The organism is Micromonospora pattaloongensis (assembly GCF_900107255.1).
Classification (GTDB): Bacteria; Actinomycetota; Actinomycetes; order Mycobacteriales; family Micromonosporaceae; genus Micromonospora_I; species Micromonospora_I pattaloongensis.
The window spans coordinates 112,209-169,879 of record NZ_FNPH01000009.1 but is presented as its reverse complement, the minus strand read 5'-3'; the positions used below and the strand labels follow the sequence as shown (position 1 = coordinate 169,879).

The 57,671-nt window shown below is 73.5% G+C and carries 51 protein-coding genes (2 of these 51 cut by a window edge); 27 read left to right on the top strand and 24 right to left on the bottom strand.

All coding sequences use genetic code 11. From position 1 onward, the window contains the following. The 6 genes from BLW47_RS20305 to BLW47_RS20280 form a co-directional block, all read left to right on the top strand. Positions 1-1,222 carry the 3' portion of a metal-dependent hydrolase family protein gene (locus BLW47_RS20305; protein WP_091560366.1) on the top strand. Its footprint begins 17 nt before the window's first position, so the window shows 1,222 of its 1,239 coding nt (coding positions 18-1,239); its start codon lies off the left edge, out of view; its stop codon occupies positions 1,220-1,222. A 26-nt stretch (positions 1,223-1,248) separates the two neighbouring features. Then, on the top strand, positions 1,249-2,178 hold the full coding sequence (locus BLW47_RS20300; RefSeq protein WP_091560362.1) for a carbon-nitrogen hydrolase family protein: 930 nt from the start codon (positions 1,249-1,251) through the stop codon (positions 2,176-2,178). Positions 2,179-2,206: 28 nt separating this feature from the next. Further along, the gene (locus BLW47_RS20295; protein WP_091560358.1) at positions 2,207-3,136 is read left to right on the top strand and encodes a proline dehydrogenase family protein; all 930 of its coding nucleotides are present in this window, start codon (positions 2,207-2,209) and stop codon (positions 3,134-3,136) included. 19 nt (positions 3,137-3,155) lie between these two features. After that, positions 3,156-4,781 (top strand): L-glutamate gamma-semialdehyde dehydrogenase, encoded by a 1,626-nt coding sequence (pruA, locus tag BLW47_RS20290; RefSeq protein WP_091560354.1) that lies wholly within the window; start codon positions 3,156-3,158, stop codon positions 4,779-4,781. Positions 4,782-5,007: 226 nt separating this feature from the next. Next, complete coding sequence (locus BLW47_RS25245; RefSeq protein ID WP_175543731.1) at positions 5,008-6,642, top strand: methyl-accepting chemotaxis protein; 1,635 nt, start codon at positions 5,008-5,010, stop codon at positions 6,640-6,642. Positions 6,643-6,782: 140 nt separating this feature from the next. Then, the gene (locus BLW47_RS20280) at positions 6,783-7,844 is read left to right on the top strand and encodes a sugar ABC transporter substrate-binding protein (RefSeq protein WP_091560350.1); all 1,062 of its coding nucleotides are present in this window, start codon (positions 6,783-6,785) and stop codon (positions 7,842-7,844) included. Positions 7,845-7,930: 86 nt separating this feature from the next. Here BLW47_RS20280 and BLW47_RS20275 read toward each other — a convergent pair whose 3' ends face one another. From BLW47_RS20275 to BLW47_RS20255, 5 genes are all read right to left on the bottom strand, one after another. Next, entirely contained in the window at positions 7,931-9,367 is a 1,437-nt protein-coding gene (locus tag BLW47_RS20275) for a hypothetical protein (protein WP_091560349.1), read from the bottom strand. A gap of 57 nt (positions 9,368-9,424) precedes the next feature. Beyond that, entirely contained in the window at positions 9,425-9,988 is a 564-nt protein-coding gene (locus BLW47_RS20270; RefSeq protein ID WP_217634908.1) for a DUF3558 family protein, read from the bottom strand. Next, a complete protein-coding gene (locus BLW47_RS20265; protein WP_091560346.1) occupies positions 9,985-10,494 on the bottom strand; it encodes a hypothetical protein in 510 nt (169 codons plus the stop codon). The genes BLW47_RS20270 and BLW47_RS20265 overlap by 4 nt, the downstream gene beginning before the upstream one ends. Continuing rightward, entirely contained in the window at positions 10,482-10,778 is a 297-nt protein-coding gene (locus BLW47_RS25240) for a hypothetical protein (RefSeq protein WP_175543730.1), read from the bottom strand. Before BLW47_RS25240 ends, BLW47_RS20265 begins: the two co-directional genes overlap by 13 nt. Before the next feature lie 73 nt (positions 10,779-10,851). Beyond that, positions 10,852-13,602 (bottom strand): AAA family ATPase, encoded by a 2,751-nt coding sequence (locus BLW47_RS20255; RefSeq protein WP_091560338.1) that lies wholly within the window; start codon positions 13,600-13,602, stop codon positions 10,852-10,854. A 221-nt stretch (positions 13,603-13,823) separates the two neighbouring features. On the opposite strand from BLW47_RS20255, the gene BLW47_RS20250 reads away from it, so the two are divergent. Then, complete coding sequence (locus BLW47_RS20250; protein WP_091560335.1) at positions 13,824-18,101, top strand: response regulator; 4,278 nt, start codon at positions 13,824-13,826, stop codon at positions 18,099-18,101. On the opposite strand, the gene BLW47_RS20245 is transcribed toward BLW47_RS20250, so the two are convergent. Continuing rightward, positions 18,098-19,219, bottom strand: a complete 1,122-nt coding sequence (locus BLW47_RS20245) for a lysylphosphatidylglycerol synthase transmembrane domain-containing protein (RefSeq protein ID WP_091560439.1) — start codon at positions 19,217-19,219, stop codon at positions 18,098-18,100. The genes BLW47_RS20250 and BLW47_RS20245 overlap by 4 nt on opposite strands. 234 nt (positions 19,220-19,453) lie before the next feature. Between BLW47_RS20245 and BLW47_RS20240 the strand changes: the two genes are divergently transcribed. The 4 genes from BLW47_RS20240 to BLW47_RS20225 all read left to right on the top strand — a co-directional run bounded on the left by BLW47_RS20240 (position 19,454) and on the right by BLW47_RS20225 (position 23,303). Next, positions 19,454-19,834 carry a DUF1622 domain-containing protein gene (locus tag BLW47_RS20240; RefSeq protein WP_091560332.1) on the top strand — a complete coding sequence of 127 codons (381 nt, stop codon included), beginning with the start codon at positions 19,454-19,456 and terminating at the stop codon, positions 19,832-19,834. A 13-nt stretch (positions 19,835-19,847) separates the two neighbouring features. Then, positions 19,848-20,813, top strand: a complete 966-nt coding sequence (locus BLW47_RS20235) for a lysylphosphatidylglycerol synthase transmembrane domain-containing protein (RefSeq protein ID WP_245736811.1) — start codon at positions 19,848-19,850, stop codon at positions 20,811-20,813. A 123-nt stretch (positions 20,814-20,936) separates the two neighbouring features. Beyond that, positions 20,937-21,848, top strand: a complete 912-nt coding sequence (gene bla / locus BLW47_RS20230) for a class A beta-lactamase (protein WP_091560325.1) — start codon at positions 20,937-20,939, stop codon at positions 21,846-21,848. A 135-nt stretch (positions 21,849-21,983) separates the two neighbouring features. Further along, positions 21,984-23,303 carry an SGNH/GDSL hydrolase family protein gene (locus tag BLW47_RS20225; RefSeq protein WP_091560322.1) on the top strand — a complete coding sequence of 440 codons (1,320 nt, stop codon included), beginning with the start codon at positions 21,984-21,986 and terminating at the stop codon, positions 23,301-23,303. A gap of 42 nt (positions 23,304-23,345) precedes the next feature. Here the strand turns inward: BLW47_RS20225 and BLW47_RS20220 are convergent, their stop codons facing one another. Together BLW47_RS20220 and BLW47_RS20215 are read right to left on the bottom strand one after the other, a co-directional pair. After that, a complete protein-coding gene (locus tag BLW47_RS20220) occupies positions 23,346-24,305 on the bottom strand; it encodes a M15 family metallopeptidase (RefSeq protein WP_091560319.1) in 960 nt (319 codons plus the stop codon). Between the two features lie 159 nt (positions 24,306-24,464). Then, on the bottom strand, positions 24,465-25,052 hold the full coding sequence (locus BLW47_RS20215) for a DNA mismatch repair protein MutL (protein ID WP_139307386.1): 588 nt from the start codon (positions 25,050-25,052) through the stop codon (positions 24,465-24,467). Positions 25,053-25,088: 36 nt separating this feature from the next. Here BLW47_RS20215 and BLW47_RS20210 point away from each other — a divergent pair, with 36 nt between their 5' ends. From BLW47_RS20210 to BLW47_RS20195, 4 genes are all read left to right on the top strand, one after another. Beyond that, positions 25,089-25,775, top strand: a complete 687-nt coding sequence (locus tag BLW47_RS20210; protein WP_091560311.1) for a response regulator transcription factor — start codon at positions 25,089-25,091, stop codon at positions 25,773-25,775. Beyond that, the gene (locus BLW47_RS20205) at positions 25,772-27,052 is read left to right on the top strand and encodes a sensor histidine kinase (RefSeq protein ID WP_091560308.1); all 1,281 of its coding nucleotides are present in this window, start codon (positions 25,772-25,774) and stop codon (positions 27,050-27,052) included. Before BLW47_RS20210 ends, BLW47_RS20205 begins: the two co-directional genes overlap by 4 nt. Positions 27,053-27,312: 260 nt before the next feature. Beyond that, positions 27,313-28,083, top strand: coding sequence for a lytic polysaccharide monooxygenase (locus BLW47_RS20200; RefSeq protein WP_091560305.1), 771 nt, complete (start codon positions 27,313-27,315; stop codon positions 28,081-28,083). A gap of 102 nt (positions 28,084-28,185) precedes the next feature. After that, entirely contained in the window at positions 28,186-28,767 is a 582-nt protein-coding gene (locus tag BLW47_RS20195) for a DUF305 domain-containing protein (RefSeq protein WP_091560302.1), read from the top strand. A 54-nt stretch (positions 28,768-28,821) separates the two neighbouring features. Here BLW47_RS20195 and BLW47_RS20190 read toward each other — a convergent pair whose 3' ends face one another. The 3 genes from BLW47_RS20190 to BLW47_RS20180 all read right to left on the bottom strand — a co-directional run bounded on the left by BLW47_RS20190 (position 28,822) and on the right by BLW47_RS20180 (position 32,333). Next, positions 28,822-30,450: an isovaleryl-CoA dehydrogenase gene (locus BLW47_RS20190; protein WP_091560299.1), complete on the bottom strand. Its 1,629-nt coding sequence runs from the start codon at positions 30,448-30,450 to the stop codon at positions 28,822-28,824. Beyond that, complete coding sequence (locus BLW47_RS20185) at positions 30,447-31,046, bottom strand: TetR/AcrR family transcriptional regulator (RefSeq protein WP_091560296.1); 600 nt, start codon at positions 31,044-31,046, stop codon at positions 30,447-30,449. The genes BLW47_RS20190 and BLW47_RS20185 overlap by 4 nt, the downstream gene beginning before the upstream one ends. 102 nt (positions 31,047-31,148) lie before the next feature. After that, positions 31,149-32,333, bottom strand: a complete 1,185-nt coding sequence (locus tag BLW47_RS20180) for a methyl-accepting chemotaxis protein (RefSeq protein ID WP_175543729.1) — start codon at positions 32,331-32,333, stop codon at positions 31,149-31,151. Between the two features lie 162 nt (positions 32,334-32,495). Between BLW47_RS20180 and BLW47_RS20175 the strand changes: the two genes are divergently transcribed. From BLW47_RS20175 to BLW47_RS20160, 4 genes are all read left to right on the top strand, one after another. Next, a complete protein-coding gene (locus BLW47_RS20175; RefSeq protein WP_175543728.1) occupies positions 32,496-33,452 on the top strand; it encodes a GGDEF domain-containing protein in 957 nt (318 codons plus the stop codon). Between the two features lie 302 nt (positions 33,453-33,754). Beyond that, positions 33,755-35,503 carry an amidohydrolase gene (locus BLW47_RS20170; RefSeq protein ID WP_217634907.1) on the top strand — a complete coding sequence of 583 codons (1,749 nt, stop codon included), beginning with the start codon at positions 33,755-33,757 and terminating at the stop codon, positions 35,501-35,503. A gap of 74 nt (positions 35,504-35,577) precedes the next feature. After that, positions 35,578-36,402 carry an acetoacetate decarboxylase family protein gene (locus BLW47_RS20165; protein ID WP_245736809.1) on the top strand — a complete coding sequence of 275 codons (825 nt, stop codon included), beginning with the start codon at positions 35,578-35,580 and terminating at the stop codon, positions 36,400-36,402. Between the two features lie 104 nt (positions 36,403-36,506). Continuing rightward, positions 36,507-37,469, top strand: a complete 963-nt coding sequence (locus BLW47_RS20160; protein ID WP_091560285.1) for a DUF559 domain-containing protein — start codon at positions 36,507-36,509, stop codon at positions 37,467-37,469. 42 nt (positions 37,470-37,511) lie between these two features. Here BLW47_RS20160 and BLW47_RS20155 read toward each other — a convergent pair whose 3' ends face one another. From BLW47_RS20155 to BLW47_RS20145, 3 genes are read right to left on the bottom strand one after another with little or no spacing between them, the layout of a single operon-like run. Then, positions 37,512-38,339 (bottom strand): ABC transporter ATP-binding protein, encoded by an 828-nt coding sequence (locus tag BLW47_RS20155; protein ID WP_091560278.1) that lies wholly within the window; start codon positions 38,337-38,339, stop codon positions 37,512-37,514. A 32-nt stretch (positions 38,340-38,371) separates the two neighbouring features. Next, entirely contained in the window at positions 38,372-39,409 is a 1,038-nt protein-coding gene (locus BLW47_RS20150; RefSeq protein WP_091560274.1) for a FecCD family ABC transporter permease, read from the bottom strand. Further along, complete coding sequence (locus tag BLW47_RS20145; RefSeq protein WP_217634912.1) at positions 39,406-40,509, bottom strand: FecCD family ABC transporter permease; 1,104 nt, start codon at positions 40,507-40,509, stop codon at positions 39,406-39,408. Before BLW47_RS20145 ends, BLW47_RS20150 begins: the two co-directional genes overlap by 4 nt. A gap of 121 nt (positions 40,510-40,630) precedes the next feature. Between BLW47_RS20145 and BLW47_RS20140 the strand changes: the two genes are divergently transcribed. The 6 genes from BLW47_RS20140 to BLW47_RS20115 are packed head-to-tail and all read left to right on the top strand — an operon-like array spanning position 40,631 to position 47,630. Then, positions 40,631-41,653, top strand: coding sequence for an ABC transporter substrate-binding protein (locus BLW47_RS20140; RefSeq protein ID WP_091560266.1), 1,023 nt, complete (start codon positions 40,631-40,633; stop codon positions 41,651-41,653). Between the two features lie 6 nt (positions 41,654-41,659). Continuing rightward, a complete protein-coding gene (locus tag BLW47_RS20135) occupies positions 41,660-42,505 on the top strand; it encodes a siderophore-interacting protein (protein WP_091560262.1) in 846 nt (281 codons plus the stop codon). Next, on the top strand, positions 42,502-44,019 hold the full coding sequence (locus tag BLW47_RS20130; RefSeq protein ID WP_217634911.1) for a pyridoxal phosphate-dependent decarboxylase family protein: 1,518 nt from the start codon (positions 42,502-42,504) through the stop codon (positions 44,017-44,019). The genes BLW47_RS20135 and BLW47_RS20130 overlap by 4 nt, the downstream gene beginning before the upstream one ends. Then, complete coding sequence (locus BLW47_RS20125; protein WP_091560255.1) at positions 44,006-45,313, top strand: lysine N(6)-hydroxylase/L-ornithine N(5)-oxygenase family protein; 1,308 nt, start codon at positions 44,006-44,008, stop codon at positions 45,311-45,313. Before BLW47_RS20130 ends, BLW47_RS20125 begins: the two co-directional genes overlap by 14 nt. Continuing rightward, positions 45,310-45,858, top strand: a complete 549-nt coding sequence (locus BLW47_RS20120) for a GNAT family N-acetyltransferase (protein ID WP_091560252.1) — start codon at positions 45,310-45,312, stop codon at positions 45,856-45,858. Before BLW47_RS20125 ends, BLW47_RS20120 begins: the two co-directional genes overlap by 4 nt. Further along, positions 45,855-47,630: an IucA/IucC family protein gene (locus tag BLW47_RS20115; protein ID WP_091560248.1), complete on the top strand. Its 1,776-nt coding sequence runs from the start codon at positions 45,855-45,857 to the stop codon at positions 47,628-47,630. Before BLW47_RS20120 ends, BLW47_RS20115 begins: the two co-directional genes overlap by 4 nt. 14 nt (positions 47,631-47,644) lie before the next feature. Here the strand turns inward: BLW47_RS20115 and BLW47_RS20110 are convergent, their stop codons facing one another. Further along, positions 47,645-48,010, bottom strand: coding sequence for a VOC family protein (locus BLW47_RS20110; RefSeq protein ID WP_091560243.1), 366 nt, complete (start codon positions 48,008-48,010; stop codon positions 47,645-47,647). A 226-nt stretch (positions 48,011-48,236) separates the two neighbouring features. Between BLW47_RS20110 and BLW47_RS20105 the strand changes: the two genes are divergently transcribed. Next, positions 48,237-49,130 (top strand): universal stress protein, encoded by an 894-nt coding sequence (locus BLW47_RS20105; protein ID WP_091560239.1) that lies wholly within the window; start codon positions 48,237-48,239, stop codon positions 49,128-49,130. Positions 49,131-49,320: 190 nt separating this feature from the next. On the opposite strand, the gene BLW47_RS20100 is transcribed toward BLW47_RS20105, so the two are convergent. The 4 genes from BLW47_RS20100 to BLW47_RS20085 all read right to left on the bottom strand — a co-directional run bounded on the left by BLW47_RS20100 (position 49,321) and on the right by BLW47_RS20085 (position 52,130). Then, a complete protein-coding gene (locus BLW47_RS20100) occupies positions 49,321-49,896 on the bottom strand; it encodes a hypothetical protein (RefSeq protein WP_091560235.1) in 576 nt (191 codons plus the stop codon). A 191-nt stretch (positions 49,897-50,087) separates the two neighbouring features. Continuing rightward, complete coding sequence (locus BLW47_RS20095) at positions 50,088-50,606, bottom strand: GNAT family N-acetyltransferase (protein WP_091560231.1); 519 nt, start codon at positions 50,604-50,606, stop codon at positions 50,088-50,090. A gap of 175 nt (positions 50,607-50,781) precedes the next feature. After that, positions 50,782-51,591: a hypothetical protein gene (locus BLW47_RS20090; protein WP_091560228.1), complete on the bottom strand. Its 810-nt coding sequence runs from the start codon at positions 51,589-51,591 to the stop codon at positions 50,782-50,784. A 164-nt stretch (positions 51,592-51,755) separates the two neighbouring features. Then, positions 51,756-52,130, bottom strand: a complete 375-nt coding sequence (locus BLW47_RS20085; RefSeq protein ID WP_139307385.1) for a hypothetical protein — start codon at positions 52,128-52,130, stop codon at positions 51,756-51,758. 200 nt (positions 52,131-52,330) lie between these two features. Between BLW47_RS20085 and BLW47_RS20080 the strand changes: the two genes are divergently transcribed. Beyond that, positions 52,331-52,579 carry a hypothetical protein gene (locus BLW47_RS20080; RefSeq protein ID WP_091560222.1) on the top strand — a complete coding sequence of 83 codons (249 nt, stop codon included), beginning with the start codon at positions 52,331-52,333 and terminating at the stop codon, positions 52,577-52,579. A gap of 14 nt (positions 52,580-52,593) precedes the next feature. Here the strand turns inward: BLW47_RS20080 and BLW47_RS20075 are convergent, their stop codons facing one another. The 5 genes from BLW47_RS20075 to BLW47_RS20055 all read right to left on the bottom strand — a co-directional run. Continuing rightward, positions 52,594-52,893: a hypothetical protein gene (locus tag BLW47_RS20075; protein WP_091560218.1), complete on the bottom strand. Its 300-nt coding sequence runs from the start codon at positions 52,891-52,893 to the stop codon at positions 52,594-52,596. After that, positions 52,890-55,559 (bottom strand): cyanophycin synthetase, encoded by a 2,670-nt coding sequence (gene cphA / locus BLW47_RS20070; protein WP_091560215.1) that lies wholly within the window; start codon positions 55,557-55,559, stop codon positions 52,890-52,892. The genes BLW47_RS20075 and cphA overlap by 4 nt, the downstream gene beginning before the upstream one ends. After that, entirely contained in the window at positions 55,559-56,413 is an 855-nt protein-coding gene (locus BLW47_RS20065) for a cyanophycinase (protein WP_091560211.1), read from the bottom strand. The genes cphA and BLW47_RS20065 overlap by 1 nt, the downstream gene beginning before the upstream one ends. A gap of 150 nt (positions 56,414-56,563) precedes the next feature. After that, positions 56,564-57,148 (bottom strand): DUF305 domain-containing protein, encoded by a 585-nt coding sequence (locus BLW47_RS20060; protein WP_091560208.1) that lies wholly within the window; start codon positions 57,146-57,148, stop codon positions 56,564-56,566. 73 nt (positions 57,149-57,221) lie between these two features. Next, positions 57,222-57,671: the 3' portion of a lytic polysaccharide monooxygenase gene (locus BLW47_RS20055; RefSeq protein WP_091560205.1), read on the bottom strand. The gene runs 342 nt beyond the window's last position; 450 of the gene's 792 nt are visible here — the last part of the coding sequence; its start codon lies off the right edge, out of view; the stop codon is at positions 57,222-57,224.

Genomic DNA, 57,671 nt, shown 5'->3' with positions numbered 1-57,671 from the left:
CACCAACGCCACCGTGTTCGACGCGACCGGCGCCGAACCCGTCGAGGGCGCCACCGTCGTGGTCGACGGCGAGCACATCGTCGACATCGCGGTCGGCGGCGCGGCGCCGGCCAGCGCCGACAAGGTGATCGACTGCGCCGGCAAGACCGTCATGCCCGGCCTGATGGACGCCCACGTCCACATTGGCGCGATTGACGTCAACATCCTCGAGCAGCACCGCAACTACCAGACCAGCCACGCGGCGCTCAAGATGGGGCGCATCCTCACCCGGACCCTGATGCAGGGCTACACCACGGTGCGCGACGCCGGCGGCTGCGACGCGGGCTTCCGGCAGGCCGTGGAGCAGGGCGACATCCTCGGCCCCCGGCTGCTGGTGTCGAACGCCCCGCTGTCGATGACCGGCGGGCACGCCGACTGGCGGCGCCCGACCGAGCGCGGCAAGGCCGTCGAGTGCTGCTCCCAGGTGGGCATGAACGCGATCGTCGCCGACGGCCCGGAGGAGATCCGCAAGGGCGTCCGGGAGAACATCCGCACCGGCGCCGACCAGATCAAGGTGATGGCCAGCGGCGGCGCGATGTCCCCGGCCGACGAGCTGGACACCATCCAGTACAGCCTGGAGGAGCTGCGGATGGCGGTCCAGACCGCCGAGGCGGCCGGCAAGTACGTGCTGGCGCACGCGTACTCCTCCTCCGCGATCCGCAACTGCATCGCCGCCGGGGTGCGGTCGATCGAGCACGGCAACCTGATGGACGAGGAGACCGCGAAGCTGCTCGCCGAGGTCGGCACCTACCTGGTGCCGACGCTGTCGACCTACGAGCTGCTGCACCGCCAGGGCGCCGAGCACGGGGTCGCCGCGGAGCCGCTGGAGAAGATCCGGATGGCGCACGAGCAGGGTCTGCGCTCGCTCGAGTACGCCTACCGGGCCGGTGTCCGCATCGCCAGCGGCTCCGACCTGCTCGGTCCGATGTTCGCGCACAAGCACCGCGAGCTGTCGCTCAAGGCCGAGGTGATGCCCGCCGCGGACGTGCTGATCGCGACCACCCGCACGAACGCCGAGCTGTTCGGCCTGGCCGACCGCCTCGGCACGGTCGAGGTCGGCAAGCTCGCCGACCTGATCGTGGTCGACGGCCGGCCCTGGGAGGACATCAATGTCTTCGCCGCGCCGACCGCCGTGCCCGTCGTCCTCAAGGGCGGCGCGCTGGTCAAGTACGAGCTCGTCTGAACTCATTTCGTACAGGAGGAAATGCAATGGCTCCCGTGACGCTGGCCGCCGCGAACGTCCGCATCGAGCACGACAAGGCGCGCAACCTGGCGAAGTTCCTCGAGATGATCGACGAAGCCGCGACCAAGGGTGTCGACGTGCTCGTGCTGCCCGAGGTCGGGCTGCAGGGGTACGCGGATTTCGCGTTCGGTCTCGGTGACAAGGGCACCGCCGCCCAGAAGCAGTACTACTTCCGCGAGTCCGAGCCGGTGCCCGGCCCCGCCACCGAGGCGATCCGCGCCAAGGCCGCCGAGCACGGCATGTACGTCCAGCTCGGGCTCGCCGAGCGCGCCGGGCACGGCAACGTCATCCTCAACTCGACCGCGCTGATCGGCCCGGACGGTGTGGTGGGCGTGTACCGCAAGACGCACAACACGTTCGAGTTCCCGTACTTCAACGCCGGGCAGTCCGCTCCGGTCTTCGACCTGCCGTTCGCGAAGGCCGCCAGCTTGATCTGCTACGACCTGGCGTTCCCCGAGCTGATGCGGGTCTTCGCGCTGCAGGGCGCGACGCTCGGCCTGATGTCCACGGCGTGGCCGATGAAGGGCCACGACCCGGCCGACGACTACCACGGCTTCGCGATGGACCTCTCCGCCCAGGCGAACGCGTTCTTCAACCAGATGTGGCTGGTCGTCTCCAACCACTGCGAGAAGGGCGTCTACACCGCCGGCGTCGACTACTGGGGCCACAGCCAGATCGTCGACCCGTACGGCAAGGTCGTCGCGCTGCTCACCGACGAGGAGGGCCTGGTCGTGCACACCGCCGACCTCGACGCGACGACGCTGGCCAGCCGGACCGAGGGGTTCTTCGGGCTGAACCTGCTGCAGGACCGCCGCCCGGACCTGTACGGCCCGATCGTCGCCACCGACCTCTACGCCCCGAGCGACCGGCCCGCGCCGCGCGCGTCGGCCGAGTAACCCACCACGTCAACGAAGGGCATTTTCTGTGCTCCGCCAGGCCATCCTCAAGACCGCGGCCAGCCACCGCGCGCGGCGGGCGATCGAAGCCACGCCGCTCACCCGGTCCGTCGTGGACCGCTTCGTCGCCGGGGAGGACGTTCCCGCCGCCGTACGGGCGTCGGGGCGGCTCCAGACCTCCGGGTGTCTCGCCACCCTGGACTACCTCGGTGAGGACACCACCGACCGCGCGCGGGCCGACCACGTGACCCGGCAGTACGTCGCGCTGCTCGACGCGCTCGCCGTGGCCGGGCTGACCGGCACGGCGGAGGTGTCCATCAAACTCTCCGCGCTCGGTCAGGCCCTGCCCCGCGAGGGCGAGGCGGTGGCGCTGGAGAACGCGCTGCGGATCTGCGCGGCGGCCGCCCGGGCCGGCACGACGGTCACGGTGGACATGGAGGACCACACCACCACGGACTCGACCCTCGGGATCGTGGCGCAGCTGCGGCGCGAGTTCCCGCAGACCGGCGCGGTGATCCAGGCGTACCTGCACCGCAGCGAGGCCGACTGCCGGGAGCTGGCGACCGCCGGGTCGCGGGTGCGGCTCTGCAAGGGGGCGTACCGGGAGCCGGCGAGCGTGGCGTACCAGTCCCGCGCCGAGGTGACCGCGGCGTACCTGCGGTGCGCCGAGATCCTGATGGGCGGCCCCGGCTACCCGATGCTCGCCACCCACGACCCGGAGATCATCGAGGCGGGGACGCGGCTGGCGGCGGGACGCGCCGGCGGCCACGCGGGGTACGAGTTCCAGATGCTGTACGGCATCCGCCCGGGGGAGCAGGCGCGGCTCGCCGAGGCGGGCCACCAGGTCCGGGTGTACGTGCCGTTCGGTGAGGAGTGGTACGGCTACCTGATGCGGCGCCTCGCGGAGCGTCCGGCCAACCTGCTGTTCTTCCTCCGTGCCCTGACCAGCCGCAACTAACCAGGAGTAACCCACCTTCATGGACGCGATCACCAACGTCCCGCTCCCCGTCAACGAGCCCAACCAGACGTACGCCCCCGGCAGCCCGGAGCGTGCCCGCCTGGTCGAGAAGCTGGCCGAGCTGGCCGGCGAGCGGGTCGAGTTCGACATGACGATCGGCGGCCGGCGCCGGATGGGCACCGGCGACCCGATCGACGTCGTCCAGCCGCACCGCCGCCACCACGTACTCGGCACGCTGCGCAACGCCAGCCACGACGACGCCTGGGCGGCGGTCACCGCGGCGAAGGACGCCGCCGCCGGATGGCGGGCGCTGTCGTTCGACGACCGCGCGGCGGTCTTCCTCAAGGCCGCGGACCTGCTGGCCGGGCCGTGGCGGGAGACGCTGAACGCCGCCACCATGCTCGGGCAGTCGAAGACCGCGTACCAGGCCGAGATCGACTCGGCGTGCGAACTGATCGACTTCTGGCGGTTCAACGTGCACTTCGCGCGGCAGCTCCTCGCCGAGCAGCCGCAGTCCTCGCCCGGCGTCTGGAACCGCACCGACCACCGCCCGCTGGAGGGCTTCGTCTACGCGATCACGCCGTTCAACTTCACGGCGATCGCCGGGAACCTGCCCACCGCGCCCGCGCTGATGGGCAACACGGTGGTGTGGAAGCCGTCACCGACGCAGCAGCTCAGCGCGGCGTGGACGATGCGGCTGCTGGAGGCCGCCGGCCTGCCACCCGGAGTGATCAACATGGTGACCGGCGACGGCCTGGCCGTCTCCGACGTCGCGCTCGCCGACCCGGACCTGGCCGGCATCCACTTCACCGGTTCGACCCGGACGTTCCAGCACCTGTGGCGCACGGTGGGGGAGCGGATCGGCAGCTACCGCAGCTACCCGCGGATCGTGGGCGAGACCGGCGGCAAGGACTTCATCGTCGCGCACCCGTCGGCCGATCCCGACGTGCTGCGCACCGCGATGGTCCGGGGCGCGTTCGAGTTCCAGGGGCAGAAGTGCTCGGCCGCGTCGCGGGCGTACGTGCCGCGGTCGCTGTGGGCGCGGCTGCGCGACGACTTCCTCGCCGAGGTGGAGTCGCTGACGATGGGCGACGTCACCGACCTGTCCCACTTCATGGGTGCGGTGATCGACGAGCGCGCCTTCGTCAAGCACCGGGACGCGATCGAGCGGGCCCGCGCGGCGTCCAGCGCCGAGATCGTCGCCGGTGGCACCTACGACGACAGCGAGGGCTGGTTCGTCCGGCCCACGGTCATCCAGAGCACCGACCCGGCGGGCGAGGTCTTCACGACCGAGTACTTCGGACCCATTCTCGCGGTGCACGTCTACGACGACGGCGGGTACGACGACATGCTGGCCCAGATGGAGTCGGCGTCCCCGTACGGGCTGACCGGGTCGGTGATCGCCCAGGACCGCGCCGCGATCGCCCGGACCGCCGAGGCGCTGCGGTTCGCGGCGGGGAACTTCTACGTCAACGACAAGCCGACCGGCGCCGTCGTGGGTCAGCAGCCGTTCGGCGGGGGACGGGCCAGCGGGACCAACGACAAGGCCGGTTCCGCGCTCAACCTGCTGCGGTGGACCAGCGCGCGCTCCATCAAGGAGACATTCGTGCCGGCGACGGACTACCGGTACCCGCACATGGGCTGATCGCCCCGGAAACCGCTCGTCGTCCGCCCTTCGTGGCGCGGGCGACGAGCGGTGTTTTATTACACTTTGAAAGTATATGCTCCCTTTGTGTTCATGATCACTTTCGCCCCCCAGTGGCCTCAGTCACGTTCCCGCCCCGCCGATCAGGCAGTCGGCAGATAGACGGTGTCGAGCCGGAGGCGGCCTTCGACTCGACCGGACACCAGGGATCGGAAGTGGCGGCCAGATGGGCACTGACACCACCGCACGCAGACGAGGCATCAGCTGGTTCGCCGACCGGAGTCTGACGACGAAGCTGTTGGCCAGCGTGCTGGTCGCGTGCCTGACGACCGGGGTCGTGCTGGCCGTCGCGCTGTTCCGGATGGCGACGCTGCGGGACAGCGCCCGCGAGATCCAGACCAAGGCCATCACCCCGATCGTCAACCTGAACGTGATCCGGCAGGCGTACCTGCAGGCCCAGGTCGACAGCCTGGCGGGCCAGACGCTGTCGCAGGACGCCGGCAGCGCCGAGCACGCGGCATGGCTCAAGAGCATCACGGTGATGAACAAGGCGCTGGCCGACTACGGCGACACGCAGCTGAACAACCGGACACTGACCGAGGAGGAGTCCGCCACCCTCAACCAGCTCACCATGGACTGGAACGCCTTCAACGAGATCGTCAGCGGCGAGCTGATCCCGATGGGCTGGGCGGGCAAGGAACGGGAGGTCGCGGCGGTCCGCGCGCAGAAGGTCAACCCGCTCTCCGCGCAGATCCAGGGCAACCTCGACAAGCTGACCACCAGCTCGCAGGAGCGCGTGACCGCGCAGATGCAGGCCAACGCCGACGCGTACGACAGCGCGCTCGCCACGGTCATCGTGACCGCCGTCGTCGGGATCCTGCTCGCCGTCCTGCTCGCGCTGCTCACCGTCCGCGCGATCATCGCCAACGTGCGCCGCGTGTCGGCGGTGGTGGACCGGATCGCCGAGGGCGACCTGACGCGGTCGGCCGACGTCGGCGCCGGCGACGAACTGGGCCAGATGGCCCGCGGGCTGGACGCCGCCACGGCGCGGCTGCGGGAGATGGTCGGCGCGGTCGCCGTCAGCGCCCAGACCCTCGCCGGTTCCGGCGAGGAGCTTACCGCCGTCAGCCAGCAGATCGCCGCGTCTGCCGAGCAGACCTCGACGCAGGCCGGCGTCGTCTCCGGCGCCGCCGACGACATCAGCCGGAACGTGCAGACGCTGGCCGCGGGCGCCGAGCAGATGGGCGCCTCCATCGGCGAGATCTCCTCGAACGCCACCGAGGCGGCCCGGGTCGCGCAGGACGCGGTGCACGCGGCGTCGTCGGCCAGCACGACGATCAACCAGCTCGGCACGTCGTCCGCGGAGATCGGTAACGTCGTCAAGCTGATCACCTCGATCGCCGAGCAGACCAACCTGCTGGCCCTCAACGCGACGATCGAGGCGGCCCGCGCCGGCGAGGCCGGCAAGGGCTTCGCGGTCGTGGCCAGCGAGGTCAAGGACCTGGCACAGGAGACCGCCCGCGCCACCGAGGACATCGCGCGACGGGTCACCGCGATCCAGGACGACGCCGGGCACGCCGTCGAGGCGATCCGCCGCATCGGCGACGTGATCGGCCGGATCAACGACTACTCCACGATGATCGCCTCGGCGGTCGAGGAGCAGAGCGCGACCACCAGCGAGATGGTGCGCAACGTGGCCGAGGCGTCCACCGGCGCGGCCAACATCGCCGGCAACATCACGGGCGTGGCCGCCGCGGCGCAGGCGACGAACACCGGCATGACCGAGACGCACCGGGCCGCGGCCGACCTGGCCCGGATGAGTGGCGAGCTGCAGCAGCTCGTCGGTCGCTTCGCATACTGACCGGTGGCCGGCGCCCGGCCACGGGCGTTCCCGTCACCACCGCCGCGCGGCCGGCGCCGTCGCGCCGCAGCGGTTGGTCTGCTGACTTCCGAAACGGTGCCCGGGACGCCCGGGCACACCGATCCACAGCTGGAGAAGAGATGGCGAACAAGAGGCGGGGCGCGCCCCTGGCGGTGTGCGCACTGATGCTCGGCGTCGGCGCGTTGACCGCGTGCGGCAAGCCGAGCGACGCGGCGGGCTCCGACAAGCCCCTCATCGGGGTGTCCATGCGGTTCATCGCCGGCAACTCGTGGCTGTCCACACTGAACAAAGCGACCGTCGACGCGGGCAACGAGCAGGGCTACCGGGTCCTGGCCGTCGACGCGCAGGGCGACGCGGCGCGCCAGGTCCAGCAGATGAAGTCCTTCATCGCGCAGGGCGCCAAGGCGATCATCATCGAGCCGGTGCACGACAAGGACGTCGCGGCCGGGATCACCGCCGCCAAGGACGCGGGCGTCAAGGTCGTCGTGGTCAACGACCGGGTCGCCGACGAGCTGGCCACGCAGGTCGCCTGCAACGTGTACGACGACGGCGCCGCCACGGCGAAGCTGGTCGGCGCGGAGACCGCCAAGGCGATCGCGAGCCGGAAGCCGGCAGGTTCAACGATCAAGCTCTACATCCAGGCGCTCTTCCCCGACGAGCTGGTGACGCAGACCCGGGAGAACGGCTTCATGGCGGGCTGGAACGAGTACTTCCAGGCGCACCGCGGCTACAAGATCGTGCGTATCCCGAACAACTACGGCGAGGCGCAGCCCGACAAGACGCTGGCCGCGATGCGCGGCGTGCTTACCGCGCACCCCGACATCGACGTGGTCTTCAACCAGACCGACGTCGTGATGCCCTCGGTGAAGGAGGCGCTGAAGAGCGCCCGGCTGATGAAGGCCGACGGCAGCTCGACGGTGCTGCTCGCCGGCTTCGACGGGGGCATGGACGTCGTGCGCGACATGGCCGACAACCCGCGCTCGCCGGCGGTCGCCGACGGCCTGAACCAGCCGCCGACGCAGGCCGCGTACTCCGTGGAAGAGGCGATTGCGGCGATCAAGGGGACCCAGACCGGCCAGTGCGCCGGCTCGCCGCCCACCCGCATCGTTCCGCCCAAGATCGCGACGCCGCAGAACGCGAAGGAGCTGGTGAACCCCGACCTCAAGTTCGCCGGAGCCTGAGCGGGGGCACGAACCAAAACAGCGGAGCACCGTGGACCCACCCACGGCGCTCCGCTGTCGTTCGATGAGCGGGGCCCGAGCGCCCGCTATCGGCACAGCTTCACGTCGGGTTGGACGACGTACTTCTGGTAGACGCTGTCCACCTTCCCGATCCCGCCGCGTTGTTCGATCGGGGTGGCGTTGAACAGGTCCAGGAACGCGTTGATCGCCTTGGCGAGGTAGCCGGGGATCGTGTAGCCGACGCCGTAGTCGGTCCAGATCCCGAGCTGCGCGCCGCGGCACAGCGCCAGCGGCGCGCCCGCCGCCGAGCCGACCGTCAGCCCGACCGTGGTGGTCAGGGTGGCGTAGAGGCCGGCGGTGAAGCCGAACGCCCCGAGCCCGAGGCGGAACGCCGCCTGGTGGGTCACGATGATGCCGTTGACGCCGACCGACGGGCCGGTCATCGAGTCCACGATGCTGTTGCGGACCGCGAAGGAGCCGGGCAGCTGCGGGCTGAACGAGCCGTTGGCGTAGCCGAAGCCGAGCGCGCCGGAAAGCGACCACTCGGCGCTCGCCTTGATGTTGCCGTCCCTGGCGCTGAACGCCGTTTGCACACCGATGGTCTGGCTGGCGGTGGCGCTGAACGGCACGCCGAGCACCTCGCCGATCGGCACGCTGAAGTCGACCGGGACCGCCAGGCGTTTGTTGACGTTGCGGCGGGCCGTGGTGGCGGCCGCGATGTCGAGCCGGAGCCCGACCATTCCACGGACCTGCAGCTGCGCCCGAAGCACCCGCCCGCCGCGGATCTCCAGATGGAAACTGGCCGACGGGCTGCCCATGAGCAGCGTCGCGCTGCCGGCGATCCGAACGTCTCCGCCGTCGTAGCTGAACCGCGCGCCCACCCCGCCCGCGCAGCAGACCGGCGTGACCCGGAAGCCCGGCGACGGTGCGGAGCGCCCGATCGCGGCCACGGCCGGGCGGAGCGCCGACGGGCCCGCCGGAAGGTTCCGCACCGCCGCCGTGCGCGTCACGCCCTCCGGCGTCCGGGCCGACGGGAACTCGCCCGGCCCGGCGTCGAGTTCGGCCCAGAACGGGGAGTCCGCCTCGTACCGGACCGGGGTGTCGAGCGGGCGGTCGCCGCTGAACACGCCGTCCCGGATCACCTCGGTGATGTCGACCGGTCCCAGCGTGACGGCCAGGTCGCGGCCGTCCCGCCGCACGTCGAGCACGCGCCCGACCGCCCGGCCCGTCAGGAACATGATCCGGCCCCGCGCCACCTCGTCGGCGCCGTCGGCCCCGGGGTCGATCCGCCAGGTCAACGCGTCGTCGGACACGGACCGCACGGCCGCGCCGCCGCCGGCGACCAGCACGACCTCCGGTTGGTAGGTGACCTCCGGATGCCGCGTCGGCGCGGCGCCGTACCGCTGATCGGCGCCGGTGCCGCCCGCGCCGGAACCGGCCGGCCCGGCCCCGCCGCAGCCGGCCGTCGCGACCAGCACGACGACCGCGCCCACCGCGACGCCGGCGCCACCCAGCCATCCCATTGAGGATCCACCTCCCGCGCCCCGGGGCGCCTCGTCACCGTCCGACTGGCCGTGCGCTCAAAGCCGGCCCGCGACCGTCCGGGCCAACTCCGCCAGCGGCTTGCGGTACGCGGCCGCATCGTCGAGCCGGGTCAGCCGGATCGCGACCCAGACGCCGGAGGCATGGACGAAGACCGTGAAGTCCTCCGCGTACGCCTCGTCCCCGACCCCCGGCAGCGGCTGCAGGTCGTGCCCGAGCTCGCGGTCGATGTCGAGGAACTTCTTCGCCCCGTCGCCGACGAAGATCTCCACCTGGGCCGTCGGCCCGGTCGGCGGGCCGGGGTAGGTGCAGCTTTCCCGCACCGGCACCGCCTCCTCCAGCGGCGTCCCGGCCAGTTGTTCGGCCTCCTGTTCGGACACCAGGGCGCAGGGGTCGACCGCGCGTCCGGCCGCCGGCGTGGCCGAGCCGCCGTCCGGCGTGGCGGGCACAGCCGCCGACTGCGCGGCGTCCGCGACCGGCGGCCGCGTCGGGCGGTCCGCGCCGCCGCAACCGGTGAGCGCGGCGACGGCGAGCGCCACCGCCGCCGCGCGGGGCAGAGGTCCGGGGTACGTCATGGTGTCGTCGCCTCCGCGGGTGATCACTGGGGGAGAGCGTCGAGCAGTCGGGCCATCGCGTCCTCGTACCCGTTAGGGCTGGAGCCGAGGCGCTGGAACCTGTCCAGGGTGAAGGTGTAGGAGCCGTGGTCGGCGATGAGGACCGCCTCGGCTGCGATGTCCTTGACGGCGAGGTAGCCCTTCCGGCCACCGTCGAGGTCGGTCACCTTCGCGTACGTCTGCTCGGCCTGCTTGCGCTGGTAGTCGTAGGTCATCTCGCCGGCGAACCGGGTCGCGATGTTCACGGTGAGGGATGCGACCCCCTTGCCGTCGCCGAAGTGGCAGTTGCCCTGGTCGACCAGCTGCTGCCCGACGAGCTCCGCGGCCTTCGCCGCGGTGAACGGGCAGGGCGGTGGTGTCGCGCTGCCGTCACCGGCGAGCGGGCCGAGGTCGACGCCGCCGTCGGGCCCCGTCCCCGGGTCGGTGGAGTCGCCGCCGCAGCCGGCCAACGCGAGCATGGCCAGGCAGACGGCGGGCAGAATCAGTCGGCGCACCGGTTTTCCTCCGTTCTCCCGTCCGGCTTCCGCCGGGCCGGGTCGCTGCCCGGCGTGATCCACCGGGCAGGGTTGAGTCGGTCGACCCGCCAGCCGGCCGCCGCCGCCGCGGCGGCGACCGCGGCCGCGTCCGGACCCTCCACCAGCGCCAGCACCACGTCGTCGGCGGGCAGGTGGACGGCCGCGACCAGGCGCGTGTCGTCCGTGTCCAGGGCCGGCGGGGGCGGGGGCGCCCCCCTCCCCGAGCTGTCGTACTGCTCGATGGCGAACAATCGGCGGGTCACGATCCCGACGCTACGGAGCCGGCGCTTCCGCCGAATCCGGGGTTTCCCTCGCTATTGAGCGACGGGTCGGTGTCTACTCGCTGACACCGTCGCGGTCGGCGAGCGCGGCGCCGAGCTCGGCGCGGCGGGCGATGCCCAGCTTGCGGTAGACGCGGGACAGGTTCGCCTCGACGGTCTTGGGGCTGACGAACAGCTCGTCGGCGATGGCCCGGCTGGTCCGGCCGAGGGCGGCCAGCCGGGCGACCCGGCGCTCGGTCTCGGTGAGCTGCAGCGGCGCCGGCGCCCGGCCGCCGATCCGGGCCAGCTCCGCCCGGGCCCGGGCGGCGAAGGCCGCCGCCCCCAGCGCGTCGAACTCCGCCGCGGCGGCTTCCAGCGCCTCCCGTGCGGGCCGCTTCCGGCGGGCCCGGCGCTGCACCACGCCGGCCACCAGCAGGCAGCGCGCCCGGTCCAGCGGCAGCACCTCGGCCGGCACGGCCGCCCGCGCGGCCGCCATCTCGTCCAGCGCCCCCGACGGATCGGTGCCGCCCGCGCTGGCCAGCAGGGTCCGACTCCGGGCGATTCCGAGGCGCGTCCAGGGGCGGGGGAGCCGGCGGTGCCGCTGGATCAGCCGGTCCAGCACGACGGTGGCGCTGTCGAGCTGCCCCGCGCCGACGCACGCCTCGATCCAGTCCGGCTCGAAGCGCTGGGCCAGCGGCTCGGTCAGGCCCATGCTCGCGACCGTGACGGCCAGCGCCGCGTACGCGGCCGCGGCCTCGTCCATGCGCCCGGCGCAGAGCGCGACGTACCCGGCGAGCTGCTGGTGCGTCCGCCGGCACCAGTCGTCGTCGAGTTCGTCGGCCCGCCGCAGGCCGGCCTCGGCGACCGCGCCCGCCTCGGCGAGCCGGCCGCGGTGCGCGTCGAGCAGCGCGCCGAGGTACGTCTCGCTGATCATCTCGGTTCCCGCCCGCTCGCCGAGCTCGCGCGCGGCGGCGATGTGCCGCTCGGCGGCGGCCCACCGCCCGGCGAACAGCTCGGTCTCGGCGAGGTGCAGCAGCAGTTCGTGCTGCGACGGCTCGTCGCCACGGTCGGCCGCGCGGTCCAGCAGCCGGTGCAGCCGGTCGAGCGCGCGCGCCGGATCGTCCATCGCCTTCCACCAGATCGCCGGGACCGTGCCGGCGAGCCAGGACGGGTGTTCGTCTTCCATCGCGAGCGCCCGGTCCAGCAGTTCCGTGCGGGCGGGCCGGCCCGCCCGCACCTCGTTGAAGAACAGCTGGAGCAGGGTGGCGGAGAGCAGCGGGCGATCGTCGTCGTGGCCGTCGAGCAGCGTGGCCGCGGCCCGGGCGTGCGCGCACGCCGGCTCCGGCAGGTCGCGGAAAAGCGCGAGGTGCGCGTGGATCCGGCCGGCCAGCGGCGAGCCGGGTGTCACGGCGACCAGGGCGCGCGCGGCCGTCTCCGCCGCGACCGGTCCGGACTCGTCGGAACTCCACGCGACCACCGCGCGCAGCAGCAGCGCCTCGGCCCGCACGTCACCGGTGAACTCGGCGGCCACGGCGTCGGCGGCGGCCCGCGCCGCCGGATGGTCCCCGCTGTCGAAACGACACCGGGCGGCCGCCAGCCGCCGCTGACCCCCGCTCGGATCGTCGGCGGGGGTGAGCCGCGCGGCGAGTTCGTAGAGCTGCGCGGCGGCGTCCGGGGCGCCGCGGTGGTGCTGTCGCCGCGCCGCCTCCGCCAGTGTCGCGGCGACCGCCGCATCCGGTCGCGTCGCGCCCAGCGCGATGTGCCGCGCCCGCTCGTCCGGGTCCGCCACCGCCGCGGCCAGCCTGCGGTGCAATCCGCGGCGCACGCCCGGCGGGATCGTGGCCCGCACGGTCGCCGGGTACACCGGGTGGCTGAACCGCACGGCCACCGGGCTCACCACCAGCAGCCCGGCCTCCTCCGCCGGGTCGAACGCGTCGGCGGCCACCCCGGCCGCGGACAGATCCCGCAGCAGGGGTGTGGCCAGCAGCGCCGCCAGCCGGACAGCGTCGCGACACGGCGGTGCGAGCCCGGCCAGCACCTCGGCGAGGAGCTGGTGCATGGACGACGCGACCGGCAGCTCCTGCCCGGGCGCCGGTGGGTCGGGCAGACGCTGCACCGCCCGGGCCACCTCGATGGCGAGCAGCGGATTACCGCCGGCCTCGCGGGCGATGCGGGTGAGCAGCGGCCGGCTCACCGCGGCGGCGGTCCGTTCCCGCAGGATGTGGTGCAGCGCCCCGATGCCCAGCGGCGCCAGCGGCAGCCGGGTCAGACGGGATGCGTCCGCCGTCTGATCGAGCCCGAGCGGGACGACGTCGGGCTCCGTGGCACCGGTGCGGCACGCCACCAGCGGTGCGATCCCCGCGACGCGGCGCAGCGCGAACCGCAGCGCCCGTTCGCTCGGCCGATCCAGCCACGGCGCGTCGTCCACGGCGACGAGCACCGGCGTACCGGCCGCGCTCGCGACCGCGGCCTCCAGCAGGGACCGGGTCGCCGCCGCCACGACCCGCTCCTCGACCGCCTCGTCGGCGTCGCCGGCGAGCAGCACCAGCTCGGCCGCGAGGCGCTGCGGCGGCGGGAGCGCGGCGAGGTGGGCGGCGAGCGGCCGGAGCAGGTCGGCGAGGGCGGCGAACGGAAGCCCCGCCTCGGGCTCGGCCGGCGCGCAGTCGAGCACCGTCCACCCGGCGCTGCGGGCCTCGGTGACCAGCGCCCGCAGCAGCGTCGTCTTGCCGATCCCGGCCGCTCCGCTGACCACCACCGGACCTGGTGCACGCAACGCGTGCCAGGCCCGGTCGAACACCTCGTCCCGGCCGACGATCGCCCGACGCATCCGGTGATTCTGGCAGTCGCCGCGGTGGGCAGCCATAGTGCGTGAGGCGGGATCCGGCGACGACTGGGCCGATGGTCGGCCGGACGTGCCGCGGGGGACGTACGACCCGGTGCGGTGACGGCGGCCCCGCTCGCTGACTGCATGATCATCATATCTGGTCAAATATCCCTATCGCCCGATTTTCTTGAGTCTCCTCGGCCGCCACCGATAGGTGAGCTGTCATGGCAGAGAGATCACGCGGGGACGCGACGAGGCGGCGCGGCGCTAAGGCGGGCGCGTGGCTCGCGTGTGCCCTGAGCCAGCTCGTCGGCGCGGCGGTGTTCTTCCTGCTGCCCGACGGCATCTGGCGGCCCGTACTGGCGGTCGCGCTCAACGCGGTGACCGTGGTCGCGCTCCTGATCGGCGCCCGCCGCGTCCGGCCCGCCGGCCGCCTCGGCTGGCACCTGCTGACGTCCGGGCAGGTGTTGAGCGTCGCCGGCTCCGGGTACTGGTACCTCTACCCGGTCGCGGCGTCCCGGACCCTGCCCCTGCTGCCGTCGATCGCCGACGCCTTGTTCCTCATGTCGTTCGCCGTCACCACGCTCGGCCTGATCCTGTTGGCGCGCCGGACCGGCGCGGACCGGCGGGTGCTGCTGGACGCGTCGATCATCGCGACGGTGGCCGCCGTCATCATGTGGGTGGTCGTCGCGGATCACACCGCCGACGGCGACCGGGGGTTCCTGGACCGACTGGTGACGCTGGCGTACCCGGTGATGGGCGTGGTGCTGCTGGCCGCCGCCGTGGCGCTGGCGTTCAGCGTCCACCGCTCGCCGCGTTCGCTGCTGATCCTGATCTGGGCGGTCCTGCAGTTCGCGGGCAACGCGGTCCTGCACGACCAGATCCTGGACGGCTCGTTCCAACCGGGCAGCCCGGTCCTCGCCTGGTGGTTGGTCTCGTTCGCCGTGATGTCGGCCGCGGCGCTGCACGACGGCGGATCACAGATCCGGGCGTCGGTGCCGCGAACGGTCCGGCACCTGTTGCTCGTCGCCGGCGTGCTGCCGCTGCCGACGCTGCTGGTGATCCGCGCCTTCCAGTCGTCGACCGCGCATCTCGCGGTGATCGCGGTCGGCTCGCTCGTGGTGACCGCGCTGGTGCTGCTGCGGGTGTCCGTGCCGGACGGGGAGGCGCCCCTGCCCCCGTCGACCCGGGCGCTGTTGCGGCGGTCGATACTGCGGCTGTGCGTCGGATTCGTGGCCCTCGCGGTGCTGCCGTTGACCGGACTGACCTACCTGAGCATCAACGAGGCGCGCAGCACGGTCGACACCGAGGTACGCCGCCGGCTGACCACCAGCGCCGACGTCAGCGTCGCCCACGTCACCGACCAGTTGAACGCGCTGAAGGAGCTGGCGGCCTCCTACGCCGAGAGGCCGTCGATGGCGGCGCAGTTGGCCGGCGGGGAGCGGGCCGACCTGAGAACGATCCAGGCCCACCTCGCGTCGCTGCAGTCCCGCAACCCGTCGTTCATCGGGGCCTGGGTGATGAACGCGGAGGGCGACATGCTGGCGTTCGACCCGCCGCAGCCCACCATCATCGGCCGCAACTTCGCGTTCCGCGACTACTACAAGGGCGTCATGTCCTCCGGCGAGCCCTACGTGTCGGAGGCGTACCAGGCGATGATCCCGGGCAAGCCGCGCGCGGTGGCCGTGACGGCGCCGGTCATCAGCGGCGGCCGGATCGTCGGCGTGGTCGGCATCGGCTACCGGCTGGAGGCCATCGCCGCATTCACGGCACGCCTGGGTGAGGTGCAGAAGATCGACCTGCGGCTGACCGACCGCAACGGGGTGCTGCTGGCCGGCCGCGGCAGCGAACGGCCGGGACTGCCGAAGGGAGTCGGCGACCGGCGGCTGACGGCGGCGCTGGCCGGCCGCAGCGGCATCGTGCGCGAGGCGGAGGATGGGATCGACACCCTCTCCGCCTACCGCCCGGTTCCCGGTCTCGGCTGGGCGGTCGTGGCCGACGTGCCCGCCGCAACGGCCTTCGCCGGGACCAACAGCTTCACCGGCCGGGTGCTCGGCGTGGCGTCCCTGCTGGCCCAGGTGCTGTTGGCCGGGCTGGTGCTCGCGGTGCGCGCGGAGCGGCGCCGCCGGATCGCCGAGGACGCCGTGGTGAAGCGCAAGAAGCAGGTCAGCTCCATCCTGGAGGCGGCCGGTGACGCGTTCCTTTCCGTCGATATCGACGGCAACATCACGCGATGGAACACCCAGGCCGAGAAGGCCTTCGGGTGGCCCGCGTCGGAGGCGCTGGGGCAGCCGGCGACCGACCTGATCGTCCCCGGCGACGATCCCCGGGAGCGGCTCGCGCGCTTCCGCGCGGTGCTCGCCGGTGGCCGGGCGACGCTGCCGGACCAGGCCGTCGAGGTGCAGGTCTGCCGCCGGGACGGCACGGTCTTCCCGGCCGAGGTGACCATCTGGTCGTCCGGCGACGGTGCCGACGTCGCGTTCAACGCGTTCGTCCGCGACATGACCGAGCGCAAGCGGTACGAGGCGGAGTTGGCGGCCGCCCGCGACGAGGCGCTGACCGCGTCGCGGATGAAGTCCGAATTCGTGGCGAACATGAGCCATGAGATCCGTACCCCGATGAACGGCGTCATCGGCCTCACCACGCTGCTGCTGGAGACCGACCTCGACGCCCGGCAGCGCGACTACGTCAGCACCGTGCAGAACTCCGCCGACGCGCTGCTCAACGTCATCAACGACATCCTCGACTTCTCCAAGATGGAAGCGGGGAAGCTCGGGATCGACCCGGTCGACTTCGACGTGCGGGCCGTGGCCGAGGACGTGGTGAGCCTGCTCGCCGCCACGGCCCAGGCCAAGGGCCTCGAGATCACCGCGGTGGTGCACCCCGCGCTCCCGCCGATGCTGCGCGGCGACGCGCACCGGATCCGTCAGGTGCTCACCAACCTCGTCGCCAACGCCGTGAAGTTCACCGAACGCGGCGAGGTGATCGTCGAGGTCCGGGTCGGCGAGCCGGTGGGCGAGGAGCAGGTCCGCGAGGTGACGTTCGCGGTGGTTGACAGCGGCATCGGCATCCCGGTCGACCGCCAGGCCCACCTGTTCGAGGCGTTCACCCAGGTCGACGCGTCCACCACCCGCCGCTACGGCGGCACCGGGCTCGGGCTGACCATCAGCCGTCAACTCGTGCAGCTCATGGGCGGCAGCATCGGACTGTCCAGTGTCCCCGGCTCCGGCAGCCGGTTCCACTTCACGCTGCCGTTGCCAGGCGCCGCCGCGGCGCCGACCGAACCACCGGTGCCGGCGAACCTGGCCGGCGTACGGGTGCTGATCGTCGACGACAACCCCACCAACCGGACCGTGGTGCGGGACCTCGTGACGATGTGGGGCATGCGTCCGGCGGACGTCCCGGACGGTGAGGCCGGGCTGACGGCCCTGCGTGGCGCCGTCGACGCCGGCGATCCGTTCAGGGTCGCGCTGCTGGACATGCTCATGCCCGGCCCCGACGGCCTGGAGGTGGCGCGCGCCATCCAGGCCGACCCGGCCCTGCGCTCCACCCGGCTGGCCATGCTGACGTCAACGAACCAGCCCGGGGAGGAGCAGGCGGCCCGCGAATGCGGGATCGAGGCGTACCTGACCAAGCCCGTCCGCGCCACGCAACTGCGCGCCGCCCTGGTGCAACTGCTCGGCCGAGCGGCGGTCGGCGCGGAGTCACCGGACCGGAACCCCGGGCCGGCGCGCGGCGGCGAGTCGGCCGCCCGGATCCTGGTGGCCGAGGACAACGAGGTCAACCAGCAGGTCGTCGTCGCGATGCTGGCGAGCCTCGGGTACGCCGCCGATGTCGCCGCCGACGGCGAGCAGGCGCTCGACATGCTCGCTGCCCGGCGGTACGACGCGGTACTGATGGACTGCCAGATGCCGCGCGTCGACGGGTTCCAGGCGACCGCGCGGATCCGGCGGATGCCCGGCCCGGTCAGCGCCGTGCCGGTGATCGCGTTGACCGCGTCCGCGCTCGCCGCCGATCAGCAACGCTGCGTCGACGCCGGGATGGACGACTTCCTCGCCAAGCCGCTGCGCAAACGCGAGCTCGACGCGGTGCTGCGCACGCACCTCGAGGAACGGCTGGCCGAGAAGACCGGCGGGCAGCCGGCGCCGGACGCCGGACCGGACGGCCTGCTCGACCCGGTGGCCCTGGAGGAGCTGCGCGAGATGGGGCCGGGCTTCGTCGACCGCGTGTTGAACTCGTACCTGCGCAACGCCCCGGAGGTCGCGGCCGCGATCAGCGCGGCGGCCGCGCGCGCCGATCTGCAGGAGCTGGCCCGGTTGGCGCACCGGTTGCGGGGCAGCAGCGGCACGCTGGCGGGGCGGCAGCTCGCCGCCACCTGCGGGGCGCTGGAGGAGGCCGCGCTGGCCAGCGACGGCCCCACCGCCACCGCGCTGGCCGCCGGCGTCGAGGAGCAGACCGCGCTGACCTGCGCGGCGCTGCGGGACGCCCTTACCGCGGACTAGGTGTTCCGCGCAGAGAGGCTCGGGACGCGGCTGCGCCGCCGGATGATCAGCCAGGAGATCCAGCCGGCGCCGATGATGAAGCCGAAGCTGATGATCCGGTAGAGGACAACGGTGGCGATGGCGGTTCCGGTGTCCACGCCGCCGGCGACGAGCCCCAGGATCAGCGCGCTGTCGATGACGCCGAGGCCGCCGGGGATGATCGTGATGCTGGCCGCCGCCATCCCGGCGCAGAACGCCAGCAGCAGCTGGCTCGCGCCGATGGTGCCGCCGCCGATCGCCAGGAAGCACATCCACAGGCAGACCGCGTCGAGCAGCCAGTTGAGGGTGGCGAAGATTCCGGCCGCGGCGGCGTCGGTGGGCCGCAGCCGGGCGGCGCGCAGCTGGTGGACGAAGCGGCGGACCCGATCGAGGCCGTGCCGCGCGGGACGCCGCCGCACCCGGTTGACGACGCGGAGTACACCGCGGGTGACCGGTTCCAGCCGGTGCGGGCGGTGGGTGACCTGGCGTACGCCGAGGGTGATCAGCAGCGCGGCGACGGCCAGGCCGACGAGGGTGTGCCATTGCGGGGTGCCGTTCGCGGCGAGGGCGCCGACGGCGGTGACGACGGCCAGGGCGGCGGCGGAGAGGATCCCGCTCAACGCGATGCACCACGAGGCGACCGCGGGGGTGGCGCCGAAGCGGCGCATCTGCTGGTAGTTGAAGCGGGTCGAGAAGGCGGGGCCACCGGGCAGCGTGACGCTGAGCGAGTGGGCGGCGTAGGCCACCGCGATGTGCCGGCGGATCGACACCCGCACGCCCGCGGAGCGCAACAGGCGGCGCTGCATCCGCGCGTACGCGTTCATCGAGACCAGCTCCGCGACGACCGCGGCGGCGAGCCAGCCGGGATGCGGCGCGCGCAGGTGCGACAGCGCCGAGGCCAGCGACGACCAGCCGAGCGCCAGTTCCACCCCGAAGAGCGCGAGCAGCGCGACGACACCGGCGGCCCGTACCCACCGGCGGCGGGGCCGCACGGCGCGCCGGCCGGGCGCCGGGGCCGCCGGCCCGTCGTGCGGGGTGTGTTCCGGCGCCGTCGGGCCGCGCCGCGCCCCGGCTTCGGCTTCCCCCGCGTCCACTGTCATGGCTTCCGTCTCGTGCATCCCGCGTGATCGGTGCCGAGCACCGCGTCGTCAACCTAGATGAATTCGGCGCCAGGGTAGGCCCTCCGTACGTGCCGTAGCGAGCTTGCCACTCCGGGTGTAGTCCCTGCGTGGTCGGTCGGACGCGCGCCGCGCGACCGGCCCCCGGACCCCGCGCTGCGGCGAAAGCGGGCGTGCCGCCGGAAGGACCTGCGTACGGTACGGAGGGGGTGCGCGGTGGAGGCGAAGGGCGTGATCGACGCGGCGGGCTCCCTGCTGGACCTCGCCGGAGTGGCCGTCATCGCCGCCGGCACCCTGATCGCCACCGTCGCCTTCGGCTACCGGTCCTGGCGGACGCGCTCGTCCATCCAGGCCTACCGCCAGTACCGCCAGGGGGTCGGCCGCGCCATCCTGCTGGGCCTCGAACTCCTCGTCGCCGGCGACATCATCCGGACCGTGGCGATCTCGCCGACCTTCCAGAGCGTCGGGGTGCTGGCCGCCATCGTGGCGGTCCGCACGTTCCTGAGCTTCTCCCTCGAGGTGGAACTGGAGGGCCGTTGGCCGTGGCAGCAGAAGAAGGCGAACGGGGTGGGCGCGGAGAGTGGGACACGGTCGTGAGCCGCGCCCACGCGTGACGTCCGCCCGCGACGGCCGGCCGGCCCGGGTCGTGCGGATCGGCCCGCGCGGCGTCGGGCTGCTGCTCGCCCTCGGGCTGCTCGTGTACGTCCTGCTCCCACAGGTGGGGGAGTTCCGCTCCGCCCTTCGCCTGTTGTGGCACACCCATCCGCTGGGACTCGCCGCCACCCTGCTCGGCTCGGCCGCCACCTATCTGCTCAGCGCCCTCGTGCTGCGGGTCGCCACCGCCGACCGGATCCCGCTCGCCGAGGCGACCGTCGCGCAGGTCGCGGCGTCCTTCGCCAACCTCGCGCCGGGCAGTGTCGGTGGCGTCGCCCTGAGCCTGCGGTACCTCCACCAGAAGGGCCTCGGCGCCGCCGAGGCCGCCACCGCGGTCGCGGTGTCGCGGATGGCCGGCGGCCTCTCCGTCGTCATGTTGCTGCCGGTCCTGTTGCCGTTCGCCCGCCAGCCCAGCCGTACCCTGACGCAGGCCGCCAGCGCCAAGGGACTGCCCGTGCTGCTCGCCGTGCTGGCGGTGCTACTCGCCACCGCGGTCGTGTTCGCCGTGCCCCGGCTGCGCAGCCGGGGACGCGCGGCGGTCGGCCGGGTCAGGGAGGCGGTGCGCGCCCTGGGGCACCAGCGCCGGCTGCCCCGGCTGGTCGTCTCCTCCGTGGGGCTGACCCTCGCGTACGGCGTCAGCCTCTGGTTCGCGCTCCTCGCGGTCGGCCAGCCGGTCGAGCTGCGGTCGCTGCCGCCGGTGATCCTGGTCTGCGTCGTCGGCGAGGGCGTCGCCACCGCCGCGCCCACGCCGGGTGGGCTCGGCGCCACCGAGGCCGCCCTCGTCGCCGGCCTGCTGCTGTACGGCCTCGCCCCGGAAACGGCGGTCGCCGGGGTGCTGATGTACCGGCTGGCGACCTTCTGGCTGCCGGCGTTGGCCGGCTACGTCGCCCTGCGGGCGCTGCTGCGCCGGCGGCTGCTGTGACGCGCGGTCAGAACCGGGGTCGCCGTCTTGGACGGCATCGGTCAATGCCTGGCAGGGTCGTCACCGAACGCCCCGCGGCGACCGACGCGAGGCGCGACCCGTCCACCAATCACGAGGGGAACCATGCTCATCTCCCGGATCCGACGCGCCGTCGCCGCGCTGGCCGCGGCCGTCGCGCTCGCTCCCGCCGCCGGTGGCGGCACCGCCGCCGCCACGACCACGCCGGCCACCGCGTCGGCCATGCCCGCCGCGTCCGCCCAGCGCACCTTCGCGCAGCTCGAGGCCGGGTTCGACGCCCGGCTGGGCGTGTACGCGATCGACACCGGCTCCGGTCGCACCGTGCAGCACCGCGCCGACGAGCGGTTCGCGTACGCGTCGACGTTCAAGGCGCTGCTCGCCGCCGTCATCCTCGACGTGACGTCGCCCGCCGGCCTCGACCGGGTCATCCGCTACACCGAGGCCGACCTCGTCACCCACTCGCCGATCACCGAGCAGCACGTGGGGGAGGGGATGACGCTGCGCGCCCTCGCCGACGCGGCGGTCCGGTACAGCGACAACACCGCCGCCAACCTGCTGCTCCGTTACCTCGGCGGGCCGCACCGGTTCGAGAAGGCGCTGCGCGCCATCGGTGACCGGACGACCGAGGCCGACCGCTACGAGACCGCGCTCAACGAGGCCGTCCCCGGCGACAAGCGGGACACCAGCACGCCCCGCGCGCTCGCCGCCGACCTGCGGGCGTACGCCGTCGGTCGCGGTCTCGACCGCGACGACCGGGACATCCTCAACGCATGGCTGCGGGGCAACACCACCGGCGACGAGCTGATCCGGGCCGGCGTGCCGGACGGCTGGGTCGTCGGGGACAAGACCGGCGCCGGCGGGTACGGCACCCGCAACGACATCGCGGTGATCTGGCCGCCGGACCGGGCCCCGATCGTGCTCGCGGTGCTGTCCAGCCGGGACCAGAAGGACGCCGGCTACGACAACGCGCTCATCGCCGAGGCTACGCGGCTCGTCGTCGCGCAACTCGGCGGCTGATCCCGACTCCCGACGCGCGGGGCGGGTCCGTTCCGACGGACCCGCCCCGCGTCGCGATCTTCTTGCTTTACGCCCCGCGCGGCAGTCGCTACAGTGCATCGACAGATGACTATGGATGTGCGGAGGTGTGCAGGCATGAGGAGGAGCGCCCCGCTGCTGCGGGTGATCAGCGTGGCGGCGGTGACGGCCGCTGTCGTCGCCGGCTCGACCGCCGTGGCGCGCCTGGCGCACGGTTCGCGGCCGTCGCCGGTCGCCGAGGCCGCCGCGGGCGCCGGGCGGTGGGTGACGAGCTGGACGTCGATGCCGCAGCTGACCGAGCCGCACAACATGCCGCCCGCGCCGTTCACCCGGGACGGCCTGGTGCTGGCCGACGCCACGCTGCGGCAGACGATCCGGGTCTCGGTCGGTGGGCAGCGGATCAGGATCCGGCTCTCCAACGCGTTCGGCGGCGCGCCGCTGCCGGTCACCGCGGCCTCGGTGGCGCTGCCCGCCGACGGCGCGGCCGGCGTCAGCGCCATCCAGCCCGGCTCCGCCCGGCCCGTGACGTTCAGCGGCCGCTCCTGGACGGTGATCCCGGTCGGCGCGCAGTTCGTCTCCGACCCGATCGACCTGCCGGTGACGCCGCGCTCCAACCTCACGGTCACGCTCTACCTGGCCGAAGGACAGCCCTCCACCAACATCACGTCACATCCTGGCTCCCGGACCACCTCGCACCTGGTGGCCGGCAACCACCTCGACGACGCCACCCTGCCGGGCGCGACACCGACCGACCACTGGTACTTCCTCAGCGGACTGGAGGTCACCGCCCGGCCCGCCGCCGCGGCCGCGGTGATGCTCGGCGATTCGCTGACCGACGGACGCGGGTCGACGACCAATGGAAACGACCGCTGGCCCGATCAGCTCCTCGACCGGCTGCACGCCGCCCGCCCGACCGCCGACGTCGCGGTGCTCAACCAGGCCGCCGGCGGTAACCGGGTGCTCAACGACGGACTCGGTCCCAACGCCCTGGCCCGGCTCGATCGGGACGTGCTGGCGCAGACCGGGGTGACGTGGCTGCTGGTGTTCGAAGGGATCAACGACATCGGCACCGCCGCGGCCACCGAGGCCGCGCAGAAGGCGGTGGCCGACGATCTGATCACCGCGTACGACCAGATCGTCACGCGGGCGCACGCGCACGGCATCCGGGTGTACGGCGCGACGCTGACCCCGTTCGGCGGCAACACCGGCTACGACGATCCGGCGGGCACCCGGGAGGCGGCCCGGCAGGTGGTCAACCACTGGATCCGGACGAGCGGCCGCTTCGACGCGGTGATCGACTTCGACCGGGTGGCGCGGGACCCGGCCAACCCCCGCCAGCTGCTGCCCGCCGCCGACACCGGCGACCACCTGCATCTCAACCCCGCCGGTTACAAACTGCTGGCCGACAGCGTGCCGGCCCGGCTGTTCCGGCACTGAGGTCATGATCCCGACTCGGTCTGCGTACGCTGCCGCCCGGCGTCAGGGGTGGGCGAGGGCGGCGCGGGCGACCGGGAAGTCGAAGTACGTGTCCGGGTACGGCTCGGTCATGAGCGAGTAGTGCCACCACTCCTCGGCGTAGTTGCGGAATCCGGCCCCGGCCATCAGCTGCGTCAGCAGCAGCCGGTGCTGCCGCGCCGCACCCGTGACCCGGGGGTTCATGGTGTGCGCGAGCGGGTCGAAGCAGTCGAAACCGGTGCCCATCTCGACGGTGTTGTCGGGGAAGCGTTCCGGTCCCGGCGCGACGCAGGATGCCAGCGCCTCGTCCGGCGCGTACGGCCGCTGGACGCGCGGCGGCGTCGCGACCAGCGTCAGGTCGACGGTGCTGCCGCGGCTGTGCGCGGTCGGCCCCGCGATGAACCCCTGCGCGAACAGCGCGGGCTTGTCCAGGTTCGGGTAGAACTCGGCCTTCATCCGTTGGTCGTCGGGGCGCTGTCCCCAGCGCACGAAGTCGTCGACCGCGCGCTGCGGGCGGTAACAGTCGTAGACCTTCAGGGTGTAGCCGTGGGAGCGGGCCGCGAGCTGCACCCGGTGCAGCCGCTCGGCGGCGGCGCGGGTGAGCAGGCAGAGCGGCTCGCGGTATCCGGCGATGGGGCGGCCGACGAAGTTGTGGTCCGTCTGGTAACGGATGTCCTGCACGATCGTGGGATCCACATCGGAGAGCGCGACGAACCCCGCGGGCGCGATCTCGTCCGGCTCCGGCGGGGCCGGTGTGGTGGCCGGGGTGGGGTCCGGCGCCGCCGGTGGCGCGCTCGGGCGTGCCGCGGGCGCGGACCACGTCGTCGTCGGCGCCGCGCAGCCCGAGACGGCCGCGGTGGCCACGATGACCGCGAGGGCGAGCACCCGGCGCGCCGCCGACGGGCGGCCCGGCCGCCCGTCCGCCGGATCGGCGCCGGCGTGGCGCCGACGCGTACGACTCGACGCGCGCGAAAAGACCGACATGCAGCGTGTGTATCACCGTGGCCGCGCGCCGGCACCCGAGTGTGACGCGGTTGCGGACCGGACGCCGTGCGCGAGTCGGTCGAGCGGTGGCGAAAAGCCACCGGACGCGCCGTCGGCGGACGGTCGGGCCCGGAGGTCGCAGCTGCGGCAGAACGGTGGTCACCCGCCGATCTGCGACACCTCGGCGAACGGCCGCCCGTCCCACCAGATCGCGTCGATCAGGAACGCCCGGTTCGGGGCGAGGAACCGCACCAGCAGCCGTTGCGGTTCGTTCTGGGTCGTCGCGACCGAGAAGCCCGGCCGCGGGGTCGCCGCGACCAGCTCCACCCGGCCCGGGACCATCCGAATCGTGGTCTGTCCGCCCTCCACCTCGAAGCGGCGCAGGTACGACGTGCTGCCGTCGGCCTCCTCGACGATCGTCCATCCGTCGACCGTGGACGGTGGCGCGGCGTCGACGCGGTGCGGGGCGCGGCCGCCGGGTGTCGTGGACGCCGGCGTCGGACCCGGTTCCCGCGACGGGGCCGGCCTCGCCGTCGCCGTCGGCGTCGGCGGCGCGGGCGTCGGGGTGGACCCGGCCGCGCCCCCCGCGTCGAGCGCGTCGTGCAGCTCGGCCTCGGAGACCGTCTGCACCCGGTCGGGCACGGCGGTGTCCAGCACCGGGGTGAGCCCGAACCACACCAACCCCGCGCTGGCGGCGGTGGCCGCCGCCCAGACGGTCACGCCGCCGAGACCCCGCCATCCGCTCACGACGGCCATCTTGCCAACGTCGGTACGGTTTCGACCATGCCTGTGGTGCTGGTGGTCGAAGACGATCCGGCGATCCGGCGCGCCCTCGCCCGCGCCCTGACCGACGCGGGGCACGTCGTGCAGACGGTGGAGACCGCGCTCGACGCGCTGCGGGTGATCACCACCGGACAACCGTCGGTGGTGATCCTGGATCTCGGACTGCCCGACATGGACGGTGCGGACGCGCTTGTCATGATTCGCGCGGTCAGCGCGGTCCCGATCATCGTCGCCACGGCGCGGCGCGGCGAGGCCGACATGGTCCGGCTGCTGAACGCCGGCGCCGACGACTACGTGACGAAGCCGTTCTCCACCGCGCAGGTGCAGGCGCGGATCGCGGCGGTGCTGCGCCGGGGCGCCCCGCCCCCGGCGCCGTCCGGCGTGCTGCAGGTCGGTCCGCTGCGGGTCGAGGCCGTCAGCCGGACGGCGACGCTGGCCGGGCAGCCGCTGCGGCTGGCGCGCAAGGAGTTCGACCTGCTGCACTACCTGGCCGAGCGCGCCGGGCGGGTCGTGCCGCGCGGGGAGCTGTTCGTGGCGGTCTGGCGGCAGCCGTACGTCAACGCCGATCCCACGCTCGACGCGCACCTGTCCCTGCTGCGCCGCAAGCTGGGTGAGTCCGCCGCCGAGCCGCGACTGCTGCGCACCGTACGCGGTGTCGGCGTGATGCTGGTCGGAGACGCGGCGTGAGGTCCGCGCTGGCCCGCAGCACCCTGGCCGTGACGTCGATGCTCGCCCTCGCCTTCGGAATCCCGCTGGCGCTGCTGGCCGGCCGGATCGCCCATGACCGGGCGCTGTCCGACGCCCGCCAGCAGGCGACCGGCATCGTCGCCGCGCTGGCGGTCACCCAGGAACGCCCGGTGCTCGCCCGGGCGATCGCCAGCACCCGCGCCGGGCAGCGGCTCGCCCTGCACCTGCCCGGCGAGGCGCCGATCGGGGCGACCCGGGGCGCGGCCGACGACGTCCGGTTGGTCCGGACCGGCGGGCAGCCCCTCGTCGCGCCGGCCGCCGACGGGGTGGTCTACCTTCAGCCGACCGCGCTGGGGCCGGAGCGGACCGCGGTGATCGAGGTCTGGGTGCCGGCGGCGGAGTTGCGGCGTGGCGTCACCACCGCCCGGCTGTCCATCGCCGGGCTCGCCGCCGTGCTCGTGCTGGCCTCGATCGCGCTCGCCGACCGACTCGGCGCCCGGGTCGTCACCGCCGCGCGCGAGCTGTCGCGGGCCGCGCGCCGGCTCGGCGCCCACGACCTCAGCGTCCGGGTGCGGCCGGCGGGCCCGACCGAGCTGGTGGCGGCGGGCACCGCCTTCAACGTGATGGCCGACCGCATCGTGTCGCTCGTCGACGCCGAACGCGAACGCGCCGCCGACCTGTCCCATCGGCTGCGGACGCCGCTGACCGCGCTGCGCCTCGACGCGGACTCCCTGCCGCACGGCGAGGTCGCCGACCGGGTCCGGGAGTCGATCGACGCCCTGGAACGCGAGGTCGACGCGATCATCGTCAGCGCGCGCGACCCGCTCGACGCGCGCACCGGCGCCGTGACCGATCTGGTTGACGTGCTCGCCGACCGACTGGCGTTCTGGGCGGTGCCCGCCGAACACCAGGGCCGGGCCTGGGAGGTCATCGGTGGCGCGGAACCGGTCTGGATTCCCGTGCCCCGCTCCGACGTGATCTCGGCCGTCGACGCGATGCTCGGCAACGTTTTCCGGCACACCCCGGCCGGCACGCCGTTCCGGATCGGCGTCGGCGAGCGCGAGCTGGTCGTGGAGGACGGCGGACCGGGCATCGCCGACCGCTCCGGGGCGGTGCGTCGCGGTGTCAGCGGCGCGGACTCGACGGGGCTGGGGCTGGACATCGTGCGCCGGGTCGCCACCGAGGCCGGCGGGAGCCTCCGGATCGGACACAGTTCCCGGCTCGGGGGCGCGCGGGTGGGCATGTCGTACGTCGGATCGCGCCGGCCGCCCGGCTGACCGCGCCCGACGGCTACGCGAAGCGCGACCGGGAATGCGCGCTGCGTAGAGAAACGCGGCGGCTTAATGCGCTCCTAAGGATAATTTCCGGGTCATTTCTGGTGCTCTATGTTTCTCGACGCCGGCTGCGTTGATACGTTTTTCGCACGGAAAAGCGACGCCGATCGGCGAATGAATAACGCGGTCGGAATCGGTTGTCGCAATGTAACCCCGCGTTCGTGCAGCCGGGACCGACGCTGCATTTTTGGAGGAGTTGGACCATGCGACGGAGTATCGCGTACCCGCTGGCGGCCGTGGGCGCCATGCTGTCCACGCTGGCGGTCGCGCCCACCCCCGCCCAGGCGCACGGCTACGTGTCGTTCCCGCCGAGCCGGCAGGCGCTGTGCGCGCAGGGGAAGGTCGCCAACTGCGGCCCGATCCAGTTCGAGCCGCAGAGCGTGGAAGGGCCGAAAGGACTGAAGAGCTGCAATGCCGGGCTCGCGCCGTTCTCGGTCCTCAACGACGACAGCCGCGCCTGGCCCGCGACGTCGGTCGGCACCAGCGTCACGTTCAGCTGGGTCCTCACCGCACGCCACCGCACCACCACCTGGCAGTACTTCATCGGCGACCGGATGGTCGCGCAGTTCGACGACGGAAACACCATTCCGCAGGCGACCGTGACGCACCGCGTGGACCTGAGCGGCTTCTCCGGCCGGCAGAAGCTGTTGGCGGTGTGGAACATCGGCGACACGCCGATGGCGTTCTACAGCTGCGTCGACCTGCAGATCGGCGGGGGCGCCGCGCCGGCCCCGCAGCAGCCGGCGCCGGCACCGACGAGCCGCCCGAGCACGCCGCCGCCCGCGGCCCCCGCCCCCGCGCCGACGACCGCCGCGCCGGCCCGTCCCGGCGGCACCGCCTGGGCGCCGCGGCAGAACTACCGGGTCGACGACGTCGTCGCCTACGAGGGCAGGAGCTACCGCTGCCGGCAGGCGCACATGTCGCTGGAGAGCTGGGAGCCGACCGTCACCCCGGCGCTCTGGCTGGCGCTGTAGACCTTCCCCCGACGGTGGACCCGCGGCCCGGCAACCGCGGGTCCACCACCCCACCATCGGCTCCGCCCGTCCCGCCGCGTGTGAACAGGAGATCCCGTACCGATGACGTTCCCCCGACGTGTCACCCTCGCCGCCGCGGCGCTGCTGCTGCTCGCCGGCTGCGGCGCCGGCCCGGCCGCCTCCGCCGACGGCGATCCGGCGGCGACGGCCCCGGCGGCCGCGTACAACGACGCTGACGTCATGTTCCTGCAGATGATGATCAACCACCATGGGCAGGGGGTGGAGATGGCACAGCTCGCCGAGCAGCGCGGAAGCCGGCAGGAGGTGAAGTTGCTGGCCGCCGCCGTCGTGACCACCCAGACCGACGAGATCGGCACGATGAAGAGCTGGCTGCAGGAGTGGGGCGAGCCCACCGACGTCGACCGCGCGCCGAGCGCGCACGCCGCGCACGGCGGCCTGCCGGCCACCGGCGAGACCGAGCTGGCGGCGCTGAAGACGGCCACCGGCCGGCAGTTCGAGCAGCAGTTCCTCAACCTGTTCGTCGGGCACCAGCACAACGCCATCGAGATGGCCAGGGCCGAGGCCACCGACGGCGCGAGCCCGCAGGCGAAGGAGCTGGCCACCCGGATCGAGCGGTCCCGCGCCGGCCAGATCCAGCAGATGCTGGGACTCATCTCCGGCTGACGCGTCACGCGGGTACGCCCACCGTCCACGGTGGGCGTACCCGCGCGTGCCGGGTCAGCCGAGCTTCGGGGTGGCGCGGGCGATGATCGCGCTGAAGTCGACGCCAGCCGGCAGCGTCCCGTACGCCTGGCCGTGGTCGCCGCCGAGCCGGGAGGCGCAGAAGGCGTCCGCGACCGCGGGGTGGCCGTGCCGGACCAGCAGCGCACCCTGCAACACCAGGGCCAGCCGCTCCACGAGGCGACGGGCCCGTACCTCGACGTCGCCGCGGTCGCTCAGCTCCGCCCGCAGCTGCCGCACCGCGGCGTCCAGCCGCGGGTCCGCGCCGGCCGCCGCGCCCACCTCGGCCTCGAACGCGTCCATGACCTGCGGCTGTCTGCCGAGCGCGCGCAGCACGTCCAACGCGGCGACGTTGCCGGAGCCCTCCCAAATCGAGTTCAGCGGCGACTCGCGGAACAACCGTGGCATGCCGGACTCCTCGACATAGCCGTTGCCCCCGAGGCATTCCAGCGCCTCGGCCGCGTGGCCCGGCCACCGCTTGCACACCCAGTACTTGCTGATCGCCAACGCGAGCCGCTTGAACGCCGACTCGCCGGCGTCCCCGCGCGCCGACCGGTCGGTCGCGCCGGCCAGGCGCAGCATCAGCACGGTCGCCGCCTCGGACTCCACGGCCAGATCGGCGACCACGTTGCGCATCAGCGGCTGGTCGACGAGGTACCGGCCGAAGGCCTGCCGGTGGGTGACGTGGTGCGCGGCGGTGATCACCGCCTGCCGCATCCCGGCCGCCGCGCCGATGACGCAGTCCAGCCGGGTCAGGTTGACCATGTCGATGATCGTGCGCACGCCGCGGCCCTCGTCGCCGACCGGCCAGGCGACCGCGTTCTCGTACTCGACCTCGGCCGAGGCGTTGGACCTGTTGCCCAGCTTGTCCTTCAGGCGCATCAGCCGCATCGGGTTGCGCGTGCCGTCGGGGAGCACCCGCGGCACCAGGAAGCAGGTCAGCCCGCCCGGCGCCTGCGCGAGGGTGAGGAACGCGTCGCACATGGGCGCGGAGGTGAACCACTTGTGCCCGACGAGCCGGTAGCTGCCGTCGGGCTCGGGGTGCGCGGTGGTGGTGTTGGCGCGCACGTCCGAACCGCCCTGCTTCTCGGTCATCGACATCCCGGCCAGCAGGCCCCGCTTGGACAGCGGCGCCCGCAGCCCGAAGTCGTACGTCGTGGCGGTCAGCAGCGGCTCGTAGCGCGCGGCCAGCTCCGGGTTGTGCCGCAGCGCCGGCACGCACGCGTAGGTCATCGAGATCGGGCAGCCGTGGCCGGCGTCGGGGCGCCAGGTGTAGAACTTCGCGGCGCGGGCGACGTGCGCGCCGACCCGGTCGTCGGCCCACGGCGCGGCGTGCAGGCCGTACGTGACCGCGGTGCGCATCAGCTCGTGCCACGCCGGGTGGAACTCGACCTCGTCGACGCGGTGGCCGTACCGGTCGTGGCTGCGCAGCACCGGCGGGTGCTCGTTGGCCAGTCGCCCCCACTCGATGGCCGCCTCGCCGCCGCCGAGCCGGCCGAGCTCGTGCAGCTCGGCGACCGCCCAGCCGGCGCCCTCCCGGGTCACGCCGTCGAGCAGCGCCCCGTCGTCGGCGGCGTCGTAGCCGACCAGCGGTGGGACCTGGTTGAACACCTCGTGCGTGGTCACGTCGACACTCCAAGGGCGCGGTGGGCGAATGCGGTCAGGCCGGGGATCGTGCCGGGCCCGGCGACCCCGGCGGCCAGCGGGCCGACCATGGCCTCGCCGAGCGCTCCGACCAGGGCGGTGGCGCTCAGGTCGGGATCCTGCGGTGGCAGCTCGCCGCCGGCCACGCCGGCGGCGACGTAGCCGGCGATCAGCTCGGCGTACGCGCGCCGGAAGCGCAGCCGCTCGGCGTCCACGCCCGCGTCGACCGGCTCAGCGAGCAGCGCGTACGCCAGTCGCGGCGACTGCAGGGCCCGGCCGGCGAACGTCTCGATGACGGCCGCGATCCGGGCCCCGGCGCTGGCCTCCCGCGCCGCGGCCCGCGACACCGCGTCGACCTCCCGCTGGCACGCCACCCGGAACACCTCGGTGAAGAGCCGGGCCTTGGCGGGGAAGTGACTGTAGACGCTTCCGGTGGCGAGGCCGGCGCGGTGGGCGACGGCGGCGATCGAGCAGCCGGCGTACCCGTGCTCGGCCATGATCTCCAGGGCGGCGTCGAGGATCCGCTCTCGCGCGGCGCTGAGCCGTGCCTTCACGCGGTCGGTGCTCCGGTACGCCACGCCAAGAAGTGAACCACTGTTCAATCTTTCCCGGCAAGACTGCGCGCCGCCCTCGTGCGCGAGGACGGCGCGCGTCGGTCGCCGACGTGTTCCGGCGTCGGCTCAGGCCCGGAACGCCGCCGTGAGCTCGGTGAGCCGGGCCGCGGTGGCGCTCAGATCACCGGCGGCGGCCCGGGTGTCGGCGGCCGCGGCGCGGGCGTCGTCGGCCGCGCCGCGCGCGGCGCCGATGGCGTCCACGATGGCGGCGGTGTTGCGGCTGACGACCCCGGCGCCGGAAGCGATTGCCCCGGTCGTCGCGGACTGCTGCTCGACGGCGGCGGAGATGGTGTTCTGGTAGTCGGCGATCGCGCCGATGGTCTCGGCGAAGCCGGCCACCATTCCGACGGCGCGGTCGGTGTCCTGCTGGATGCCCTCGATGCGTCGGGTGATCTCCTCGGTGGCCCGCGCGGTCGCCTGCGCAAGCTCCTTGACCTCACCGGCGACGATGGCGAAGCCCTTGCCGGCCTCGCCGGCGCGGGCGGCCTCGATCGTGGCGTTGAGGGCCAACAGGTTGGTCTGTTCGGCAATCGCGGTGATGGTGCGGATGACCTCGCCGATCTGCAGGCTGGACTCCCGCAGCCGGGCCATGTCGTCGGTGGCCCGGGTGGCGCCGTCGACCGCGCCGGTGGCCGCCCGGGACGCCGCCGTGGTGTTCGCGCCGATCTCGTTGATCGCGGACCGCATCTCGTCGGTGCGCGCGGTGACGTCGTCGATGTCCCCGGTGACCTCGCGGGTCGAGACCGTGACGGTGTCCATCTGCTGAGCCGTGGCATCCGCCGCCCGGGCCAGCGTGCTGCTGGTCGACTCGAGCCCCGCCGAGGACGCCAGCACCTCGTCGGCGGCGGTCCGGATGCCGGTCACCGTCTCGGCCACCTGGCTGATCATGACGTTGAACGAGACCGCCATCCTGCCGAGCTCGTCCTTGCCGACCACCGGCATCCGTCCGCTCAGGTCGCCCGCCGCCGCCCTCGTGATCACGGCCTCGCAGAGCCGCAGCCCGCGCACGATCGTCAGCCAGACCGAGGCCTGGAAGAGCAGCCCGAGCGGGACGAGCGTCACGGGGATCCAGAGCGCGGCCGACGCGAGGAACTCGAGGCGGTCCCGGGTGGATCCGGCCGGCAGTTGCGCCGCGGCGTCGGCCGCGGCCGAGCGGGCCAGCACCGCCAGCGCCACGACGGCGCCGATCGCACAGAGCTGTGCCAGCACGGTACGCAGCTTCGTCGGCAGCTTCTCCAGCAAGGTCATCATCGGTCGTGGTACCTCCTGCCGGAGCACATCGACCGCGACCGCGCGGAGATGAGATGTTGTGGATCGACATCGGCGGCGGTGGTGGGCGCCGCCGTTCGTCTCAGCTGTCCCGCCCCGGTGCCGATCGGCGATCATGTGAGTGCTGCGAGCGACGCGCGTCCCGTGCGCGGCAACCGACTGCTGCTCGTCGGGGTCCTGACGGTCGTCAGCTTCGCGATCGCGTGCGTCTACTGCGTCGGCACCTGGTCCGCGCCGAACCGCCCCACGATGCTCGTGCTGTACCTCATCGGCACCGCCCTCGGGGCGTACCTCGTCTTCCTCGCCCGCCGCCTGGCCGCCACCACCCGCGCCCGCCGGGTCGTGATGGTCGCGCTGACCGTGACATCGGTGTTGCTGATCGCGGTCGGCGCGTACCTCGACGGTGGCGCCGACGCGCCGACCGTCATGGGATTCCTGCCCCCGATGGTGTCGGTCGCGGTCACCGCGCCCCCTCGTCACCAGATCTACCTGCAGGGGCTGATGATGGGCGCGTACCTGACGGTGGCGGCGCTCGGTGACCCGCCCCGACCGGGCTTCGTCTTCCTGTTCGTCAGCGGCGGGCTGGTGGTCGTGACGACCTGTGTCGCGCAGGCGCGACTCGTGCTGCGGCAGCGCGCCGAACTGCGCGCGATGGCGCGGATCGATCCGCTCACCGGGGCGCTCAACCGACGCGGCGTGGCCGAGCTGGCCGACTCCGTCGCGTTCCCGCTGTCGGTGGTCTGCCTCGACTTCGACGGCTTCAAGCAGGTGAACGACCGGTCCGGCCACGCCGCCGGTGACGAGTTGCTGCGCTGGTCGGTGAGCGCGATGCGCCGGGTGCTACGCCCCGGCGACATCGTCGCGCGCCTCGGCGGCGACGAGTTCCTGATCGTGCTGCCCGGCGCGGACCGGGTCGCGTCGGCCGCGGCGGCCGAGCGGGTGGTGGCCGCGCTGCGGGGTCGGATCGGCACGAGCGCGGGCACGGCGACGGCCCCCGTCGACGGCGCGACGTTGGAGGCGCTGATGATCCGCGCCGACCAGCGCCTGTACGAGATCAAACGGGCCCGGCAGCGGGGCGCCGACGCACAGCCCGCCGGGTAGCGGTCACGGCGACCTTCTTTCGCGTTAACTTCACGGCAAGCATTGACACGGCATTGCGACGTGTGGAGCATTCTCCATAGCCGTTCTTGATTACCGGAAACGAACCCGGCGCTGGGGAGACGCCGCGGAACAGTCCACGGAATGGCCGATCGCATACGCCTCTGCCCGCACGGAGCGGGCTTTTCCCGCTGCCGCGCCGAATGACGCGGCACTTCCGTCACATCGCTTTCTCTTCATGGCATCCCCGGCCGTCCGTCCGCCCTTTCTCCGGCCGGCCACCCCCTAGCCAAGGAGAGTCGTCCGTGTGTGAAACCGACCATCTCGACTCGTCCGGAGTGAGCCGGCGCGACATGCTCGCGCTGCTCGGCGCGGCCGGCGCCTCGCTGGCCGTCGCCCCCGTCCTCACCGCCGATCCGGCGATGGCCGCCGCGTCCGACCTCGCGCTCGACCCCGCGACGCAGCCCGCCGACCCGGTCAACTACGAGCCACCCGCGAACCTCGCCGTCGATTCCCAGGCCAAGGACGCCGCCATCGCCTGGATCGACCGGAACTCCGAGGGCATCGTCGGACTGAACGACCGCATCTGGGAGTTCGCCGAGCCGTCGTTGGCGGAGTGGAACTCGTCGTGGGCCGAGGCGCAGTATCTGAAGGCCAACGGATTCACAATCGAATGGGGCGCCGGCGGAATGCCCACCGCCTTCGTCGCCACGTTCAGCAACGGCACCGGCAAACCGGTGATCGGCTTCAGCGGCGAGTACGACGCGCTGCCGGGCCTGTCGCAGGAAAAGGGGAACCCCCGGCACTCGCCGCTGGTCTACAACCACGATCCGTACGCGCCGACGTACGGATTCGGCCACGGCTGCGGACACAACGCGCTCGGCGCCGCGGCGGCGGGAGCCGCGGCGGCCACGGCAGCGGCGATGCGCGCCCGCAACCTCGACGGGACCATCAAGTTCTTCGGCTCGACCGCGGAGGAGCAACTGGTCGGCAAGTCGGTGGCCGTCAAGGCCGGGGTCTACCGCGGGCTCGACGCCTTCGTCGACTGGCATCCCAGCAGCGGCAACAGCACCAGCTGGGGGTCCAGCAACGCCATGTACAGCTACTCCTTCCACTTCCTCGGCACCGACGGGCACGGCGGCGCGCCGCTGGCGACGCGGGCGACCCAGGACGCCGTCTCGGCGATGTCGATGCTGACCGAGTACCTGAGGGAGAGCCACCAGGCCCACACGGCGCGGGTGCACTACGCCATCCGGCAGACCGGTCAGGCGCCGAACGTCTTCCCCACGCTGTCGAGCATCTGGTACTTCGCCCGCGAGGGCAGCCCCACCCGCGCCAAGATCCTGATGGACCGGATCGTCCGGTGCGCCGAGGCGGCCGCGATGGCCACCGGCACGCGGATGCAGCACCGCATGATGGCCGGCGTGTGGAACACCCTGGGCAACAAGCGCGGCGCGGAGCTGATGCACGCCAACATGACCCAGATCGGCGCGCCGACGTTCAGCGCGGCCGACCACGGCTTCGGCCGGGAGCTGCAGCGCTCCAACGGGGCCGAGGAGACCGGGTTCTCCGAAAAGATCAGCCCGCTGACGCCGCCGGCGGCGGTGTTCATGGGCGGCGGCTCGACCGATGTCGCCGACATCAGCTGGCAGGTGCCGACCATCTCGATGGGCACGGCGCATCAGCCCGCCGGCACGAAGAACCACTCGTGGCATCACACCGCCACCGCGGCCGCTCACTCCGGGCACGTGGCGACGGTGATCGCCGCCAAGTACCTCGCCGCCACCACCGTCGACCTGCTGACCCAACCGACGGTCGTGGCGGAGATGAAGGAGGAGTTCCACCGGCGCACCTCGAAGATCAAGTGGAAGAGCCTGCTGCCGGACAACTACGAACTCCCGCTCTACGAGCCGCCGAAATGGTTCCTCGAGCGGACCGGTCAGAAGTGGCCGCCGCGGGGCGTGAAGTGGCCGCCGCGGCGGGTCGTGTCGACGGAGACCGCTCCGGATCTCGGGCCGGCGCTGCCGCCGCAGAACCTGCCCCCGCTGGAATAGCCGCTCACCATCCGGGCCGCCGTCGCGCGCCCTGCCGGTCAGGGCGCGCGACGGCGCGTACGGCTCCGCGGAGCATGCTCGCGGTCGCGGTCGGCACGCCCGCGCAGCGGGAAAGCCGGGCGGCCGACCCGGCTGACGGGCTGATCGCCTGCGCCGTGGCGCGGGCGGTCGGTGTCACGCCGTACTGTCGGGCAATGACGGTCAGCTACCCGCCGGAGCCGTGGCACCTGCGGGGCCGGATGTACCTGTCGGTGTGGCTCGTGCCGGCGGCGCGGCTGCCCGCGCTCCCACCCCGATTGGTCGAGCGCGCGCGGCCGATCCTGATCGGCGGCCGCGCCGTGGTGGGCACGGCATGGGTGCGGTACGAGCCCGGCGGTGTGCTGCACTACCACGAGCTGCTCTCCGCGGTGCTGGTGCGCGTCGGGGTGCGGCCGCGGGTGAGCATCCTCGACATCTGGGTGGATAGCGACGCGTCGCGGGCCGGCGGCCGTGAGTTGTGGGGGATACCGAAGGAGCGCGCAGCCTTCGAGTTCCCGGAGTCGCTGCCGACCTCGGTCGCGGCGACCGCCGCCGACGGCGCGCCGCTGGCCTCGGCCGAGATCTCGACGCGGTGGCGGCTTCCGGGGCGGTGGCCGTTCGCGTTCTCCGTGACGCAGGCGCGCAAAGATCGGGTGCTCACCACGCCGGTGCGCGGTGACGCCGTGCTGCACGGCGGCGCGGTTCGCTGGCGACCCGACCCCGGCGGCCCGCTGGGCTACCTCGCCGATCGACGCCCCTGGCTGACGCTGGCCGTGACCGACTTCCGCCTCCTCTTCGGCCACTCATGGTCGTTGACGGGCGAGCGACTCGACACGCCGACGACAAGCCAGCCCAGCCGCCAACGATCGAGGTTTCCATAGCAGACGGCGAGCCAGTGACGGGACACGTCCACAGCGGGACGGCTGTCCACAGGTGAGGGCCGGCGCCGTTGCGGGATGGCGGGTCGGGCGACAGGGTCGGCGGCGTGAACTCGGTGCTTCGGGAGTTGGTGGAGCGGGGCGGCGGGCTGGTGACCCGGGCGACGGCCGAGCAGGTGGTGCCGGAGTGGACGCTGCAGCGGGCGTGCGACAGCGGCGATCTGGTGCGGGTGCTGCCCGAGGTGTTCGCGGCGGCACGCCTGCTCGACGATCGACCGGGAGAACCCCGGGGCACCCCGGCTGTCAGCCGACTCGACCCAGCCCTGGGCCACCGTGCGGCGTGCGCCTGGGCCGCGGGGCGTGGCGCGCTCAGTCACCTCAGCGCGCTCGCGGTATGGGGGCTGCGCCGGCAGGCGACCGGCGACCTGCTGCACCTGAGCGCGCCGGCCGGCGCCGGCATCCGCAGCCGCCCCGGGGTGGCCGTGCACCGGCGCCGGGATCTCACCCTCGAGCCGCCGCACGTGGTGGTCCGGCGGGATCTGACCGTGACCCGCCTCGAACAGGCCTTGGTCGACTCGTGGCCGATGCTGCCGCGCAGCGAGCGGCGGGCACCGGTGATCCGGGCGGTCAACGATCGGCTGACCACGCCCGAGCGGCTGGCGGCGGCGCTGGGGACCCTGCCGAGACTGGAGGACCGGGCAGCGCTTCGCACGCTGCTCGCGCGGCTCGCCGAAGGCTGCCGCAGCCCGCTGGAGATCTGGGGACACGAGCACGTCTTCACCGGCCCGGGGATGCCGACGTTCCGCCATCAGACACGGGTGCGCGTCGGGCGGCGCACGATGTACCTCGACCTGTTCGCCGAGCGGGAACGGGTCGACATCGAACTCGACGGCGCCGCCACGCACGGCGACCCGCGCCAGCGGGAGATCGACCTGCGCCGGGACGCGCTGCTGGCGACCGTCGGCATCCTGGTGGTCCGCTTCGCCCACCGCCGCCTGGTCCACGAGGCCGACGACGTACGCCGGGAAACCCTGGCCATCCTCGCCCGCCGGGTGCCCGTGACCGGCTGAGCCCGTCGAGTGGTCGTTGGAGCGGGGGAGCCGGCGGCCGGTTCAGGCCGTGTGCACGAGCCCCTGATCGACGGGGGAGGGCGGTCGCCGGCCGGGGGCGGCGGGGACGACCAGGGGGGTGCCGGTCTCGGGGTCGTCGATGACGCGGCAGGGCAGGCCGAAGACCTCCTCGATCAGCTCGGCGGTGACGATCTCGCCGGGCTCGCCCTCGGCGACGATCCGACCGGCGCGCATCGCGATCAGGTGGGTGGCGTACCGGGCCGCGTGGTTGAGGTCGTGCAGCACGGCGACGAGGGTGCGGCCCTGCTCGCGGTGCAGGCGGTCGCACAGTTCGAGGATCTCGATCTGGTGGGCGATGTCCAGGTACGTCGTCGGCTCGTCGAGCAGCAGCAGCGGTGTCTGCTGGGCCAGCGCCATCGCGATCCAGACCCGCTGGCGCTGGCCGCCGGAGAGCTCGTCGACGTACGCGCCGGCCAGGTCGGCGACGCCGGTGGCCGCCATCGATTCCTGCACCACGCGCTCGTCCTCCTCCGACCACTGCCGCAGCAGCGACTGGTACGGGTACCGGCCGCGGGCGACCAGGTCGGCGACGGTGATGCCGTCCGGGGCGATCGACGACTGCGGCAGCAGCCCGAGGGTGCGGGCGACGGAGCGGGCGGGCAGCCCGTGGATGTCGCGCCCGTCGAGCAGCACGGTGCCGGCCTTCGGTTTCAGCGTGCGCGACAGCGCCCGCAGCAGCGTCGACTTGCCGCAGGCGTTCGGGCCGACGATGACCGTGAAGGACCGGTCGGGGATGGCCACCGTCAGCCCCTCGGCGATGGTCCGCCGTTCGTACGCCAGGGTGAGCCCCGTGCCGCTCAGTCGAGTCATGGTCCGTCCTTCGTCCCGGGTGAATGTCGTGTTCACAGCCGGCTCGCCCGGCGTTCGGTGGCGAGCAGCCACACCAGGTAGGCGCCGCCGACCGCGCCGGTCATGACGCCGACCGGGAGTTGGTGGCCGGGGACGAGCCGCTGCCCGGCCAGGTCGGCGGCGATCAGCAGGGCGGCGCCCATGCAGAGCGAGGCCAGCAGGTTGGGTCCGGGTGCGCGGGTGAGCCGCCGGGCGAGCTGCGGGGCGGCCAGCGCGACGAAGGCGACCGGGCCCGTGGCGGCCGCGGCGGCGGCGGAGAGCAGCACGGCGGCGGCGAGCACCACCAGCCGCAGCGGCTGCACCCGGACGCCCAGCCCGTGCGCGGCGTCGTCGCCCATCTCCAGCACCCGCAGCGCCCGCCCGCAGCCGAACAGCAGCACCGGCGCGGCGCCGGCCAGGGCCACCAGCAGCACGGTCGCGTCGCCCCAGCCGCGCCCGTCGACGCTGCCGGTCAGCCACAGCACGGCGCGGGCGGCGTCGGTGATCGGGGTACGGGTCAGCAGGTAGCCGTTGACGCCGGTGAGGATCGTGGCGACGCCGACCCCGACGAGTACGAGCCGGTAGCCGTGCACCCCCTGCCGCCAGGCGAGCACGTAGATCCCCGCCCCGGTGGCGATCCCGCCGAGCGCCGCGCCGGTGGCCACCGCGGTGGTCCCGCCGCCGACGACCACGATCGCGGCCAGCGCCCCGGTCGCGGCGCCCTGGGTGAAGCCGAGGATGTCGGGGCTGCCCAGCGGGTTACGGACCAGCGACTGGAAGACCGTCCCGGCCAGGCCGAGCGCGGCGCCGGCGAGCAGCGCGGTGACGGCCCGCGGCAGCCGCACCTGGTTGACGATGAACGCGTCGGCGGCGGAGCCGGCGCCGCCGAGCGTGCGGAGCACGTCGCCGGGGCGCATCGGATAGTCGCCGCTGCCGATGGCGACCACGGCGACCGCGAGCGCGACGAACAGGCACACCACGCCCACGGCCAGCGCCCGGGGCCGGAACCGCAGCGAGAGTCCGCCGGGGGTGCGCAGCACGACTGTCCTCATGCCCCGGCCCGCCTCGCGCGTCGGACGATCCCGACGAAGAACGCTCCGCCGAGCACCGCGGTGACGATGCCGACCTGGAGTTCGGAGGGGCGGGCGAGCACCCGCCCGAGCACGTCGGCGCCGAGCAGCATCAACGGCGCGAGCACCGCGCAGTACGGCAGCAGCCAGCGCAGGTCGGGACCGGTGAGGGGGCGTACCAGGTGCGGCACCATCAGGCCGACGAAGACGATCGGTCCGGCGGCGGCGGTGGCGGCGCCGCAGAGCAGCGTCACCGCGACGATCGCGCCGGCGCGGACCCGCGTCGGGTGGGCGCCGAGCCCGCGGGCGGCGTCGTCGCCCAGGGCCAGCGCGTTCAACGGACGGGCCAGCGCGGCGGTGAGCAGCAGGCCGGCGGCGACGAAGGGGGCGATCTCGACGACCGTCCGCGGCCGGGCCGCGGCCAGGGAGCCGACTGTCCAGAACCGCATCCGGTCGAGCGCGGCGGTGTCGAGCAGCTGCACCGCGTTGACGTAGGCGAACAGGGCGGCGTTGAGGGCGGTGCCGGCCAGCGCCAGCCGGGCCGGCGTGGCGGTGCGCCCGCCGCCGACGCTCCACAGCAGCACGGCGACGGCGGCGGCGCCGCCGAACGCGAACCACACGTAGCCGGTCAGCGACGTGATGCCGAGTAGCGAGATCGCGGTGACCACGGCGGCCGAGGCCCCGGCGTTGATGCCCAGCAGTCCGGGGTCGGCCAGCGGGTTGCGGGTCAGCGCCTGCATCAGCGCGCCGGCGACCCCCAGCGCGGCGCCGACCAGCAGTCCGAGCAGGGTGCGGGGGAGCCGCATCTGCCGTACGACCGGGTAGTTGGCGGAGTGCTCGTCCACGAGCCCGTGCCACGCGTCGATCGGTGACAGGTGCCGGGCGCCGATCGCGAGGCTCAGCACGACGACGGCGGCCACCAGCAGCAGCGCCGCGAGCAGTCCGGCGGCGCGCGGGAAGCCGCGGGGGCCGGGCGGTGCGGCCGCGGGCGGGGCCGCCGCGGAACGCTCGGCGCTCGCGGGTGACTCGGTGATGGACACGTACCAGCTCCGATATGGACGAAAAGTGCAGGTTTGCCGGATCCACTTGACAATCGTGATTTAGGCAAGGCTAACCTTAGACCACTTCGCCCGGGCGGACATCCCCCGGGTTCGCATCGCTTTGGCGACATCGAGATCCACACATCGCTCTGGAGGCACGATCATGCCCGACGTTCCCGCCCCCCGGATCACCCGCCGCGGCCTGCTCGCCGCCGGCGGTGCGCTCGGCCTGGGAGCGCTGCTCACCGCCTGCGGAGGCGGGAGCACCACCGGCGGCGCCACCGACGGCGGGGATGGCTGGTCGTTCACCGACGACCGCGGCCAGAAGGCGAGCGCGGGGGCCCGGCCGCAGCGCGTCGTCGCGTACGTCGGCACCGCCGCCGCGCTGCACGACTTCGGCGTCGGGGACCGGATCGCCGGCGTCTTCGGGCCGACGAAGCTCGCCGACGGCAAGCCGGACCCGCTCGCCGGCGGCCTCGACGTCGACAAGGTGACCATCCTGGGCAACGCGTGGGGCGAGTTCAACATCGAGAAGTACGCGGCGCTCCGCCCCGAGCTGCTGGTCACCAACATGTACGAGCCGAACGCGCTGTGGTTCGTGCCCGACGACAGCAAGGACAAGATCCTGCCGCTGGCGCCCAGCGTCGGCCTCACCGTCGCCAAGGTCTCGCTGGGCAGGGTCCTGCAGCGCTACTCCGACCTCGCCGCGTCACTCGGCGCCGACCTGTCGGCCCCGACGGTGACCGACGCGAAGACCCGCTTCGAGCGCGCGTCCGAGACGCTGCGCGCCGCCGCCAAGGCCAACGGCGGGATCCGCGTCATGGCCGCCTCGGCCAGCGCCGACCTGCTCTACGTCTCCGACCCCGACGTCTACGCCGACCTGAGCTACTTCCGCGAGCTGGGGGTGACGTTCGTCGATCCCGCCAACGTCACCGGCGGCTTCTTCGAGAACCTCAGTTGGGAGAACGCCGACAAGTACCCGGCGGACCTGATCCTGCTCGACAGCCGCACCTCCGCGCTGCAGCCCAAGGACCTCGGGTCCAAGCCGACCTGGACGACGCTGCCGGCCGTCAAGGCGGGCCAGGTGACCCCCTGGCTGAGCGAGCCCCGGTTCAGCTACGCCGGCTGCGCGCCGCTGATCGAGGCCCTGGCCACCGCCCTGCGGAACGCGAAGAAGGCGAGCTGAGGCGCGATGACCACCACCGTGACCAGGACGCCGTTCGAATTCTTCGACCTGCGCGTCGCCCGGACCCGCCGGGTCGGCGCGTCGATGCTGCGGGTCACCTTCGCCGGGGACGGTCTGGCCGGGTTCGCCAGCGGCGGCCGCGACCAGCGGTTCAAGCTCTTCCTGCCGCACCCGTACCAGGACTTCCCGGTGGTGCCCACCGGGGAGGACTGGTTCGCGCAGTGGCGCGCGATGGACCCGTTGGTCCGCGCCGTGATGCGCTCGTACACGGTCCGCGAGCAGCGCCGCGACCCCGACGAGTTCGATGTGGACTTCGCGCTGCACGGCGACGGTGGCCCGGCCTCACGCTGGGCCGCGCGGGCCCGCCCCGGTGACCCCGTCACCGTCCTCGCGCCGGTCGTCGCCGACAACGCCGGCGTCGACTTCCGGCCGCCGCCCGGCACCGACTGGGTGCTGCTCGCCGGCGACGAGACCGCGCTGCCCGCGCTCGCCGGCATCCTCGGCTGGCTGCCGCCGGGCACCCGCGCCCGCGTCTGGATCGAGGTGCCGGACGCCGCCGACCTGCGCCCGCTGCCCACCGTCGCCGACGAGCAGGTCACCTGGCTGATCCGGGACCGGGCCCGGCCGATGGCGCTGTGCGACGCGGTCCGCGCCGCGACGCTGCCCGCCGGCACACCGTACGCGTGGATCGCCGGCGAGGCCGCGACCGTCCGCGCGCTCCGCCGTCACCTCGTCGCCGACCGGGGTCTCGACCGCTCACGCATCACCTTCACCGGCTACTGGCGGCGCGGCGCCACCGAAGAGGACCTGATCGCCGAGGCGATCTCCGGCGCCGCACCCACCGACGACTGACCGTTCCGGAAGGACGATCCGTGACCCCCACGCCCGTGACCAGCGCCGCCCAGCTGTTCGACGAGCAGAACATTGACCACTACCGCGCCCTGGTCGCCGCCGGTGTCGACCGCGTCGTCGGCCAACTCGTCGGACGGGACCGGCCGTTCACCGGGATCACCCCGGACCGGCTCGCCCCGGAGATCTCCGCCATCGACCTGGACCGCCCGCTGGGCGACCCGGCGGCGGCCCTCGACGAGCTGGAGCGCGTCTACCTGCGCGACGCGGTCTACTTCCACCACCCCCGCTATCTCGCCCACCTCAACTGCCCGGTGGTGATCCCCGCGCTGCTCGGCGAGGCCGTGCTCTCGGCGGTCAACTCGTCGCTGGACACCTGGGACCAGAGCGCCGGCGGCACCCTGATCGAACGCCACCTGATCGACTGGACGGCGTCGCGGCTCGGGCTCGGCGACGCCGCCGACGGAGTGTTCACCAGCGGCGGCACGCAGTCCAACCTGCACGCGCTGCTGCTGGCCCGCGAGGAGGCGTGCCGGTTGCGGGAGAAGGAGGGGTTCCGCAGGCCGGAGATCCTGCCGCGGTTGCGCATCCTCGCCTCCGAGTGCGCCCACTTCAGCGTCACCAAGGCGGCGCTGCTGCTCGGGCTCGGCCCCGACGCGGTGGTCGCGGTGCCGTGCGACCGGGACCGGCGGATGCTCGCCGGCGCGCTGGCCCGCGAACTCGACCGCTGCCGGCGCGACGACCGGGTCCCGATGGCCGTGGTCGCCACCGCCGGCACCACCGACTTCGGCAGCATCGACCCGCTGCCCGAGATCGCCGAGCTGTGTGACCGGGCCGGGGTGTGGCTGCACGTCGACGCCGCGTACGGCTGCGGGTTGCTGGTCTCCCGCCGCCGGCATCTGCTCGACGGCATCGGACGCGCCGACTCGGTGACCGTCGACTATCACAAGTCGTTCTTCCAACCGGTCAGCTCCAGCGCCGTGCTGGTCCGTGACCGGGCGACGCTGCGGCACGTCACCTACCACGCCGACTACCTCAACCCGGCGCACAGCGCCGAGGCCCGCATCCCGAACCAGGTCGACAAGAGCCTGCAGACCACGCGGCGGTTCGACGCGCTGAAGCTCTGGCTCACGTTGCGGATCATGGGAGCCGACGGCGTGGGGGAGCTCTTCGACGCCGTGGTCGACCGCGCCGCCGAGGCCTGGACGCTGCTGGCGGAGGACCCGCGCTTCGAGGTGGTGGCCCGGCCGCAGCTGAGCACGCTGGTCTTCCGGTACCTGCCGGCTGAGCCGGCCGGCGTGACGCCCGACGCGATCGACCGCGCCAACCTGCACGCCCGGGCCGCGCTCGCCGCCTCCGGGGAGGCGCTGGTGGCCGCGACCGTCGTCGACGGCCGGCACTACCTCAAGTTCACGCTGCTCAACCCGCGTACCTCGGTGCGCGACATCGCCGAGGTCCTCGACCTGATCGCCGGGCACGCCCGCGCACACCTGGGAGACCGCCTTGTTCACGCGTGATGACCGCGTCCACGACTTCGTCGCGATCGGGCTCGGCCCGTTCAACCTCGGGCTGGCCTGCCTGACCGCGCCCATCGACGGCCTCGACGGGGTGTTCCTGGAGGCCGAGCCGGACTTCGACTGGCACCCGGGGATGCTGCTGCCGGGCAGCACCCTGCAGACGCCGTTCCTCTCCGACCTCGTGACGCTCGCCGACCCGACCTCGCCGTACTCGTTCCTCAACTACCTCAAGGAGTCCGGACGGCTCTACCCGTTCTACATCCGGGAAAGCTTCTACCCGCTGCGGGCCGAGTTCCGCGACTACTGCCGGTGGGCCGCCGGCAAGCTCGACACGATCCGCTTCGGCCACCGCGTGACCACAGTGGAGTACGACGACACCGACGCGGTGTACCTGGTGCACGCGCTGGCCGGCGCGGAGCCGACGACCTTCCGGGCCCGGCGGCTGGTGCTCGGCACCGGCACCCCGGCGTACCTGCCGGAGGCCGTCCGGGACCTCGGCGGCGACGCCGTGCACAGCTCCGGCTACCTGCCGGCGAAGGCGACGCTGCAGGCCCGGCGGAGCATCACCGTCGTGGGCAGCGGCCAGAGCGCCGCGGAGATCTACTACGACCTGCTGCAGGAGATGGACACCCACGGGTACGAGCTGACCTGGATCACCCGCTCGCCCCGGTTCTTCCCGCTGGAGTACACCAAGCTGACGCTGGAGATGACCTCCCCGGAGTACACCGACTACTTCCACGCGCTGCCGGCGGACACCCGTGACCGCCTCTCGGCGTCGCAGAAGAACCTCTACAAGGGCATCAACACCGAGCTGATCAACGCCATCTTCGACCTGCTCTACCAGCGCAACGTCACCGGCTCCTGCCCGAGCCGCCTGATGACCAACACCGCGCTGACCCGCGCCCGCTACGACGCCACCACCGGCACGTACACGCTGGGGCTGCGGCAGGAGGAGCAGGGGCGCGACTTCACCCTGGAGACGCAGGCGCTGGTGCTGGCGACCGGCTACCGCTACGAGGTGCCGCCGTTTCTCGGCCCGATCGCCGACCGCATCGTCTGGGACGACGCCGGCCGGTTCGCGGTCCGCCGCAACTACAGCATCGACGTCACCGGCCGCGGGATCTACGTGCAGAACGCCGAGCTGCACACCCACGGCTTCGTCGCCCCCGACCTCGGCATGGCCGCCTACCGCAACTCGTGCATCATCCGGGAGCTGCTCGGCCGCGAGCACTACCCGATCGAGAAGTCCATCGCGTTCCAGGAGTTCGGGGCGCCCGCGGGGGTCGGGGCATGACCGTGTTCACCCGCACCGATGAGCGGCTCGGCAAGTTCACCGTGCGGCCGGTCGACCCGTTCGGCGACGCCGCGCTGCTGCACCGCTGGGTCACCCACCCCAAGTCCGCGTACTGGCTGATGCAGGACGCCGACGAGGCCGCCGTCGTGCGCGAGTACGCCACGATCGCGGCGCGGCCGGACCACGACGCCTTCCTCGGTCTGCACGAGGGACGCCCGGCGTTCCTCGTCGAGCGCTACGACCCGGGGCGCGAGCTCGGCGGGGTGTACGACGTGCAGCCCGGCGACGTCGGCATGCACTTCCTGGTCGCCCCGACCGACACCCCGGTGCACGGGTTCACCCGCGCCGTGATCGTCACCGTCATGGAGCTGCTCTTCGCCGACCCGGCCACCCGCCGCGTCGTGGTCGAACCGGACGTGCGCAACACCGCCGTGCACGCGCTCAACGCGTACGTCGGCTTCCGGGTGGTCGACACAGTCCGCCTGCCGACCAAGGACGCCTACCTCAGCATCTGCACCCGCGACCAGTACGAGGCCAGCCGATGAACGACGCTGTCGCCCACCTGACCCCCGCGCACTGGCAGCGCGCCAACCGGCTACTCGTCCGCAAGGCGCTCGCCGAGTTCGCCCACGAGCGACTGCTCCACCCGGAGCCGCTCTCCTCCGGCCGCTACCGCGTCACCGCCGACGACGGGGAGGTTGAGTACCGGTTCGCCGCGACGGTACGGGCGCTGGACCACTGGCAGATCGATCCCGACACGATCACCCGGCAGCGGGTCGGCGCGGATCTGCCGCTCGACGCGCTCGACCTGATCCTCGATCTGCGGCGGACGCTCGGCCTGGGCGAGCAGGTGCTGCCGGTCTACCTCGAGGAGATCACCAGCACGCTGGCCAGCGCCGCGTTCAAGCTCGCCGGTCCGCCGCTGACCGCGGCCGAGCTGGCCGGTGCCGGCTTCCAGGCGATCGAGTCCGGAATGACCGAGGGCCATCCCTGCTTCGTCGCCAACAACGGCCGGCTCGGCTTCGACATCGCCGAATACCAGGCGTACGCCCCCGAGGCCGGCCGGCCGGTCCGGCTGCTGTGGGTCGCCGCGCACCGCGACCGGTCCACGTTCACCAGCAGCGCCGACCTCGACTACGACCGGCTGATCTCGGCTGAGCTGGGGGAGTCGACGCTGCGCGGCTTCGCCGCGACGATGGCCGGGCTCGGGCTGAACCTCGACGACTTCCACCTGATCCCGGTGCACCCGTGGCAGTGGGGGAACCGGCTCGCGGTGACGTTCGCCGGCGAGGTCGCCCGCCGCCGGCTGATCTGCCTGGGGGAGGGCGACGACGAATACCGGGCGCAACAGTCGATCCGGACCTTCTTCAACACCAGCGCCCCGGAGAAGCACTACGTCAAGACGGCGCTGTCGGTGCTGAACATGGGCTTCCTGCGCGGGCTCTCCGCCGAGTACATGGAGGCGACGCCGGCGATCAACGACTGGCTGGCCGCGCTGATCGCCGGCGACGAGGTGTTGAAGCGGAGCGGGTTGACCATCCTGCGGGAACGCGCGGCGGTCGGCTACCGGCACGCGCAGTACGCCGCCGCGGCGCCGAAGGGCTCGCCGTACCGGAAGATGCTGGCGGCGCTCTGGCGGGAGAGCCCGGTGCCGCTGCTCGCGCCGGGGGAGCGGCTGGCGACGATGGCGTCGCTGCTGCACGTCGACCGCGACGGCGTCCCGCTGGCCGGCGCGCTGATCGCCGGCTCCGGTCTCGATCCGGTCGACTGGCTGCGCCGCTACCTCGACGCCTACCTGACGCCGCTGCTGCACTGCTTCTACGCGTACGACCTGGCCTTCATGCCGCACGGCGAGAACGTCATCCTGGTGCTCGACGAGCGGGGCGTCCCGCAGCGGGCGATCTTCAAGGACATCGCCGAGGAGATCGTGGTGATGAACGCGGACGCGCCGCTGCCCCCGGCGGTCGAGCGGATCCGGGCGGCGGTGCCCGACGACGTGAAGCTGCTGTCGATCTTCACGGATGTCTTCGACTGCTTCTTCCGGTTCCTGTCGGCGCTGCTGGCCGAGGCCGGGGTGCTGACCGAGGAGGCGTTCTGGGCGACGGTCGCCGCCTGCGTGCGCGACCACCAGGCGGCGAACCCGCAACTCGCCGAGCGGTTCGGCCGGTACGACCTGTTCGTCGGGGAGTTCGCGCTCTCCTGCCTGAACCGGCTGCAGCTGCGCAACAACCAGCAGATGGTCGACCTCAACGACCCGGCCGGCTCGCTGCAGTTCGCCGGCACCCTGACCAACCCCCTCGCCCGCCACACTTCCTGACGATCGCGCAGCGACTAATCCGCGACGTAGAGGCAGAACGGGTGGCCGGCCGGGTCGAGGCAGACCCGGACATCGTCCTGCGGCTGGAACTCGGCAACGGTCGCGCCGAGCGACACCGCGCGGGCCACCGCGGACTCCAGATGGTCGACCCCGATCTCCAGGTGCATCATCATCTGCTGGTCACCCGGACGGGCCGGCCAGCTCGGCCGCACGTGCTCCGTTTCGCGTTGGAAACTGAGGCCCCGACCGCCGTCCGGCGGCTCCAACCAGACGTCGTGCTCCTCCGTACGCCCGATCTTCCAGTCGAGCAGCGCCGCGTAGAACGCCGCGAGCGCGTGCGGATCCGGCGCGCCGATGTTGACGCCGGTGAGACGGGGCATGCTGCCTCCCTGCTGATCGCGCCGCGTCCGATCCACCGCGGCCGATGCCACCCACTCTAGGTGGTCGGCGGGTCCGGATCGCGCCTCACGCAACCGCTGCTACACGCGGCGGTATGGGTGGCGGGGGTGCGCGGAGTACCCGACCCGGCGCGCGCGTTGCGACGACCGGAAGTGCGGCCGGGGGGTCGGGGGTTACGGTGTGACCGGGGGCGGTGCGGGAGGTCGGATGGGCGCGGCACGCGGCACGGTGGTCGGGGTCGACGGCTCCGGCGAGTCCCTGGACGCCGTCCGCTGGGCGGCCCGCCGCGCCCGCGCCGTCGGTGACCCGCTGCGGTTGGTGTACGGGTACTCGCCGCCGATGCCGGTGCCCACGATGCCGGTCCTGGCGGTCACCCCCGACGTCGTCCCCGAGGAGTACATCCGGGCCGCCGACGACCTGCTCGCGACCGCCGCCGACGCGGCCCGCGGGGCGGCCGACGGGGTCGAGGTCTCGACGGAGGCCGTGCTCGGCGGTCCCGCCCGGGTGCTCGTGGAGGCCTCCGGGCGCGCCGCCCTGGTGGTGATCGGCTCCCGTGGCCGGGGTGGGTTCGCCGGCCTGCTGCTCGGCTCGGTCGGTGTCCAGGTTTCCGGGCACGCCCGCTGCCCGACGGCCGTGGTCCGCGGGGAGGAGCACCCCGGCGGGGTGGTGGTGGTCGGCGTCGACGGCTCGGAGCCGTCGCACGCGGCGCTGCGGTTCGGGTTCGCCGAGGCGGCCTGGCGGCGGGTGCCGGTGCTGGCGGTGCACGCCTGGCAGCGGCCGACGCCGCTGAGCCTGCCCGAGGCGACGGCGGCCGGGTTCAGCGAGGACTTCGACCCGGCGTCGGTGGAGCGGCGGGCCCGCGCGACCGCGACGGACGCGCTGGCGCCGCTGCGCGCGCAGTTTCCCGAGGTGGAGGTGCGCGAGCAGGTGATCGAGGCGAGCCCGCCGGGGAGGCTGGTCGAGGCTTCCCGGGACGCCGCGCTGGTGGTCGTGGGCTCGCGCGGGCGCGGCGGCTTTGCCGGCCTGCTGCTCGGTTCGACCAGCCAGGGCGTCCTCCAACACGCCGAATGCCCCGTCGTGGTCACCCGCACCGCCGACTGAAGATCGGCGACGACGCCCCCGCGGGCCGCCGATCCGGCCGTCGCCAATCTGGTGCTGGCCCGGTACGGCGCCGCGACGCGCCCGCCGACACCTACCAGGTGCACGGCCGATATACCTGTCAGGCATAAATGACTGACAGGTATATCGCGCAACCTGCGGGATCCTCTCGACCGCCAGCGAGCCGACCGTACTAGCTGACCGCCTCGCCCGCAGGCTCGGCGGACGGCTGCCGCATCGGTTGGACGACACACGCCACGATGACGGCTGTGGCGAAACTGAGCAGCCAGAGCATCGGTCCCGCTTCCTGCGAGATGCGCAGCCACAGGGGCTCGTCCGCCGCGCCTACCGGTTCGCCGAGATCCTTGACAGCACCTGTCAGGGCTGCTGGTAGCCACAGCAGAACGTATTCGCGAGGCGCGTCCTGGGCGCTGAACCGGGTGACGACGAAGGTGATGAGCGCTGCCTGCACGGCGAGAAGACCACCCAGGCCTCCGCCGATCGCGGCCTTCCTACGCCCTACGCGGGATGCGTCTGCTGCGATCGCCGACATGATGACGAGCCAACTTGCCGCCGCCGCAGCAGCCGGCTGCACATTTCCCTTCACCAGGCCGATCGCCAACAGCACAACGACCACCGTGGTGGCTACTAGACCGGCGGCAACCAGCGGCGTGACCGTCGCCTTTTTGCCGAGCCACAAACCGACGGCTGCGCCTGCCAGAACTATCAGAGTCAGGGCTGCCACAAACACGCCCACCTCGAGTGACACGTTCCGAGCTCCTTTCGATCGACTGCCTCTATCGCGGACGTGGGGTCGAGGGCGGGCGTCCACTGGTACCACAGCGCCGCACCGGCCAGCATGGTCGGTCGAACCATAGTGGACCCTGCTGTGCGGTGTTCATTGTGTCCAAACAGTCGCTGCACCTACCGCCTGCGGCGCGGCCGGCAGGCCGTGCACCGTCAGCGGGCGCAGTTGATCAGCGCGACCATGATGTCCGCGGTCGGCGTCGAGCCGACGCGCCGCCAGCCCAGCCCCGCGAAAATCTCGCGGGCCGGGGCGGCCGGGTCGACGGCGACGATCCCGAGCTGTTCGGGGCGGCCGCCGAGCAGATCGTCGAGGAGCCGCTGCCCGATTCCCCGGCCCCGCCGCCGCGGCAGCACCGCCCAACGGATCACCGCGAACGCGTCGGACTCGGCCATCTCCGGCGGCGCCGGCCGGTCGGTGTCGGGCCACCACTGACCGGCCGGCATCGTATGCCCGTAGGCGAAGCCGATCGGCTCGGTGCCGTCGTACGCCACCACCATCGCGAAGCCGGGACGCGTCGCGTCGGCCCGCAGCCGCGCCGTGAACCCGCCGGCGTCGGGGCCTGTCTCCGACGGCGGCCCCGGGTACGCCGCGGCGGTCACCGGTTCCAGCGTTCCGGCCGCCGCGACCGCATCGTCCGTCGTCAGACGACGGTAGTGCAGCGCGTCGGGCATCGCCCACCCCCTGGGCGGAAGTGTGTCACGCCCACACGCCGGCTGCTGCCGGCTCCGGCTGCGACCCGGTCGTCCGGTCCCGCCCCGCCCGGTCGACCGGTCGACCGCGGCGAGCACGTCCGGCACGTCCGGCGCGGCGAGCACCGCGCCGACCGGCAGGCCCGTCCCGGCGAGGCTAGACGAGGCGGGTCTCGGGCCGGCCGTGCGGGCGCAGCGCGGTCGTCGCGGTGCGTGGCCGCGCGGGCCGGGCGGCCGGTCGGCGCAGCGCGGGGGGCGTCGTCAGCTGCTGTCGCGCCGCGCGGGCGCGTGCCGCGGCGGCCAGCGCCTCGTCCCGCAGGCTCCGCGCGGCGGCGGCCGCGATGTCGGCGTCCCGCCACGCCGCCCGTTCCCGCTCGGCCGCGGCGCGCTGCCGCGCCCGCAGCCCGTCGCGCACGATCCGGGCCAGCGCCAGCTCCTGTGCCACCGGATGCCGCCGCGGGTCCCACCCGTCGTCGTGCGCCAGCGCCGCGATGAGCTGCCCGACGGACAACTGCTTGCGCCGGTACGCGCGCAGCGCCGCACGGTGCAGGTACTGCTCCCGGTCGGCGTACTCGGCGGGGGTCCGCGGGGTGCGCGGGAGCGGCAGGGCCGCCGCGGCGGTGAGCCGGCGGACCCCCGCCTCCGCGGCGTCGTACGCCTGCCACGCCGACTCCGCCGCCTCCTGCGTCGCCAGCCACTCCTGCCGGCGGCGGTGTGCCGTCGTCGCCGCCCGTTCGGACGCGACCGACACCTCCTCGGCGTAGCGGGTCAGCTCGTCGGCTTCGGCGGCGAGCCGCGGATCCGGGGACAGCGCCGCCCGCCGGATCCGACCGGCGACGCCGCGCCGGGTCCGGACCGGGAACGCGACCAACCCGCCGACGGCGAGCGCCGCGGCGGCCAACAGGACCAACCAGATCACGGTCGCCTGCGGAACATCGAGCAGAAGGGCGGAGAGAGGGGTTTCCATGGGGGGACACCTCACAGCGAACGATGCGGACGTGATCAGCCAGCGCTCGGGAAGCCGCATGATCTTCTGCGGCGTCAGTGGTGGATACCCGGCACGGGTTCGCGGGAGCGCGCGGTGCAGAAGGCGAAAGAAATGAGCCGGCCGTCGAGACGGCGCTCGGGCGATCAGCGGCGGGGCGGGGCCCGCTGGCCGAGCGGCGCGGGATGCGCGTCGCCGTGCGCGTGCCGGTCCGCGGTGTCCCGGCCGCGCACGTCCGCGCTCTCCGCGAGCGGCGGGCGCGTCGCCGGCGTGGGGTGGCGGTCGTCGACGTGATCGGCGGCGGCGTGCGGTCGCGCGTGCGCCGGCCGGTCGGCGTGGGCCGCGACGACCGCGGTGGCCGGCGGCGGCGCCGGATGGGAGGCCGGGTCCGCGACCCCCGGGCCGAGCGCCAGCGCCATGGCGGTCATCGCGACGCCGGTCCACACCCGCAATGAGCGGAGCAGTCTCATCGAGCGCAGCGCCGCCCACCACAACGGACGGACAAACGCGGGGCTCGGCACGACCCAAACCTACCGCGTCCCGCGCGCGACCGCCGGACCACGGTCCTCTGTTCCTGTGCTGTGCGCGGAAGCCGTCGCCGGCATCGTCCAGTTCGGAGCTTTCGGCCGGGAGGTACCCGCCGCACTCACCGACAACGGCGTACTCGCGGAGCTGATCGGCGGCGCGTTTGCGTCGGAGCGGGCACGGGTATCGCGCGATCATGACGAACGACGCAGACGCGATCCTGGTGGGCGGCCCGCGTGATCAGGACTCCGTGAGCGCCGGTGGCACCGCGCTCCTGGAGCTGAAGATCGACGGGATGATCCACCGGTACATCCGCACCACGCAGCAGCGCGACCAGCGCACGGTCTACAACTACGACGGCATGGTGGCCCCCGGCGGCGGCGAGCCGGGCGTGGAGGACCCGGCCGCCCGCGTCGCCTCCCCGTTGGAGGAGGCCGAGCGCTGAGGCCCGGCGTCGGATCAGGGGCGGGGCGCGGTGCGGGTCCAGCCCCGGCCGCGCCGGCCCCCGGTCGCGGCGGTGCAGCGCGGGCAGATCCAGCCGATGTCGTCGCCGGCGCCGACCACGTCGGTGGCGGTGAAGTCGAAGGGCACGTGCGGGAAGCGGCGCAGCGACGATCGGCTCAACGCCAGCCCGCACACCGTCTGGTTCTGCCCCGGCCGCCAGGCGTGCACCTCGCCGCCCGGCTGCCGTACGCCCGCGTCGTCGATCCACTGCGTCGACGCCGCGACCGCGTGGCCGCCGCGACGTGGTCCGGTCACCGCCGCACCGCCAGCGTCAGTGGACGCCCCGTCGGCGTCGCGCCCGCCTCCTCCAGCAGCGGGACCACGTCGGAGAGCTTCTCGTACAGCAGCAGCACGACCTCCCCCGGCGCGGCCAGCTTCAACCCCTGGCGCAACGCCGTCGACGCGTCGGTGGTCTGCTCGCAGCGCAGCTCCGGGCGGCGGGCGATGAGCTCGCGGCAGAGCAGCGCCGGCATCTCGCCGGAGACGCGACCCCGCAGGTCGGTGTCCTCGTACACGACCACGCGGGTGAAGCCGTCGGCGAGGATCCGCGCGGACTGGGCGAGCAGGTCGTCGCGGCGGTCGCCGGGCAGGGTCACGATCGCCACACACCGGTCGGGGCCCCACAGCTCGTGCAGGCTGCGGGTCACCGCCGCGATCGCCCCCGGATTGTGGGCGTAGTCGACGAACACGTTCACCTCGCCCAGCCGCCACAGCATGCCGCGGCCGGGGTTGGCGCGCACCGGCTCGAAGGTCGCGAGGCGGTGCGCGACCGCGTCGGGGGAGACGCCGAGCGCCCGGGCGGCGGCGGCCGCCGCGAGGGCGTTCTCCACCATGTACGTGACGCGCCCGTCGAAGCTGCCGGGCAGCTCGGCGGCGGGCAGCAGCGGGGTGCGATCGCGCCCGTTCGCCTCGACCAGCCACCCGTCGCGCAGCAGGTACGCCGTTCCACCGGCCGCGAGATGCCCCCGCACGAGCGGGTTGTCGGGCAGAGTGCTGAACCACACGAGCCGCTTGCGCGCCGCCCCGGTCCGTGGCCGCTGCACCAGCCCGCGTACCAGCGGGTCGTCGGCGTTGAGCACCAGCGTCCCGCCGTCGCGCACCCGCTCCGCGACCAGCGCCTTGACGTGCACCACGTCCTCGACGGTGTCCAGCCCGTCCTGACCCAGGTGGTCGGCGGTGATGTTCGTGATCACCCCGACGTCGCTCAGGTCGTACCCCAGCCCGCCGCGGACGATGCCGCCACGCGCGGTCTCCAGCACCGCCACGTCCACCGCCGGGTCGCCGAGCACGATCTGCGCCGAGCGGGGCCCGGTCGCGTCCGCGTGCTGGACCAGCCGGCCGTCGAGGTAGACCCCGTCGGTGGTGGTCATGCCGACGCAGCGGCCGGGTTCGGACATCAGGTGGGCGGTGAGGCGCGTCGTGGTGGTCTTGCCGTTGGTGCCGGTGATCGCAGCCGTCGGGATCCGCCCGTCGCCGCCGTCCGGGAAGAGCGCGTCCACGATCGCCGCGCCCACGTCACGCGCCGGTCCCGCGCAGGGCGCGAGGTGCATCCGCAGGCCGGGCACCGCGTTCACCTCGATCACCCCGCCGTCGGTGTCCCGCGCGCCGGCGGGCGGGACCGGAGCGGCGATGTCCGGCAGTCGCAGGTCGATGCCGGCGATGTCGAGGCCGATGATGCGGGCGGCGCGGCGGCACATCCGGGCGACGTCGGGGTGCACCTGGTCGGTGACGTCGCGGCTGGTGCCCCCGGTGGAGAGGTTGCCGCTGTGGCGCAGCCAGACCACCCGGCCGGGCCGCGGGACGGCGCCGGGGTGCAGGTCCTGCGCGGCCAGGAGCGCACCGGCCGTGTCGTCCAGCCGCAGCCGGCTGAGGAACCGGGAGTGTCCCGCGCCGCGCCGCGGATCGGTGTTGGCGGCGTCGACGAGGGCGGCAACGGTGCTCGTTCCGTCGCCGACGACGTGCGCCGGGGTCTGCTCGGCCGCCGCGACGACCTCGTCGCCGACCACCAGGACGCGGTAGTCCCGCCCGCCGAGCTGCCGCTCCACCACCACCGCGCCGCCGGTGACGTCGAACGCCGCCCGCACCGCGGCCTCGTCGGAGAGCCCGACGTGGACGTTCCGGCCCTGCCGGCCGTCGCGGGGTTTCAACACCACCGGAGCGCCGATCTCCGCGAAGAGCGCCAGCGCCCCCTCGACCGTGTCGGCCGCGCCGCCGGCGGGCACCGGCACCCCCGCCTGGTCCAGCAGCCGCCGTGTCAGTTCCTTGTCGCCGGCGAGGTCCACCCCGATCGCCGGCGTCTGATCGGTCATCGCCGCCCAGGTGAGCCGTCGTCGGCGCCCGTGCCCCAACCGCAGCAGGCTGAGCCCGCCGACCCGCTCCACCGGGATGCCCCGCCGGCGGGCCGCCGCGATGATCGAGTCGGTGCTCGGGCCCGGCGCCTCGCTCTCCACCCGCTCGCGTAGCGCGGACAGTGCCGGTTCGTGGCGGGGCGGCCGGCCCGCCAGGACGTCGCGGACCAGCTCGACCGCGAGCGCCAGCAGCTCGTCCGGGATGGACGAGTCGCACGGTTCGTGCGCGGGGCACTCGATGATGACGTCGTAGAGTCCCGGCTCCCCGGCGGAGGTGGTGCGCCCGAAGTGGACGTCGCGGCCGACGAGATGGGACAGCTCGATCGTGACGTGCTCCGCGGTGTGCCCGAAGTACGTCCCCTCGCGCAGTCGCCGCACCAGCCCGCCCGGCGCGCCGGCCGCGCAGTGGTGCTCGGCGAGCCCCGGCAGGCATTGCAACAGCCGGTCGGTGAAGCCGGCGAAGTCGCAGGTTTCCCGCCCGGCGAGCGCGCCGAGCTGGAGCCGGGCCACTGTGACCGGCCGCTCAAGGTACGCGTTCGGCCCGCGCAGCCGACGGATGCCCAGGACCTCCATCACATCACCTCGCGATGTTTGCCGGGGGAGGTGGCGACCAACGGGCGTCGACCGTCGAGGTCGAAGCTGTAGCCCGCGGGCATGACGTGCAGGCAGACCCCGAGCATCGCCGGTGGCTTCCCGTCGTACTCCGCGGTCCTGATCGTGGTGGCGCACCCGCCGTCGATCACCGTGACCCCACCGGTGCCGATCACCTCGAACCGGCTGCCCTCCGCCACGATCGCGGTGTCCTCGTCGATGCCGAGCCCCAGTGCGTGCGGGTAGAGGGCGACGGCGCTGAGCAGCCGGTCGAGCCGGCCCCGCTCGGCGAAGTGCATGTCGATCAGGACCCCCGGCAGGAACTGCAGCCCGGCGGCGATCCGTACGGAGCGCGCGGCGATGCCGCCCTCCCGGCCACCGTCGATGATCATCGTGCCGGACATCATCGCGGCGCCGGCGCTGGTGCCGGCGAGGGTGAGCTCGCCGGTGCCGAGCCGGGTGTGCAGCACGGAGTCGACGCGGGTGCCGCGCAGCATCTCCGCCACCCGCGCCTGGTCGCCACCGGTGAAGAAGACCCCGGTCGCCTCGATCAGCGCCTGCACCGCGTCGTCGGCGTTGGCCTGGTCGCGGGTCTCCAACCGCAGCGCGCGCACCTGGCCGGCGCCCATTGCGGTGAGCAGCCCCAGATAGTTCGCCTCCACCACGTCCGGCTCGCTGCTGGCGGTGGCCACCACGACGACCCGGCCGGCGGCGCCCCCACTCAGTTCGACGAAGCGTCGCAGGATGGCGTCACCGCCGGCGCGGGAGCGCTCCGCGCCCCCGATCGCCACCACCCGCCCCGGTCCCCGCTCGCTACCGCTGCCTCCGAGGGCCATGCGCCCCCCTCTCTATCCAGCGGTGGGATCGCTGGGCGGACTACCCGCCCCGATCACGGCAAAACGCGGGCCGGAATCGGGGCGGCGGCGCGGATCGGGGGTACTCCGGGAGGAGGGCGGTCGGGCTGAAGAGGGGGGTCCGCGGCCGGGCTAACGGAGAAGACCGAGCATCTGGGTGACCTGCGCCGAGCGCGACTGGTCGACCCGGCGGGCCAGCGCGGCGGCGTCCGGGTTGACGCCGGCGGCGGTCGCCATCCGGGCGTACTCGACCGCGGTGTGCTGGTGGGCGATCATCAGGTTCAGAAAGTCGCGCTCGAACTCGGCGTCCGGCGCGCCCCGCAGCGCGGCCACCTGCGCGTCGGACGTGCCGTGCAGGCCGCCGTGCGCCGCGTGCGCGTCCGGGTCGGCGGTCAGCGGCTGGCCCCAGGCGCGCAGCCACCCGGTCATGGTCTCGGTCTCGGCGGCCTCGGTGACCTCGATCGCGGCGGCCAGCGTCCGCACCGCGGGGCGCACCGGACCGCTCTGGGCCAGCCGCACCAGCTCCCGCCCCCGCGCCTCGTGCGCGATCATCATCTGCGCGAACATCACGTCCGTGGCGTTGAACGCCGCCCCTGACGGCGACGCGGTCGGCGCCGCGCCGGGCGTCCGGTCCGGCGCGGACGCGGGTGCGCCGGTCGCGCACCCGGCGAGCAACGTCAGGGCCGCGACCGCAACCACGATCGTGGACGGTCTCATCCGTGCTCCTCCCGGTGACCGTGGGCGGGCCGACGCGGACCCGTGCCCGGGCGGGCACGGGTCCGCGACCGCGTCAGATCCGTTCCCAGAGGGCGGGGACGTTCGGCGGCTCCCAGCCGGCGATGGCGGTGTGCGCCTGCCGGCACCGGTAGCTCGCGCCGCCGTAGGTCACGGTGTTGCCGACCTGGTAGGCGGTGCCGACGCTCCAGGTGCCGCCGGGCTGCTGCGGCGGGTTCGTCGGACCGGGGTTCGGCGGCGGGTTCGTCGGGCCGGGGTTCGGCGGCGGGTTGCTGCCCCCGCCGCCGCCGAAGTCGACGTCGATGCAGGAGTAGAACGCGTTGCCGGTGTCGGCGATGTCCCAGACCGCGAGGATCACCTGACGGCCGGAGCGCGACGGCACGTTGACGGTGTGGGTGACGGTCGGCGGCGGCTGCCGGCCGGCGTCGTTGAACGACGCGATCCGGGTGAGGTTGCTGCGGGCCACGTTCGGCCCGTTGTTGGTGATGTAGTAGTCCCACTTGGT

Coding starts and splice junctions, on each gene's coding strand:
- BLW47_RS20300 (WP_091560362.1), top strand. CDS start 1,249: ATGGCTCCCGTGACGCTGGCCGCCGCGAACGTCCGCATCGAGCACGAC.
- pruA (WP_091560354.1), top strand. CDS start 3,156: ATGGACGCGATCACCAACGTCCCGCTCCCCGTCAACGAGCCCAACCAG.
- BLW47_RS25245 (WP_175543731.1), top strand. CDS start 5,008: ATGGGCACTGACACCACCGCACGCAGACGAGGCATCAGCTGGTTCGCC.
- BLW47_RS20280 (WP_091560350.1), top strand. CDS start 6,783: ATGGCGAACAAGAGGCGGGGCGCGCCCCTGGCGGTGTGCGCACTGATG.
- BLW47_RS20275 (WP_091560349.1), bottom strand. CDS start 9,367: ATGGGATGGCTGGGTGGCGCCGGCGTCGCGGTGGGCGCGGTCGTCGTG.
- BLW47_RS20255 (WP_091560338.1), bottom strand. CDS start 13,602: ATGCGTCGGGCGATCGTCGGCCGGGACGAGGTGTTCGACCGGGCCTGG.
- BLW47_RS20250 (WP_091560335.1), top strand. CDS start 13,824: ATGGCAGAGAGATCACGCGGGGACGCGACGAGGCGGCGCGGCGCTAAG.
- BLW47_RS20245 (WP_091560439.1), bottom strand. CDS start 19,219: ATGACAGTGGACGCGGGGGAAGCCGAAGCCGGGGCGCGGCGCGGCCCG.
- bla (WP_091560325.1), top strand. CDS start 20,937: ATGCTCATCTCCCGGATCCGACGCGCCGTCGCCGCGCTGGCCGCGGCC.
- BLW47_RS20225 (WP_091560322.1), top strand. CDS start 21,984: ATGAGGAGGAGCGCCCCGCTGCTGCGGGTGATCAGCGTGGCGGCGGTG.
- BLW47_RS20220 (WP_091560319.1), bottom strand. CDS start 24,305: ATGTCGGTCTTTTCGCGCGCGTCGAGTCGTACGCGTCGGCGCCACGCC.
- BLW47_RS20210 (WP_091560311.1), top strand. CDS start 25,089: ATGCCTGTGGTGCTGGTGGTCGAAGACGATCCGGCGATCCGGCGCGCC.
- BLW47_RS20200 (WP_091560305.1), top strand. CDS start 27,313: ATGCGACGGAGTATCGCGTACCCGCTGGCGGCCGTGGGCGCCATGCTG.
- BLW47_RS20195 (WP_091560302.1), top strand. CDS start 28,186: ATGACGTTCCCCCGACGTGTCACCCTCGCCGCCGCGGCGCTGCTGCTG.
- BLW47_RS20180 (WP_175543729.1), bottom strand. CDS start 32,333: ATGATGACCTTGCTGGAGAAGCTGCCGACGAAGCTGCGTACCGTGCTG.
- BLW47_RS20165 (WP_245736809.1), top strand. CDS start 35,578: ATGCTCGCGGTCGCGGTCGGCACGCCCGCGCAGCGGGAAAGCCGGGCG.
- BLW47_RS20155 (WP_091560278.1), bottom strand. CDS start 38,339: ATGACTCGACTGAGCGGCACGGGGCTCACCCTGGCGTACGAACGGCGG.
- BLW47_RS20150 (WP_091560274.1), bottom strand. CDS start 39,409: ATGAGGACAGTCGTGCTGCGCACCCCCGGCGGACTCTCGCTGCGGTTC.
- BLW47_RS20140 (WP_091560266.1), top strand. CDS start 40,631: ATGCCCGACGTTCCCGCCCCCCGGATCACCCGCCGCGGCCTGCTCGCC.
- BLW47_RS20135 (WP_091560262.1), top strand. CDS start 41,660: ATGACCACCACCGTGACCAGGACGCCGTTCGAATTCTTCGACCTGCGC.
- BLW47_RS20120 (WP_091560252.1), top strand. CDS start 45,310: ATGACCGTGTTCACCCGCACCGATGAGCGGCTCGGCAAGTTCACCGTG.
- BLW47_RS20115 (WP_091560248.1), top strand. CDS start 45,855: ATGAACGACGCTGTCGCCCACCTGACCCCCGCGCACTGGCAGCGCGCC.
- BLW47_RS20110 (WP_091560243.1), bottom strand. CDS start 48,010: ATGCCCCGTCTCACCGGCGTCAACATCGGCGCGCCGGATCCGCACGCG.
- BLW47_RS20105 (WP_091560239.1), top strand. CDS start 48,237: ATGGGCGCGGCACGCGGCACGGTGGTCGGGGTCGACGGCTCCGGCGAG.
- BLW47_RS20095 (WP_091560231.1), bottom strand. CDS start 50,606: ATGCCCGACGCGCTGCACTACCGTCGTCTGACGACGGACGATGCGGTC.
- BLW47_RS20090 (WP_091560228.1), bottom strand. CDS start 51,591: ATGGAAACCCCTCTCTCCGCCCTTCTGCTCGATGTTCCGCAGGCGACC.
- BLW47_RS20080 (WP_091560222.1), top strand. CDS start 52,331: ATGACGAACGACGCAGACGCGATCCTGGTGGGCGGCCCGCGTGATCAG.
- cphA (WP_091560215.1), bottom strand. CDS start 55,559: ATGGAGGTCCTGGGCATCCGTCGGCTGCGCGGGCCGAACGCGTACCTT.
- BLW47_RS20065 (WP_091560211.1), bottom strand. CDS start 56,413: ATGGCCCTCGGAGGCAGCGGTAGCGAGCGGGGACCGGGGCGGGTGGTG.
- BLW47_RS20060 (WP_091560208.1), bottom strand. CDS start 57,148: ATGAGACCGTCCACGATCGTGGTTGCGGTCGCGGCCCTGACGTTGCTC.